At 71.0% G+C, this 56028-nt stretch carries 52 protein-coding genes, 3 pseudogenes and 1 riboswitch (2 of these 56 cut by a window edge); of the genes and pseudogenes, 28 read left to right on the forward strand and 27 right to left on the reverse strand.

Going from position 1 to position 56028, the window contains the following annotated elements; translation table 11 throughout:
- Window positions 1-28: the 5' end (the start) of an FtsX-like permease family protein gene (locus A6A29_RS05175; protein ID WP_241838351.1), read on the reverse strand. The gene continues 350 nt to the left of window position 1, outside the view; the window shows 28 of its 378 coding nt (coding positions 1-28); its start codon is at window positions 26-28; its stop codon lies beyond the left edge, outside the window.
- Between the two features lie 33 nt (window positions 29-61).
- Here A6A29_RS05175 and A6A29_RS05180 point away from each other — a divergent pair.
- The 4 genes and pseudogenes from A6A29_RS05180 to A6A29_RS05195 all read left to right on the forward strand — a co-directional run.
- Window positions 62-385, forward strand: a pseudogene (locus tag A6A29_RS05180) (response regulator transcription factor); the annotation flags it as partial.
- Between the two features lie 318 nt (window positions 386-703).
- Window positions 704-1519, forward strand: a complete 816-nt coding sequence (locus A6A29_RS05185; protein ID WP_107468151.1) for a hypothetical protein — start codon at window positions 704-706, stop codon at window positions 1517-1519.
- 56 nt (window positions 1520-1575) lie between these two features.
- On the forward strand, window positions 1576-2154 hold the full coding sequence (locus tag A6A29_RS05190) for a Uma2 family endonuclease (RefSeq protein ID WP_073718671.1): 579 nt from the start codon (window positions 1576-1578) through the stop codon (window positions 2152-2154).
- A gap of 48 nt (window positions 2155-2202) precedes the next feature.
- A complete protein-coding gene (locus A6A29_RS05195) occupies window positions 2203-2787 on the forward strand; it encodes a hypothetical protein (protein WP_079182572.1) in 585 nt (194 codons plus the stop codon).
- Window positions 2788-2881: 94 nt separating this feature from the next.
- On the opposite strand, the gene A6A29_RS05200 is transcribed toward A6A29_RS05195, so the two are convergent.
- The 5 genes from A6A29_RS05200 to thrC form a co-directional block, all read right to left on the reverse strand.
- Window positions 2882-4561, reverse strand: a complete 1680-nt coding sequence (locus A6A29_RS05200; RefSeq protein ID WP_241838352.1) for an ABC transporter ATP-binding protein — start codon at window positions 4559-4561, stop codon at window positions 2882-2884.
- A 562-nt stretch (window positions 4562-5123) separates the two neighbouring features.
- Window positions 5124-6746 carry a chaperonin GroEL gene (groL, locus tag A6A29_RS05205; protein ID WP_073718672.1) on the reverse strand — a complete coding sequence of 541 codons (1623 nt, stop codon included), beginning with the start codon at window positions 6744-6746 and terminating at the stop codon, window positions 5124-5126.
- 551 nt (window positions 6747-7297) lie between these two features.
- Window positions 7298-7504: a cold-shock protein gene (locus A6A29_RS05210; protein ID WP_003967346.1), complete on the reverse strand. Its 207-nt coding sequence runs from the start codon at window positions 7502-7504 to the stop codon at window positions 7298-7300.
- Window positions 7505-7914: 410 nt separating this feature from the next.
- Window positions 7915-8193, reverse strand: coding sequence for a MoaD/ThiS family protein (locus tag A6A29_RS05215; RefSeq protein WP_073718673.1), 279 nt, complete (start codon window positions 8191-8193; stop codon window positions 7915-7917).
- 31 nt (window positions 8194-8224) lie between these two features.
- On the reverse strand, window positions 8225-9535 hold the full coding sequence (thrC, locus tag A6A29_RS05220; protein ID WP_073718674.1) for a threonine synthase: 1311 nt from the start codon (window positions 9533-9535) through the stop codon (window positions 8225-8227).
- Between the two features lie 19 nt (window positions 9536-9554).
- A riboswitch (SAM riboswitch) is annotated at window positions 9555-9683 on the reverse strand.
- Window positions 9684-9836: 153 nt separating this feature from the next.
- Here thrC and A6A29_RS05225 point away from each other — a divergent pair.
- Together A6A29_RS05225 and A6A29_RS05230 are read left to right on the forward strand one after the other, a co-directional pair.
- Window positions 9837-10787, forward strand: coding sequence for a glucosyl-3-phosphoglycerate synthase (locus A6A29_RS05225; RefSeq protein WP_073718675.1), 951 nt, complete (start codon window positions 9837-9839; stop codon window positions 10785-10787).
- Window positions 10788-10973: 186 nt separating this feature from the next.
- Window positions 10974-12353: an alpha,alpha-trehalose-phosphate synthase (UDP-forming) gene (locus tag A6A29_RS05230; RefSeq protein ID WP_073718676.1), complete on the forward strand. Its 1380-nt coding sequence runs from the start codon at window positions 10974-10976 to the stop codon at window positions 12351-12353.
- Between the two features lie 66 nt (window positions 12354-12419).
- On the opposite strand, the gene A6A29_RS05235 is transcribed toward A6A29_RS05230, so the two are convergent.
- The gene (locus A6A29_RS05235; RefSeq protein ID WP_073718677.1) at window positions 12420-12929 is read right to left on the reverse strand and encodes a helix-turn-helix domain-containing protein; all 510 of its coding nucleotides are present in this window, start codon (window positions 12927-12929) and stop codon (window positions 12420-12422) included.
- Between the two features lie 177 nt (window positions 12930-13106).
- Between A6A29_RS05235 and A6A29_RS45130 the strand changes: the two genes are divergently transcribed.
- From A6A29_RS45130 to A6A29_RS47750, 3 genes are all read left to right on the forward strand, one after another.
- The gene (locus tag A6A29_RS45130; RefSeq protein ID WP_158074363.1) at window positions 13107-13280 is read left to right on the forward strand and encodes a hypothetical protein; all 174 of its coding nucleotides are present in this window, start codon (window positions 13107-13109) and stop codon (window positions 13278-13280) included.
- Window positions 13280-14986 (forward strand): hypothetical protein, encoded by a 1707-nt coding sequence (locus A6A29_RS05240; protein WP_073718678.1) that lies wholly within the window; start codon window positions 13280-13282, stop codon window positions 14984-14986. Before A6A29_RS45130 ends, A6A29_RS05240 begins: the two co-directional genes overlap by 1 nt.
- Before the next feature lie 899 nt (window positions 14987-15885).
- The gene (locus A6A29_RS47750) at window positions 15886-16065 is read left to right on the forward strand and encodes a hypothetical protein (RefSeq protein ID WP_338012851.1); all 180 of its coding nucleotides are present in this window, start codon (window positions 15886-15888) and stop codon (window positions 16063-16065) included.
- A gap of 35 nt (window positions 16066-16100) precedes the next feature.
- Here the strand turns inward: A6A29_RS47750 and otsB are convergent, their stop codons facing one another.
- The 3 genes from otsB to A6A29_RS05260 form a co-directional block, all read right to left on the reverse strand.
- The gene (otsB, locus tag A6A29_RS05250) at window positions 16101-16952 is read right to left on the reverse strand and encodes a trehalose-phosphatase (protein ID WP_073718679.1); all 852 of its coding nucleotides are present in this window, start codon (window positions 16950-16952) and stop codon (window positions 16101-16103) included.
- A gap of 251 nt (window positions 16953-17203) precedes the next feature.
- On the reverse strand, window positions 17204-17455 hold the full coding sequence (locus tag A6A29_RS05255; RefSeq protein WP_073718680.1) for a DUF3263 domain-containing protein: 252 nt from the start codon (window positions 17453-17455) through the stop codon (window positions 17204-17206).
- Window positions 17456-17498: 43 nt separating this feature from the next.
- Window positions 17499-18776 (reverse strand): ABC transporter substrate-binding protein, encoded by a 1278-nt coding sequence (locus A6A29_RS05260; protein WP_073718681.1) that lies wholly within the window; start codon window positions 18774-18776, stop codon window positions 17499-17501.
- Window positions 18777-19101: 325 nt separating this feature from the next.
- Between A6A29_RS05260 and A6A29_RS05265 the strand changes: the two genes are divergently transcribed.
- The 5 genes from A6A29_RS05265 (at window position 19102) to A6A29_RS44660 (ending at window position 23804) form a co-directional block, all read left to right on the forward strand.
- Window positions 19102-19995 carry an ROK family protein gene (locus A6A29_RS05265; protein WP_241838353.1) on the forward strand — a complete coding sequence of 298 codons (894 nt, stop codon included), beginning with the start codon at window positions 19102-19104 and terminating at the stop codon, window positions 19993-19995.
- The gene (gene nagA, locus A6A29_RS05270; RefSeq protein WP_073718683.1) at window positions 19995-21140 is read left to right on the forward strand and encodes an N-acetylglucosamine-6-phosphate deacetylase; all 1146 of its coding nucleotides are present in this window, start codon (window positions 19995-19997) and stop codon (window positions 21138-21140) included. Before A6A29_RS05265 ends, nagA begins: the two co-directional genes overlap by 1 nt.
- Before the next feature lie 188 nt (window positions 21141-21328).
- Complete coding sequence (locus tag A6A29_RS05275; RefSeq protein ID WP_073718684.1) at window positions 21329-22372, forward strand: 1-phosphofructokinase family hexose kinase; 1044 nt, start codon at window positions 21329-21331, stop codon at window positions 22370-22372.
- Between the two features lie 77 nt (window positions 22373-22449).
- Complete coding sequence (locus A6A29_RS05280) at window positions 22450-23298, forward strand: class II fructose-bisphosphate aldolase (RefSeq protein ID WP_073718685.1); 849 nt, start codon at window positions 22450-22452, stop codon at window positions 23296-23298.
- Window positions 23299-23378: 80 nt separating this feature from the next.
- Complete coding sequence (locus A6A29_RS44660; RefSeq protein WP_143196948.1) at window positions 23379-23804, forward strand: hypothetical protein; 426 nt, start codon at window positions 23379-23381, stop codon at window positions 23802-23804.
- 80 nt (window positions 23805-23884) lie between these two features.
- On the opposite strand, the pseudogene A6A29_RS05285 reads toward A6A29_RS44660, so the two are convergent.
- From A6A29_RS05285 to cdgB, 3 genes and pseudogenes are all read right to left on the reverse strand, one after another.
- A pseudogene (locus A6A29_RS05285) lies at window positions 23885-24389 on the reverse strand (carbohydrate-binding protein); the annotation flags it as partial.
- A gap of 188 nt (window positions 24390-24577) precedes the next feature.
- A complete protein-coding gene (locus A6A29_RS05290; protein ID WP_073718686.1) occupies window positions 24578-25549 on the reverse strand; it encodes a CBM35 domain-containing protein in 972 nt (323 codons plus the stop codon).
- A 144-nt stretch (window positions 25550-25693) separates the two neighbouring features.
- Complete coding sequence (gene cdgB / locus A6A29_RS05295; protein ID WP_073718687.1) at window positions 25694-27349, reverse strand: diguanylate cyclase CdgB; 1656 nt, start codon at window positions 27347-27349, stop codon at window positions 25694-25696.
- Between the two features lie 381 nt (window positions 27350-27730).
- Between cdgB and A6A29_RS05300 the strand changes: the two genes are divergently transcribed.
- Window positions 27731-28237: a flavin reductase family protein gene (locus A6A29_RS05300; RefSeq protein WP_073718688.1), complete on the forward strand. Its 507-nt coding sequence runs from the start codon at window positions 27731-27733 to the stop codon at window positions 28235-28237.
- Window positions 28238-28294: 57 nt separating this feature from the next.
- Here the strand turns inward: A6A29_RS05300 and arfB are convergent, their stop codons facing one another.
- Window positions 28295-28729: an alternative ribosome rescue aminoacyl-tRNA hydrolase ArfB gene (arfB, locus tag A6A29_RS05305; protein ID WP_073718689.1), complete on the reverse strand. Its 435-nt coding sequence runs from the start codon at window positions 28727-28729 to the stop codon at window positions 28295-28297.
- 185 nt (window positions 28730-28914) lie between these two features.
- Between arfB and A6A29_RS05310 the strand changes: the two genes are divergently transcribed.
- The 3 genes from A6A29_RS05310 (at window position 28915) to A6A29_RS05320 (ending at window position 32033) form a co-directional block, all read left to right on the forward strand.
- The gene (locus A6A29_RS05310) at window positions 28915-29490 is read left to right on the forward strand and encodes a TerD family protein (RefSeq protein WP_073718690.1); all 576 of its coding nucleotides are present in this window, start codon (window positions 28915-28917) and stop codon (window positions 29488-29490) included.
- A 160-nt stretch (window positions 29491-29650) separates the two neighbouring features.
- Window positions 29651-30307, forward strand: a complete 657-nt coding sequence (locus tag A6A29_RS05315; protein ID WP_241838323.1) for a GNAT family N-acetyltransferase — start codon at window positions 29651-29653, stop codon at window positions 30305-30307.
- Between the two features lie 139 nt (window positions 30308-30446).
- Complete coding sequence (locus A6A29_RS05320; protein WP_073718691.1) at window positions 30447-32033, forward strand: M4 family metallopeptidase; 1587 nt, start codon at window positions 30447-30449, stop codon at window positions 32031-32033.
- 97 nt (window positions 32034-32130) lie between these two features.
- Here the strand turns inward: A6A29_RS05320 and A6A29_RS05325 are convergent, their stop codons facing one another.
- The 5 genes from A6A29_RS05325 to A6A29_RS45715 all read right to left on the reverse strand — a co-directional run bounded on the left by A6A29_RS05325 (window position 32131) and on the right by A6A29_RS45715 (window position 36482).
- On the reverse strand, window positions 32131-33573 hold the full coding sequence (locus tag A6A29_RS05325) for a M1 family metallopeptidase (RefSeq protein ID WP_073718692.1): 1443 nt from the start codon (window positions 33571-33573) through the stop codon (window positions 32131-32133).
- A 91-nt stretch (window positions 33574-33664) separates the two neighbouring features.
- Window positions 33665-34903: a YncE family protein gene (locus A6A29_RS05330; protein ID WP_079182574.1), complete on the reverse strand. Its 1239-nt coding sequence runs from the start codon at window positions 34901-34903 to the stop codon at window positions 33665-33667.
- On the reverse strand, window positions 34900-35496 hold the full coding sequence (locus A6A29_RS05335) for an ankyrin repeat domain-containing protein (protein ID WP_073718693.1): 597 nt from the start codon (window positions 35494-35496) through the stop codon (window positions 34900-34902). Before A6A29_RS05335 ends, A6A29_RS05330 begins: the two co-directional genes overlap by 4 nt.
- An 80-nt stretch (window positions 35497-35576) precedes the next feature.
- Complete coding sequence (locus A6A29_RS05340) at window positions 35577-36134, reverse strand: GlcG/HbpS family heme-binding protein (protein ID WP_073718694.1); 558 nt, start codon at window positions 36132-36134, stop codon at window positions 35577-35579.
- Window positions 36135-36341: 207 nt separating this feature from the next.
- Window positions 36342-36482, reverse strand: coding sequence for a hypothetical protein (locus tag A6A29_RS45715; protein WP_198953012.1), 141 nt, complete (start codon window positions 36480-36482; stop codon window positions 36342-36344).
- On the opposite strand from A6A29_RS45715, the gene A6A29_RS05345 reads away from it, so the two are divergent.
- The 3 genes from A6A29_RS05345 (at window position 36436) to A6A29_RS05355 (ending at window position 39224) form a co-directional block, all read left to right on the forward strand.
- Window positions 36436-37863: a sensor histidine kinase gene (locus tag A6A29_RS05345; protein ID WP_385731386.1), complete on the forward strand. Its 1428-nt coding sequence runs from the start codon at window positions 36436-36438 to the stop codon at window positions 37861-37863. The genes A6A29_RS45715 and A6A29_RS05345 overlap by 47 nt on opposite strands.
- Complete coding sequence (locus A6A29_RS05350) at window positions 37860-38498, forward strand: response regulator (RefSeq protein ID WP_073718695.1); 639 nt, start codon at window positions 37860-37862, stop codon at window positions 38496-38498. The genes A6A29_RS05345 and A6A29_RS05350 overlap by 4 nt, the downstream gene beginning before the upstream one ends.
- A gap of 228 nt (window positions 38499-38726) precedes the next feature.
- Window positions 38727-39224 carry a hypothetical protein gene (locus A6A29_RS05355; RefSeq protein ID WP_073718696.1) on the forward strand — a complete coding sequence of 166 codons (498 nt, stop codon included), beginning with the start codon at window positions 38727-38729 and terminating at the stop codon, window positions 39222-39224.
- A 119-nt stretch (window positions 39225-39343) separates the two neighbouring features.
- On the opposite strand, the gene A6A29_RS05360 is transcribed toward A6A29_RS05355, so the two are convergent.
- Window positions 39344-40042 (reverse strand): pentapeptide repeat-containing protein, encoded by a 699-nt coding sequence (locus tag A6A29_RS05360; protein WP_073718697.1) that lies wholly within the window; start codon window positions 40040-40042, stop codon window positions 39344-39346.
- Between the two features lie 104 nt (window positions 40043-40146).
- On the opposite strand from A6A29_RS05360, the gene A6A29_RS05365 reads away from it, so the two are divergent.
- A complete protein-coding gene (locus tag A6A29_RS05365) occupies window positions 40147-41340 on the forward strand; it encodes a phytoene desaturase family protein (protein ID WP_073718698.1) in 1194 nt (397 codons plus the stop codon).
- Between the two features lie 212 nt (window positions 41341-41552).
- On the forward strand, window positions 41553-42554 hold the full coding sequence (locus A6A29_RS05370; RefSeq protein WP_073718699.1) for a zinc-binding dehydrogenase: 1002 nt from the start codon (window positions 41553-41555) through the stop codon (window positions 42552-42554).
- A gap of 154 nt (window positions 42555-42708) precedes the next feature.
- Here the strand turns inward: A6A29_RS05370 and A6A29_RS05375 are convergent, their stop codons facing one another.
- Entirely contained in the window at window positions 42709-43185 is a 477-nt protein-coding gene (locus A6A29_RS05375) for a GNAT family N-acetyltransferase (RefSeq protein WP_073718700.1), read from the reverse strand.
- A 117-nt stretch (window positions 43186-43302) separates the two neighbouring features.
- Window positions 43303-44065 (reverse strand): annotated as a pseudogene (locus tag A6A29_RS05380) (aminoglycoside phosphotransferase family protein).
- 18 nt (window positions 44066-44083) lie between these two features.
- On the opposite strand from A6A29_RS05380, the gene A6A29_RS05385 reads away from it, so the two are divergent.
- A complete protein-coding gene (locus A6A29_RS05385) occupies window positions 44084-44860 on the forward strand; it encodes a rhomboid-like protein (protein WP_338012852.1) in 777 nt (258 codons plus the stop codon).
- Between the two features lie 83 nt (window positions 44861-44943).
- A complete protein-coding gene (locus A6A29_RS05390; RefSeq protein ID WP_073718701.1) occupies window positions 44944-46350 on the forward strand; it encodes an NAD(P)/FAD-dependent oxidoreductase in 1407 nt (468 codons plus the stop codon).
- Window positions 46351-46395: 45 nt separating this feature from the next.
- Here A6A29_RS05390 and A6A29_RS05395 read toward each other — a convergent pair whose 3' ends face one another.
- Together A6A29_RS05395 and A6A29_RS05400 are read right to left on the reverse strand one after the other, a co-directional pair.
- Window positions 46396-47619: a serine hydrolase domain-containing protein gene (locus A6A29_RS05395; protein WP_241838324.1), complete on the reverse strand. Its 1224-nt coding sequence runs from the start codon at window positions 47617-47619 to the stop codon at window positions 46396-46398.
- 143 nt (window positions 47620-47762) lie between these two features.
- A complete protein-coding gene (locus A6A29_RS05400) occupies window positions 47763-48404 on the reverse strand; it encodes a TetR/AcrR family transcriptional regulator (RefSeq protein WP_073718702.1) in 642 nt (213 codons plus the stop codon).
- Window positions 48405-48521: 117 nt separating this feature from the next.
- Here A6A29_RS05400 and A6A29_RS05405 point away from each other — a divergent pair, with 117 nt between their 5' ends.
- From A6A29_RS05405 to A6A29_RS05415, 3 genes are all read left to right on the forward strand, one after another.
- Entirely contained in the window at window positions 48522-50078 is a 1557-nt protein-coding gene (locus A6A29_RS05405; RefSeq protein ID WP_073718703.1) for an acyl-CoA synthetase, read from the forward strand.
- A 98-nt stretch (window positions 50079-50176) separates the two neighbouring features.
- Window positions 50177-51352 (forward strand): acyl-CoA dehydrogenase family protein, encoded by a 1176-nt coding sequence (locus A6A29_RS05410; protein WP_073718704.1) that lies wholly within the window; start codon window positions 50177-50179, stop codon window positions 51350-51352.
- A gap of 236 nt (window positions 51353-51588) precedes the next feature.
- On the forward strand, window positions 51589-52950 hold the full coding sequence (locus A6A29_RS05415; protein WP_073718705.1) for an MFS transporter: 1362 nt from the start codon (window positions 51589-51591) through the stop codon (window positions 52948-52950).
- 194 nt (window positions 52951-53144) lie between these two features.
- Here the strand turns inward: A6A29_RS05415 and A6A29_RS05420 are convergent, their stop codons facing one another.
- The 3 genes in view from A6A29_RS05420 to A6A29_RS46205 are tightly spaced (each overlapping or abutting the next) and all read right to left on the reverse strand, a layout consistent with a single transcriptional unit that may run on beyond the window.
- Window positions 53145-54338 carry an ABC transporter permease gene (locus A6A29_RS05420; protein ID WP_073718706.1) on the reverse strand — a complete coding sequence of 398 codons (1194 nt, stop codon included), beginning with the start codon at window positions 54336-54338 and terminating at the stop codon, window positions 53145-53147.
- Window positions 54335-55144, reverse strand: a complete 810-nt coding sequence (locus tag A6A29_RS05425) for an ABC transporter ATP-binding protein (RefSeq protein WP_079182575.1) — start codon at window positions 55142-55144, stop codon at window positions 54335-54337. The genes A6A29_RS05420 and A6A29_RS05425 overlap by 4 nt, the downstream gene beginning before the upstream one ends.
- Window positions 55141-56028: the 3' portion of a peptidoglycan-binding protein gene (locus A6A29_RS46205; RefSeq protein ID WP_073718707.1), read on the reverse strand. It continues 192 nt past the right edge of the window; 888 of the gene's 1080 nt are visible here — the last part of the coding sequence; the start codon falls outside the window, past its right edge; the stop codon is at window positions 55141-55143. The genes A6A29_RS05425 and A6A29_RS46205 overlap by 4 nt, the downstream gene beginning before the upstream one ends.

A 56028-nucleotide genomic window follows, 5' to 3' on the forward strand; every position in this document is an offset into this window, starting at 1 on the left:
CGAGCGACGCGACGAGAGTCAGCAGCACCGTGAACACCGTCGAGAAGGTGACGACGGTGGTGGTGACGCCCTGCTCGCGCCCTCGATCACCCGCCGTCTGGTGGAGCGCTTCGCCCCCGGCGCCCGCGGAACCGGTCCGGGCCCCGCGGCTCCGGCCGTCCACCGGGACCTGGCGGCACTGACGCCACGCGAGCGCGAGGTACTGACGCTCATGGGCCGGGGCCTCTCCCATACGGAACTGGCGCGGGAACTGACGCTGAGTGAGGCGACGGTGAAGACCCACGTCGCCCGGATCTTCGCCAAACTCGCCCTGCGTGACCGGGCCCAGGCCGTCGTCCTCGCCTACGAGACAGGACTCGTCTCGCCGGGGGATCCGCTGACATGACGCGGCCTCCCGAAGCTCAAGCAGCGAGATCCGAGCGCTCTTCACAGTGATGGGGTGGATGGGTCAGTTGTCCCACCCACCCACCCTGCCTGCGAAGTTGACCATTTGTGACCGGTTTGCCACGGACGGTTGTCACGCTCTAGCGTGCGTCACAGACAACGGAAAATGGACGACCCCCGCCGGTGCAACGAACACCGAACGAGGGTCTGGCCCACTAGATCGAAAGAGAGTCGATCCATGGTTGCTGAACAGCTTAGTGCTGCCCCTGCTTCCCCGCACGTAGTGCCGCCCGCCGCACCGCCCGCCGCGCCCCACCCGATGGCGAATCCGGGCTATGGCAAGCGCTCGGCTCCGTACCAACGGCCGCGTACCGAACGGGACTTCGCACACCTCCTCCCCCGTGACGCCGCCATCGCCGCCTACATCGACCGGCTGCCGGACGGCTCCGACATCTCCGTGAAGACGCTGGCCAAGACGCTCCCGTACGGACAGTGCGCCATGCGCACCTCGCTCAACCGGCTCCAGGACGCGGGGCACCTGCGCCGGGGCAGTGAGTGCGTCGCCACCGAGGACGTCCTGCTGTGGGTGACGCGGTCGTTCTTCTCCCGTACCGCACGCGACGACGTCTGGTGGGCGGCGTTCACGCGTGGCGACGTACCGCAGGAGCAGCAACGGCCCACCCGCTCACGGGCGTTCATCCTGCTGGCGGCGCTGGGGCGCACGGTACCCGCGCTGTCCCTGTCCGCCGCCGACTGCGTGAACCTGGAACCGCAGGTCAGCGAGTGGTTCGAGCGGGGCGCCACCGAGGCGGAACTGCTGCACGCCCTCACCTCCGGCCTCCCCAGCCCCGTCCACCACGCCGCGTCCCTGGTCCGCCGCCGCCTCACCGACAAGATGCCGCCCGAGCGGATCACCCCGGTCCACCGCACGGTCCTGCGGAGCCTCGAATGCGGCGAGTGCCGCCGTCCCGGCACCCCCGAAACCCTTCTCGGCGGCCGCTGCAAACCCTGTCGCGGCGCCGCACCCGACAACGACTTCGGCCCGCCCGGGGCCGTACAGGCACCAGGTGTCCGCGACCGCATGAGCGAGGTGCGCGCGGCGGTGGTCCCCCGATCGGAAAGGACATACCGATGACCGTGCAGCTCATCCGCGGCAGAAGCGGGGCACGATGGCAGGGAGGAGGCGACGCCATGACCCCCAGCACAGCCGATCACGCCCAGATGTCCGTCGAGGAGTTCGAGCAGCTCGCCCGCACAGCCCCGGAAACCGTGACGCTCGAATTCATCAATGGAAGGCTGGAGGTCAAGCCCGTGCCCGACGGTGACCACGACGAGATCATCATGTGGGTGGCCGTGCAGTGCATGCGGCACCGGCCGGACCTGCGGCTGTACCGGGAACGTGGACTCCGGGTGGAGGCGTACCGCAACGGCCGGGCTCGCCCCGACGGGACCTTGGCGCGTGCCCGGCGCTTCGCGGGCGACGGTGAGTGGTCAAGTTCCGATGGTGTCCTGATGACCGTCGAGGTCACCTCGTACGACTACGACACCGACCGCCGCGACCGCACCGAGAAGCGCGACGGATACGCGGCAGCCGACATCCCCGTCTATCTCCTCATCGACCGGGACAACGACACCCTCGTCGTCCACAGCGAGCCGGAGAAGGGCCGTTACCGGCAGCAGACCACGTACGGGTACGGCGACACCGTCAACCTCCCCGCACCCGTCGATGTCACCCTGGACACCGAAGAGCTCAAGGACTACGCCCGCTGAACCCGCCCACCGGGGCGGCACCGCACCGCCGACGGATCAAAGGACCCGATGACCGACACCGCCGACACCGCCAGCGCACCCGCCGCCCCCGTACCCGCCCCCGCACCCGCACCCGCACCCGCACCCGCCGCGACCGAGGACGACCACTACGGGGAGATATCCGTCGAACTCACGGGCGAGCACGGCGAGGTGCTCGTCGTGAGCGGCGAGAACATCCCCCGCGTCACCCTCACCCGCGCACCCGGAGCCGGGATCGACGACCACATCGTCATCGGCACCCGCACCCCCGATCACCTCACGCTCACGGTGGACGGCCGCGACGCGACGATCAGGCCCGCCAAGGGCAGGCTCAGCCGCCGCTCCTACCGGGTCGACGTCACGTACGCGGGTACGTCCTACCGGCTGGTGCCCGACTCCATCCCCAGCAGTCGGCTGACCCGCGACGGGAAGCACATCGGTGACTTCTCGTCGGACGGCGACAGGCGGGTCGTCGCCGAGTGGCGGGCGGACGCGGCGGCCTCGATCGAGCCGCTCGACGCGGCGATCGGCTACGCGCTGGCCGCCGCGTTCGGCACGGGCGGCCAGCCGATGTGGATGATGGCGGTCGACGCCATCAGCACGGCACTGCCTTAGGGACGTTGGGCCGTCGAGCTGTTGGCCGTTGGGCCGTCGCGCTGTTGTCGAGTGACAGCCTCCGGCCCGGGCTCCGCCCCCGGCCCGTGCTCCGTCAGCGTGCGTCCGCCGTGAGCTGGGTCGTGGCCAGTTCGCGGTACAGGTCGTCGGATTCCACCAGTTCCTCGTGGGTCCCCGCCGTACGGACACGTCCGTCCTGAAGGACCACGATGCGGTCCGCGTGCACCACGGTGGACAGCCGGTGGGCGATGACGAGGACCGTGGTCTGCTGGGCGAGTTCGAGGATGACGTCGCGCAACCGGTGCTCGTTGACCGCGTCCAGCTGCGAGGTCACCTCGTCCAGCAGGAGCAGCCGCGGCTTGCGCAGCAGGGCGCGGGCGATGGCGATCCGCTGGCGTTCACCACCGGACAGGGTGACGCCCCGGTGGCCGACCGCCGTGTCCAGCCCGTCCGGCAGCCTGCCGACGAGGTCGTCCAGCCGGGTGCGTTCGACCGCCGCGCGCAGTTCGTCCTCCGTGGCACGGGGGGCGGCGAACAGGAGGTTGTCCTTGAGGGTCCCGGCGAGGACCGGGGAGTCCTGTTCCACGTACGCGAGGGAGGCGCGCAGCTCGGCCAGCGGCCAGTCCCGGATGTCCCGGCCGCCGACGGTGATCGTGCCCTCGTCGTGGTCGTAGAAGCGTTCCAGCAGGCCGAACACGGTGGACTTGCCCGCTCCGGAAGGGCCGACCAGCGCGACGAGCCCGCCGGTGGGGACATCGAAGCTGACGCCGTTGTGGGCCGGGGCGCGCTCGTCGCCGTAACCGAAGACGACGTCCCGGAAGGTGACGCCGAGGGGGGTGGGAGGCAGGATGTCCGGCGTGGTGGCGGACGGCGCCGGTTCGCCGGGCAGGGATTCGATCTCGTCGATACGGCGTACGGCGGCGAGGCCGCTCTGGAGGCCGGTCCAGCCCTCCACGAGGCCGCCGATCGGGCCCATCAGATAGAAGAGGTAGAGCAGGAAGGCGATCAGCGAGGAGATCTCCAGCGATCCCGACGCGACGCGGGCCCCTCCGACACCCAGCACCGCCAGGAAGGCCAGCTGGATCGCCATCATCATCGTGACCTCGGAGACCGAGGACCAACGGGCCACCGACACACCCCGGTCGTGGGCGCGGCGCGCGGCGTCGGCGACGAGGGCGCTCTCGCGTTCCTCGGCGCCGCTCGCCTTGACCGTACGGAAGGCCTGGAGCACCCGGTCGAGCGAGGCGCCCATCGCGCCGACGGCCTCCTGGGCCCGGAGCTGGGCACGCTGGATACGGGGCATCAGGAGCGCGGTCATGGCGCCGATGACGACGATGACGAGCAGGGTGACGCCGAGGAGCACCGCATCCATGTACGCCATGAACGCGAGGGTGCCCAGCAGCATCAGCACGCTGTTGACCGACTCGACCACGCTGCTGGACAGCACGGTGCGCAGCAGGGTGGTGTCGCTGGTGACGCGGGACTGGAGGTCGCCGGGGGTCAGACGGTCCACGGCGGGGACCTTCAACCGGAGTATGCGGCCCACCAATTGGTTACGGGCCCGCAGGACGACGCCCTCGCCGGTGCGGGCCATGAGGTAGCGGCCGGTCGCCGACAGACAGGCCCCGGCGAGGACAACGGCGGTGAGGGTGATGAGCGGGGCGGCGGGTGAGCCGCCCTCGGCGAAGGCGTCGACGGCGTACTTCGCCATCAGCGGCATGACGAGCCCCGCCCCGGAACCGGCGAGCGACAGCAGACCGGCCCACAGGAGCATCCGCCAGTGCGGCCGGACCCGTCCCAGGAGGAGGCGCAGGGGGGTGGGCGCGGAGGGGCCGTCCGCACCCACACCCTTGGGTGCGGAGGGGCCGTCCACCGCGCCGTCCGCTTCTACGTCCGCCACGCCTTCCGCTTCGACGTCCGCAGTGCCGCTCCCTCTTCCGTCCGCCGCACCGCCCGCTCGTCCGTCCGCCGCACCGCCCTTCGCGGCAGTCGCCCCGCCTTTCGCGGCAGTCGCCCCGCCTTTCGCCTCGGGCGTCTGCTCGTCCGCCGCCTCTGTCGTCGTACTCATCCGAATCCCCCCTCGCGCACCGAAACCACCATCAGCGGGCGGAAGCCGGCCGTCTCAGCACGCCCGCCCACCGTCCGACCCGCCCCCCTGTACCCAAGCATGCGGCGAGAACAGCGGTACGGTCCGCACCCGGTCGAGGCTCACCGCGCCGGAGAGCACCGCGCCCGGCCCGAAGCGGGCCGCGAACGCCCGAGGGCGGCACCCCCCTTGCAGGGGGTGCCGCCCTCGGTATGTCGGACAGCTCCGATCCACCGGTCTCCCGGAAGGATCAGAAGTCCATGTCACCGCCCGGCATGCCGCCCGGAGCGGCCGCAGAGGCCTTCTCCGGCTTGTCGGCGATGACGGCCTCGGTGGTGAGGAAGAGCGCGGCGATGGACGCGGCGTTCTGCAGAGCGGAGCGCGTGACCTTCGCCGGGTCGAGAATGCCCTCGGCGATCATGTCGACGTACTCGCCGGTCGCGGCGTTGAGGCCGTGACCGATCGGCAGGTTGCGCACCTTCTCCACGACGACGCCACCCTCAAGACCACCGTTGACGGCGATCTGCTTGAGCGGGGCCTCCAGCGCGAGCTTCACGGCGTTGGCGCCCGTGGCCTCGTCGCCGGTCAGGTCGAGCTTCTCGAAGACGGCCGAGGCCTGGAGCAGAGCCACGCCACCACCGGCGACGATGCCCTCCTCGACAGCGGCCTTGGCGTTGCGCACCGCGTCCTCGATGCGGTGCTTGCGCTCCTTGAGCTCGACCTCGGTCGCGGCACCGGCCTTGATGACGGCCACGCCGCCGGCCAGCTTCGCGAGGCGCTCCTGGAGCTTCTCGCGGTCGTAGTCCGAGTCGGAGTTCTCGATCTCGACACGGATCTGGTTGACGCGACCCTGAACCTGGTCGCTGTCACCGGCGCCGTCGACGATCGTGGTCTCGTCCTTGGTGATGACGACCTTGCGGGCACGGCCGAGCAGGTCCAGGCCGGCGTTCTCCAGCTTGAGACCGACCTCCTCGGAGATCACGGTGCCACCGGTGAGGATGGCGATGTCCGCGAGCATGGCCTTGCGGCGGTCGCCGAAGCCCGGAGCCTTGACGGCGACGGACTTGAACGTGCCCTTGATCTTGTTGACGACCAGGGTCGACAGGGCCTCGCCCTCGACGTCCTCAGCGATGATCAGCAGCGGCTTGCCCGACTGCATGACCTTCTCCAGCAGCGGGATCAGGTCCTTGACGCTGGCGATCTTCGAGTTGACGATCAGGATGTACGGGTCGTCGAGCGACGCCTCCATACGCTCCATGTCGGTGGCGAAGTACGCCGAGATGTAGCCCTTGTCGAAGCGCATACCCTCGGTGAGCTCAAGCTCCAGCCCGAAGGTCTGGGACTCCTCGACGGTGATGACGCCTTCCTTGCCGACCTTGTCCATCGCCTCGGCGATCTTGGCGCCGATCTCGGTGTCGGCGGCGGAGATGGAGGCCGTCGAAGCGATCTGCTCCTTGGTCTCCACGTCCTTGGCCTGCTCCAGCAGAGCGGCGGAGACGGCCTCGACGGCCTTCTCGATGCCCCGCTTGAGCGCCATCGGGTTGGCACCGGCGGCAACGTTGCGCAGGCCCTCACGGACGAGCGCCTGAGCGAGAACGGTAGCGGTGGTCGTACCGTCGCCGGCGACGTCGTCCGTCTTCTTGGCGACCTCCTTGACCAGCTCCGCACCGATCTTCTCGTACGGGTCCTCGAGCTCGATCTCCTTGGCGATGGAAACACCATCGTTGGTGATCGTGGGCGCGCCCCACTTCTTCTCGAGGACGACGTTACGGCCCTTGGGGCCGAGGGTGACCTTGACGGCGTCGGCGAGCTGGTTCATCCCGCGCTCGAGACCGCGCCGTGCCTCCTCGTCGAACGCGATGATCTTGGCCATGTGAAGTGGTCCTCCCGGACAGGGGTGGATTTCTCCGGACCGAGTGGCGCCCGCGACGGACGGCCTGCGTGCCCGGTGGTTCCTTGCCCCACCGCGCCTGCGGGCCTCACCGGCCCGGTCCAAGTTTCTGTCACTCTCACCTGGAGAGTGCTAACGCCAATGATTAGCACTCGACCCCTGCGAGTGCAAGCAGGTGTCATGGTTTGTGGACAGTCGCAGGACCACCGCGGGACCGCCACGCGCCGGTCACGGGACAGCGGCGGGACAGTGGCGGGCCAGCGGCGGGACCACCCACCGGGGGCGGCCGGAGCAGTCACCCGGCGCGCGGGCGGCGCACATCGCGGCACCACGCCACGGCACCACACCGCGTCGAATGTCGTGGCACGGCGGATGTCGTGGCGCATGCGGTGGCGGATGCCGTGGCGCATGCGGTGGCGGATGCCGTGGCGCACAGCACCGGCACACACCACCCGGCACGCACGGAGGGCCCGTACCCCATCGGGTACGGGCCCTCCGTGCGTGAGTAGTGTCGTTGGCCGACCGCGCCGAGCTCAGCCGACGGCGAGCTTGACCATGTCCGCCTGCGGCCCCTTCTGGCCCTGCGAGATCTCGAATTCAACTCGCTGACCCTCTTCGAGGGTGCGGTACCCGTCCATCTGGATCGCGCTGTAGTGGACGAAAACATCCGCACCACCGTCGACCGCGATGAAGCCGTACCCCTTCTCCGCGTTGAACCACTTGACGGTGCCCTGAGCCATGCCTAACTCCCCTATAACTGGCCCTTGCACAGGACCGCACTTCGCGGGCCCGGGTCAGAACTCACCCTCCGAAAGGAGAGGGTGCGTGCGCCGTAGCGCGTCGACCGCGGCCGAATGTATCTGCCCAACTGCCCTCTGCAACAGGTCAATCGGACGAGAAATCTGGGCATGGCTGAACACCCGAATATGAGGAATACGTGAGGATCCTGGGCAAGTCGGGCCCGACAAAGGGAACTTACGTCGCAAGGTGCTCAACCACATTGGCTGCTTCTTATCGTGACCGGGCGCATTCTCATATGCGGGCGGCACGGGCAGCGGAGGGCGCTTCCCCAACTCTACCCCGCTCAACCATGCAGAATTGCCCCCTCCGCTTCTCTCGCGGAGGGGGCAATCGGGGTCACGCGGTGAAGTCAGCAGCCTCCGGCCACAGCCGGAATGATCGAAATGCCCGCGCCGTCCGGAGTGGCCGTCTTCAGGCCGCCCTCGAAGCGCACGTCGTCATCGTTGACGTACACGTTGACGAAGCGGCGCAGCTTGCCCTGGTCGTCCAGGACACGGGCGGCGATGCCCGGGTGGTTCTTCTCCAGGGACTCGATGACCTCGGAGAGGTTCGTGCCCTCCGCGGCGACCTCGGCCTGGCCGTCCGTGTAGGTGCGGAGGATGGTGGGGATGCGGACCTTGACGCTCATGGTGGGGTGCCTTCCTTCGGTCTCGGGGTGATCAGAGGGCGGCGAGGCCGGCTTCGCGGAACGCGTCCAGGCTCGGCCGGATGGTCGCGGTCGCCTGCGAGGTCGCGGCCACCGCGTCGAGCGTCTTGAGGCCGTCACCGGTGTTCAGGACGACGGTGGTCAGCGACGGGTCGAGCAGACCGGCCTCGATCAGCTTCTTCGTCACGCCGACGGTCACCCCGCCCGCCGTCTCGGCGAAGATGCCCTCGGTACGGGCCAGCAGCTTGATCGCGTCGACGACCTGCTCGTCGTTGACGTCCTCGACGGCACCGCCGGTGCGGCGGGCGATGTCCAGGACGTACGGGCCGTCGGCCGGGTTGCCGATCGCCAGGGACTTGGCGATCGTGTTCGGCTTCTGGGGCCGCACGACGTCGTGACCGGCCTTGAAGGCGGTGGAGACCGGGGAGCAGCCCTCGGCCTGGGCACCGAAGATCTTGTACGGCTTGTCCTCGACCAGACCGAGCTTGATCAGCTCCTGGAGACCCTTGTCGATCTTCGTGAGCTGCGAGCCGGACGCGATCGGGATGACGATCTGGTCGGGCAGCTGCCAGCCGAGCTGCTCGCAGATCTCGTACGCCAGCGTCTTGGAGCCCTCGCCGTAGTACGGCCGCAGGTTGACGTTGACGAAGCCCCAGCCCTCGCCGAGCGGGTCGCCGATGAGCTCCGAGCAGAAGCGGTTGACGTCGTCGTAGTTGCCCTCGATGCCGACCAGCTCACCGCCGTACACCGCGGCCATGACGACCTTGCCCTGCTCCAGGTCGTGCGGGATGAACACACAGGACCGGAAGCCGGCGCGGGCGGCGGCGGCGCCCACCGCACCGGCGAGGTTGCCGGTGGAGGAGCAGGACAGGGTGGTGAACCCGAAGGCGCGGGCGGCCTCGACGGCGATGGCCACGACGCGGTCCTTGAAGGAGTGCGTCGGGTTGCCGGAGTCGTCCTTGACGTACAGGCCACCGGTGACGCCCAGTTCACGGGCGAGGTTGTCGGCCTTGACCAGCTTGGTGAAGCCGGGGTTGATGTTGGGCTTGTCCGCGACATCGGCGGGGACCGGCAGCAGCGGCGCGTAGCGCCAGATGTTGTTCGGTCCGGCCTCGATGCGCTTCTTCAGCTCGGCCGGGGTGCCGCTCGGCAGGTCGTACGCCACTTCGAGCGGCCCGAAACAGGACGCGCAGGCGAAGAGGGGGCCGAGCTCGAAGCGCTCACCGCACTCGCGGCAGGAAAGCGCGGCGGCGGGGCCGAGATCCACAGCGGAAACAGCGGAATCAGCAGAATCGGTGGATGCGGCAACAGTCTGAACAGCCATGATGGCGGAGGTCCCTTTCTCCTCATCTTCCTTGCGACGCATTTCGCCACAAGACGGAATTGGCACCTTCCCCACCGTGACCTCAACGGTCGGCGGGAGGGTTGCCGGGACTTCAACGGGCCGTTCCCTCAGTCCCTCTGGATGAGCGCTGTGGCACTGGATCTTCGATCCAGGCGTTTATTGGCGGACGGACCCCGACATGCGACGGTCATCCGCGTTGTTCAAGACTGTAACCGAAGCATCGGACCGTTGAGATAGTCGTCCGAACCGCGAGATGGATCACATACAGGGAGTATCGACCGTGCTGGAAGAGGTGGAACGCTGGCTGACCAGGCGTTCCTGGTCAGCCGCCGACCGCCCGCTGGACCGGCTCGTCGCCGCGCGGGCCAGGGATCCACGCCGGGCGAGCGTGAGTGTCGTCCTGCCCGCGCTGAACGAGGAGGCGACGGTCGGCGCGATCGTGTCGACGATCCGGCGCGAGCTGATGGAGCAGGTCCGGCTCGTCGATGAGCTGGTGGTGATCGACTCCGGCTCCACCGACGCCACCGCCGAGGCCGCCCGCCGCGCGGGCGCCCGGGTGGTGCACCGGGACGCGATACTCCCGCGGATACCGGCCCTGCCCGGCAAGGGCGAGGTGCTGTGGCGGTCACTCCTCGTGACGAGCGGTGAGATCGTCTGCTTCATCGACGCCGACCTCAAGGACTTCTCCGCCGACTTCGTCTCCGGCATCGTCGGACCGCTGCTCACCGACCCGTCCGTGCAGTTCGTCAAAGCGATGTACGACCGCCCCCTGGGCGAAACCGCAGGTCAGGGCGGCCGGGTCACGGAGCTGGTGGCGCGCCCCCTGCTCAATCTGCACTGGCCGCAGCTGGCCGGGTTCGTCCAGCCGCTGGGCGGCGAATACGCGGTGCGGCGCTCCCTGCTGGAGCGGCTGCCCTTCCCGGTCGGCTACGGAGTGGAGCTGGGGCTGCTCGTCGACGCCCTGCACACCGTGGGCCTGGACGCGCTGGCGCAGGTCGATGTCGGCGTACGCAAACACCGCCACCAGGACGGTCAGGCGCTGGGCCGGATGGCGGCGGCGATCTACCGCACCGCCCAGCTGCGGCTCTCCCGGGGACATCTGGTGCGGCCCGCGCTCACCCAGTTCGAGCGGGGCGAGAACGGCTTCGTACCGCGCACCCATGCGGTGGACACCGAGGAGCGGCCGCCGATGCGGGAGATCGCGGAGTACACCGAGCGCCGGGCCGCGTGAGGCACCGGGCGGCATGAGGCACCGGGGGGCGTGAGACGGCTGGCGTGCGGCACCGGGCGGCGTGAGGCGGGGACGGTCCGGTACCGGCCCGGCGGCGTGAGGCGGGGACGGTCCGGTACCGGCCGTGTTCGGTGTGGCGTAACCAATCGCGTTTGACGGCTTCCCGAACGGGCTAGGTTCCGCTACATGGTCTCCGAGCACGCTGCCCAGGTTCTCGTCGCGTCCAACCGCGGCCCGGTGTCGTACTCGCTGAGCGAGGACGGCTCGCTCGCGTCGAAACGGGGCGGGGGCGGCCTCGTCTCGGGCCTGAGCGCCGTCGACGACAAGCTGTGGGTGTGCGCGGCCCTGGGCGACGGCGACCGCGAGGCGGTCCGGCGCGGGGTCGGTGAGCCGGGCGTACGGATGCTCGACATCGACGCCGACGTGCACGCCGACGCGTACAACGGGATCGCGAACTCCGTCCTGTGGTTCGTCCACCACCTGCTCTACCAGACACCCGTCGAGCCGGTCTTCGACGCGGAGTTCCGGCGCCAGTGGGCCTCCTACGAGACGTACAACCGGGCCTTCGCCGAGGCGCTCGCCGAGGAGGCGGGGCCGGGTGCGGCCGTCCTGGTGCAGGACTACCACCTCGCGCTGGTCCCCGGTCTGCTCCGGGAACTCCGCCCCGACCTGCGCATCGGCCACTTCTCGCACACCCCGTGGGCGCCCGTGGACTACTTCCGCCTGCTGCCCGACGACATCGGTGAACAGCTGCTGCGCGGCATCCTGGGCGCGGACCGGGCGGCGTTCCTGACCCGGCGCTGGGCGGACGCCTTCATCGGCTGCTGCACGGAGATCCTGGGCGGCACGGGGCGGACCAGGATCGGGGTGCACGGCCTCGGGGCCGACGCGGACTTCCTGCGCCGGCGCTCGCACGAGGCGGACGTGGACGAGCGGATGGCGGCCCTGCGCGAGCAGGTGGGCGAGGGCCGGAAGACCATCGTCCGGGTGGACCGCACCGAGCTGTCCAAGAACATCGTGCGCGGCCTGCACGCGTACCGGGCCCTGCTGGACGCCCACCCCGAGTGGCGCGAGCGCGTCGTGCACATCGCCTTCGCCTACCCCTCCCGGCAGGACCTCGCCGTCTACCGGGACTACACGGCGGCGGTGCAGACCCTGGCCACGGAGATCAACGGGGCGTACGGCACGGAGAGTTGGACGCCGGTCGTCCTCCACGTCAAGGACGACTTCGCGCGCTCCCTGGCCGCGTACCGGCTGGCGGACGTGGCCCTGATCAACCCGATCCGCGACGGGATGAACCTGGTCGCCAAGGAGATCCCGGTCGTCTCCGACCACGGCTGCGCGCTGGTGCTGTCGCGGGAAGCGGGGGCGTACGAGGAGCTGGGCGAGGACGCGATCGTGGTGAACCCGTACGACGTGACCGCGACGGCCGCCGCCCTGCACGAGGCGCTGTCGATGAGCGGGGACGAGCGGTCCGGCCGCACGAAGCGGCTGGCCGAGGCGGCGACCGCGCTGCCGCCCCAGCAGTGGTTCCTGGACCAGTTGGAGGCACTGAGGCAGGGGTGAGGGCTCGCAGGGCGGGGCGGGGGCCGCGCGCGCCGGGGCCGCCCCCGCCGGTGGGAACCTCGGCGGTTACAACTGGCTGTCGGGGTCGCTTCCTTGAGCACCGCCGGGGAGGACGGTGAGGTCGGCGGACTGCTTCTTCCCGGCGTACGGGTCGGGTGCGCCATCCGGGATGCTCTGGATGGCCTGGCCCTGTGCGGTCCCGTTGCCGTTGAACACGAAGTCGGCACGCAGACGCCAGTCACGGCCGTCGGGGTAGATGAACCCGGCCTCGGCAAGCTGCTTCAGAGCACGTGAGACGGTCGGCTGCTTCATCCCGACCTGCTCGGCGAACTTCGCCTGAGTCTCTACGCGGACGAGGCCGTGGTCCTTGCGGTTCTGGAGGGCGCACATCTTGTGGAACAGCTTGTAGGACGCCCCGCTGAGGTCCGCCTCCGCAAGGGCGTCGTGTGCCTCGTATCCCATCGTGGTGTAGCCACCTCCTCTGAACCAGAGTCCGGACGCGGCACCGACCGACGAGTGGACGGTGAGGTCCTGCACCTCTCCCGTCGTGCGGTTGATCGTCTCGATCTTCGTCACTCGTCGGGCCGCACGCACAGATTACCTCCAGGGCTGGGTAGACCCACCCAGCACCGCATAGCCGTCACAGGATTCGCATCATTTTATGCATTTTCGCATCGCGCATCAAGTAATCATGGTTTCTCCATTCATTTTCGTATAGCTAGTTCACATGACTGCAACAAACGGTGGCCATTCGTGCAGGTCAGGGACGCGCCGGGGTCGCTCCGTCTTAATAGGAACATCGGGCGCCCCCTCGACAGCATCGTGTACGCCCTGTTCGCCATCTACGGAGAACACCAGCGGCCTGAACTCGCCGCCCGGTCCTACGCTTACGCGCTGGAGCGCCTGACCGCGCAGCGGATCGTCTGATGCGGCCTGCGACGGCGGCCGAGGCACTGCGTGGACTGATTCGCGTACGCCCGCACGGATGGCTCACCGACCCGCTTCCGACCAGTTCGGCCGCCGCCGCAGACCGTCTGCATACGGCCCTGGCCCACCACGGCTTCCGCCAAGCGTCGGGCGCCCCGTTGCGGGTCCTCAAGGTTCACGCTCACGAAGCGTCTTACAACGGCGAACTCGTCGCGTATGCGCTGGTCGGCCACTGCCCGGCACTTCCGGGGCTGCTGGGCTCGGCGGACGCTTCCCGCTCCCTGCTCATCGACTACATTCCTCACCCGGTCGACTTCACCGCCCCGGCCGCAGTCGCCGAACTGGTCGGTGCAGTCGCGGCCGTCCACGCAGCACCCACCTCGCTCGCTCCCGAACTCAAGGGCGCCTTCGACGCTTTCCGCCTTGACCGTCTCGCCGCCTCGTCGGCGCCCGTGTGGCTTCCGGAACCGGCGCCTCGGGCGGACGTTATTGGATACGTCCGCGACGCGCACGGCGGCGACGCCATCCCGGTCGGGCACCTCGACCTCAAGTCCGAGCACGCCCGGCGCCGCGAGGGTGGCGCCCTGGTGCTCGTCGATCTTGAGACCCTGCGCCCGGACATCACCCCTTTGATCGACCTCGTCACGCTGGGCGCCTTCCTGCGGCAGGCAGGTCGACCGCTGCCCGGCGCGGACGTCCTGGCCCTCTACCGGGACGCTGCCGACCAGCACGGCATCACCTGGACCACGGGCGCCCTGCGGGCAGCTCTGACGGCGTACCAGAGGGCTACCGGACTCGATACGCTCGACGGCCTCACCGACATGCCCCACACCCCACGCCACTCCCCGAAGGCTCTCGCCATGGAACCCACCGCCCCCGCCCTCGCCCTCGTCCGCACCGTCCTTGACACGCTCGAACTCGACGGTCCGCCCAAACATCTGACCGGCCGCAAGGGAGCCGACGCCTGGCGGTATGGCGACTGGGCCATCAAGACGGCGCTCCCCGGAGCCCGCGGCGACCTCGCGCACGAAGCCGCCGCCTACGATCTCCTCCGCCGCCAAGGGCGCCATCCCGGCGTCCGCCACGGACACAGTGAGCTGGGCCGCTGGCTCGCGCTCCCCTGGGTCGAAGGCGCACCGCTGTGGGACCTCTTCGCCCCGGCCCGCGAGGGGAGCGCCACCGAACCGCAGCGCACCCAGATGCGGGAGGCTTCCCGGGCCGCACTCTCAGCCCTCCGGGAATTCCACGCCACCGGATGGATTCACGGCGACATGCAAAGCGAGAACGTGATCATCACCGTTCGGCGCGGCGTCAGCTTCATCGACTACGACCGCGCCCACCACCCCGACCTTCCCCGCACCATGCAGCCATACCGGGGCGGCCTCGTTCACGTCATCGCACCCGAAATCGCCGCCCGGCTTCTCGCCACCAACGAGAGCGAGCACGTCGCCCTCACTCCCCAAGCGGAGCTGTACGCACTCGGCGCCTCCCTCTACTGGGCATGGACCGGAACCCGGATCACCGACTACCGAGGAGACCCCGCCGGCGCACACGCGGAGCTGTACGAGGACATCGCGGCCGGTCGGTGTCGGAACCTCGACCGTGACAGGCCATGGATCGATGCGGAGCTGGAAGGTCTCATTCGCGGAGCAGTCGAACCGAATCCCGTGTATCGCACGTATGGGACGGACGGCGAGCAGACCTGACCGCCCGCACCACGGCACCTCGTCCCGTTCTCCGGGGCCGGCTCCGTCGTGCTGTGCGGGGCCACCCGTCTTTCTGTGAAGGTTCCGTCATACCGACCGAGCGCATCCACAGCTGGTTGATCCGCGACACGGACACCGGAACGAACAGACCGGCACCGGCCGCGCCACCACAAGCGTATGAGTGAACCCGCACGCATCCGGCCGGTCCCCGACGTTCCGGCCCCCGCCGAGGCCGAGGCCCCGCAGTCCCTTACCGCGTCCGGCTGGCCGGACGTCATCAACACGGCGGCCGGGTCGAGTCCGGAGGTCGCCGCGCAAGTCAGGTCATTCGCTCACGACACAGGAACGACGCGAGTAGCTTGGCGGCCTTCGCCAGGAACCGTCATCGCGTCACTCCGAAGAAATAATGCTCAGCGCCGCCCCCAACACCCCCGCCGAATACTGGGACACGTACAAGCCACACCGAGGCGAGGGCCCCCAGCCCCGCCCTGCGGCCGATCGGTTCAACTGGACCGGCCTCGACCACGACGGGCCGGGTGCCGAACTCCTGGGCAGCCCGAAGAGCGCCCTGGACCTGGGGCCGGCGGAAGGCGAGAACGCCGCCTTCCTCGCCCGCGCCGGGGTCGAGGTGACAGCTGTCGACTTCTCGGCCGTACAGGTCGACCGGGCCCCGCGCCTTCTGGGCCGACGAAGCGATCCTGACATTCGTCCACGCCGACGCGTGCGCCTTCCTGGACGACGATCCGCGGGAGTACGAGGCCATCTACTCGACGTGGGGCGCGGTCTGGTTCACCGACCCCGAGGAACTGTTCCCGCGCGTCGCCGCGCGTCTCGCGGCGGGCGGCGTCTTCGGCTTCTCGCACCGCGAGCCGATCACCGGGCAGTACGGGGCCCAGCAGATGGGCGGCAAGTGGCTGGAGGGCCGCGAGACCGACCTGACAGTTCTGCGCTGGCAGTACGATCCCGAGCAGTGGGCGGACATCCTCAAACAGCATGGCTTCACGACCGTCCACACGGAGGTGCTGCCGAACCCGGACCGGGCTGCTCTCGGCACGCTGCTCGTGACCGCGAAAGCCTGACGCCGGCCGGGGACGCCCGGCCGGCGCCCCGCCGCCTACAGCCGTTCGGCCAACGCCGCCAGGAACGCGACCACGGCGGCCGGGCCCGGCACCGACAGGTCGGCCCGCTCGGCCAGTTCGGGAACCTCGGCACTGCCGCTGCACACCAGCAGACCGGGGATGCCGTCCGGCCCCTCGGTGCGCAGCTGCTCCACGGTGGCGAACGCCGCGAGGTCGCCGAGGTCGTCACCCGCGTACAGGACGGACTCGGCGTCCATTTCCCGTACGTACTCCGCCAGCGCGACGCCCTTGTCCATGCCGGGCGGGCGCAACTCCAGTACCAGACGCCCCGGTTCCACGATCAGGCCGTGCCGGGCCGCGAGCTCTCCGAGGGGCCCGCGCAGCGACTCGAAGGCGGCCTGCGGGTCCTCGGCACGGCGGGTGTGGACGGCGAGGGCCTGCCCCTTCTCCTCCACCCAGGTTCCGTGCCAGGCACCGAACTCGTGGAGTACGCCGGGTAGTTCGGCCCGGACCGCGGCGACGCCGGGGTGCGGGGCGGGGGCGTGGACGGTGCCGGTGACGGCGTCCCAGCGCTCGGCGCCGTAGTGGCCGAGGACGACGAGATGATCGAGGCCCGGCACTCCGGCGAAGCCGCCGTGGCGGACCGCGACACCGGCCGGGCGCCCGGTGATCACGGCGACCGAGGCGACCTTCGGAGCGAGTGCGGCGAGCGCGGGAACGGCGTCGGGGTGGGCGCGGGCCTGCTCGGGGTCCGGGACGATGTCGGCGAGCGTGCCGTCGAAGTCGAGAGCGACGACCGCGCGGTCGGGCCGGGCGAGGAGTGCGGCAAGGCCCTCACGACCGGCGGGGGTGCTCGGGGTCGGCAGGAGTTCGGGGTGTCTGCCCATGCTTCGACCCTATAGCGCCCGAAGCCCCCGGGGGCGGGAAAAGCCCCTCCGCCGTGTACGCCCGGCCTGTATGCCCGGCCTGTACGCCGACCCAGCGCCGGCCCCGCGTCGGCCCCCCGCCCGCGTCCGGCGGCACGGGGAAGGGGCAAGGTGCGGGGTGCCGGGTACGGGGAGCAAGAGGCCGGGGAGCAGGGGCCGGGGTGCGGGGGCCGGGTGCGGGGACGTGCCCGTCCGGCGGTGCGGGCCGGGTCTCAGCGGCGGTCCCGCCTCGCGTCCCGTATCCGGCGCAGCCGATTCACCGTGATGGGGTCCTCCGCCAGCGCCCGACGGTCCTCGATCAGCGCGTTCAGCAGCTGGTAGTAGCGCACCGGCGAGATCCCCAGCTCCTCGCGGATCGCCCGCTCCTTCGCCCCGGGGCCCGCCCAGGAGCGCCGCTCCAGGGCCAGCAGCGCGCGGTCCCGGTCGGACAGCGCGTTGTCGGGTCCGTTCTCGGGGGCGGTCATATCGACCAACCTAGCTCCCGCCCCGGACACCGCCACCGGGCCGCTACTCGGCGCTCTCCGCCCGGCCCGCCGCGCCGGCGATCGCGGAGAGGACGCTCCGGGGGTTGCCGTCCGGAGCGACCGCGTCGCCGATGTTCTTCTTGAGGCCCTCGCTGACACCGGCCCAGGACGTCTTGGCGTACGGGTAGAACTGCGAGTTCGGCAGCGCCGCCAGGAAGCCCCGCAGCGGCTTGTGCTCGGCGTCGCCCTCCATCACGGCGGACGCGCTGCCGGTCACCGGCAGCATGTCGTACTCGTCGGCGAAGGCCAGCACGTTCGCGTCCGCGTACGCGTAGTCGAAGAACGTACCGATCTCCCTGCGGTGATCGTTCTGCTTGAAGCCCATCATCCAGTCGGCGACGCCCATCGTGCCCTGCGTCGGACCGTCGATGCCGGGCAGTGGCACCATGCCGACGTCGATGCCCTTCGCCTCGGCCTTCCGCATCAGCGTGGGGTGCCCGTTGAGCATGCCGACCTCGCCCTTGGTGAACGCGGCGAACGCCTTCGCCCGGTCGAGCTTGCCGGGCTCGACGGGGCCGGTGAGCCCCTTGCCGACCAGGTTGTCCTTCAGCCACTGGAGCGTGGCGACGTTCTTGTCGGAGTCGATGTCGTACGAGCCGACGTCGTCCGTGTAGCCGCCACCTCCGCTGAGCAGCCACATCATGGTCTCGGCCTGGGATTCCTCCTGGCCGAGCGGCAGCGCGAACGGGTAGCCGACACCACGCTGCTTGAGCGCGGAGGCGTGGTGCTGGATGTCGGCCCAGGTCTGCGGGGCGTCGAGACCGGCCTGCCGGAAGAGCTTCTTGTTGTAGAAGAGCAGCCGGGTGCTCGCGACGAACGGCAGCCCGTACTGCCGGCCCTGGATCTTGCCCGCGTCGCTCAGCACCGGGAGGAAGTTGGCCTGGGTGCGGATGGCGAGCATCTGGTCGGCGGTGTAGATCTTGCCGGCCTTGGCGTAGTCGGCGTACGCCCCGATCTGGGCGATGTCAGGGGCCTTCCCGGCCTTCACCATCTCGGCGACCTCGCGGTCGACGTCCGTCCACGGGTAGACGCGGACATCGACCTCGATGCCGGGGTGGGCCTTCTCGAAGCCCTCGGCGACACGGTTCCAGTACTTCTCGGAGTTGTTGGCCGCACTGGTGCCGTAGTCGGCGGCGACCAGCTTGAGGGTGACATCCTGTGAGCCGCTGTCACCACCGCAGGCCGACAACGCCGCTGTCATACCGAGTGCGGCCACTACCGCGGTCCAACCCATAAAGCGCCGCTGCACAGCCCCGCCCATCCTCGTCGGTCGCATCGCTCTTGCACGCATCGCTCACGGACCGACGGAGTTCCGCCGCCTTCGCGCCCCGCGGTGGCCGCGCTCCGGCACTCGCGCGGACGTCGTCCGGAAGAACTGCGATTTTCCCCCATCCGCGTCCCAGAGGTCTACACCACCGGCGTATCACTTCGGCAACGTACGCAAAGGGGCAACCCGGGCCGCCGGGTCCGATCATTTTGTATGGATGCGCAACAAACAGCCCTAGTGGACTAGACCTTTTAGGGGTCGGCGGGCGAAACTGTCTCCCGTGAGACATGTCATCGCCCTCGATGTGGGCGGCACAGGAATGAAGGCCGCGCTGGTCGGGACCGACGGCACGCTCCTCCACAAGGCGCGACGGGCCACCGGGCGCGAGCGCGGTCCCGAGGCCGTCGTCGAAACCATCCTCACGTTCGCCGCGGATCTGCGCGCGTACGGCGAGGAGCACTTCGGCGAGAGCGCCGTCGCCGCCGGGGTCGCCGTGCCCGGCATCATCGACGTCGAGAACGGGATCCTGGTCTACGCCTCGAACCTGGGCTGGAGCGACGTACCGCTGCGCGACCTGCTCGGCAAGCGGCTCGGCGGTGTACCCGTCGCGCTCGGCCACGACGTCAGGACCGGCGGTCTCGCCGAGGGGCGGATCGGGGCCGGGCAGGGCGCGGACCGCTTCCTGTTCGTACCGCTGGGCACCGGGATAGCCGGGGCCATCGGGATCGAGGGCTCCATCGAGGCGGGCGCCCACGGTTACGCGGGCGAGATCGGCCACCTCGTGGTCCGGCCGGACGGCCCGGAGTGCGGCTGCGGCCAGCGCGGCTGCATGGAGACCCTGGCGTCCGCGTCCGCGGTGACCCGGGCCTGGGCCGCCGCCTCATCGAACCCCGAGGCGGACGCGGCGGACTGCGCGAAGGCCGTCGAGGCGGGCGACCCCGCGGCGATCCGGGTCTGGACGGACGCGGTCGACGCGCTCGCCGCCGGACTGGTCACCGCGCTGACCCTGCTGGACCCCCGCATGCTCATCATCGGTGGCGGTCTGGCCGAGGCCGGGGAAACCTTGTTCACACCACTGCGTGCGGCCGTCGAGGAACGCGTCACGTTCCAGAAACTGCCCCGCATCGTCCCGGCGGCCCTCGGGGACACCGCCGGATGCCTGGGCGCAGGGCTGCTCGCCTGGGATCTACTCTCCACGGAGGTATCCGCCTGATGGCCGGACGCGCAGACAGCACCGTTCTCGCAGGGGCCCGGGTGGTACTTCCCACCGGGACCGTCGAGAACGGCCGGGTGATCGTCGAAGGCACCCGGATCTCCGGCAGCTCGCCGGAGGGCGCCCGGACCGTCGACCTCACGGACCACTGGGTGGTCCCGGGCTTCGTCGACATGCACAACCACGGCGGCGGCGGTGCCTCGTTCACCTCCGGCACCGTGGACGAGGTCCTCACGGGCATCCGCACGCACCGCGAGCACGGCACCACCACCCTGGTCGCCTCCACCGTCACCGGCGAGATGGACTTCCTCGCCCAACGGGCCGGAATCCTCTCCGAACTGGTCGAGCAGGGCGACCTGGCCGGGATCCACTTCGAGGGCCCGTTCATCTCCCCGTGCCGCAAGGGCGCGCACAGCGAGAAGCTGCTGCGCGAGCCGGACCCGGCCGAGGTCCGCAAGCTGATGGACGCGGCGCGCGGCACGGCGAAGATGTTCACCCTCGCCACCGAGCTGCCCGGCGGCATCGACTCGGTGCGCCTGCTCGCCGAGCACGGGGTCATCGCCGCGATCGGTCACACCGACGCGACGTACGAGCAGACCGTCGAGGCCATCGACGCGGGCGCCACCGTCGCCACACACCTCTACAACGCGATGCCGCCCCTCGGTCACCGCACCCCCGGTCCGATCGCCGCCCTCCTGGAGGACGAGCGGATCACCGTCGAGCTGATCAACGACGGTACGCATCTGCACCCGGCCGCCCTGCAGCTGGCCTACCACCACGCGGGCGCCGACCGCGTCGCGCTGATCACCGACGCGATGGACGCGGCCGGCTTCGGCGACGGCCAGTACCAACTGGGCCCGCTCGCGGTCGAGGTCAAGGACGGCGTCGCCCGGCTGGTGGAGGGCAACTCGATCGCGGGCTCCACCCTCACCCTGGACACCGCGTTCCGGCGGGCCGTGACCGTCGACCGGATTCCGGTGGACGACGTCGTACGGTCCATCTCCGCCAACCCGGCGCGGCTGCTCGGCGTGGACGACAGGGTCGGCTCGCTGGACCCGGGCAAGGACGCGGACCTGGTGGTCCTGGACGCGGACTTCGCGCTGAAGGGCGTCATGCGCAAGGGCGAATGGATCATCGAGCCGTAGAACGGCACCTGTCGCCCGCCGCCGACGGCGGGCCGAGCACGTAACGAAGAGACGGCGGTTGGCCCCGGGGACTGGGCCGACCGCCGTCTCTTTGGCATGATCGTCAGGGCTTCCGCCGCATCGCGGGTAAGCGCGTTCTATCAAGGCAGCAAAGGGCCGAGGCACCAAAGGATGGGGGGTCGGCGCAGATGATCCTGACCGTCACACTGAACACCGCACTCGATGTGACGTACGCCGTTCCGGCACTCGTCCCGCACAGCAGCCACCGGGTGGGCGAGATATCCGAACGCCCCGGCGGCAAGGGGCTGAACGTGGCCCGGGTGCTCTCCGCGCTCGGCCACGAGACGGTGGTCACCGGGTTCGTGGGCGGCCCCACCGGGGCCGTGCTGCGCGAGCTCCTGGCCGGGCCTTCCGCCGAAGCCGGAGCCGGGCCTTCCGCCGTAACCGCAACCGGTCCTTCCATCGGAGCCGGGCCTTACGCCGAAGCCGGAGCCGCAACCGAGGCCGGAACCGCAGCCATGGCCCCGCCCCCGCGCGACGCCCTGGTCACCGTCGCCGGGAACACCCGTCGCACACTCGCCGTCGTCGACCGCTCGACCGGCGACACCACCCAGTTCAACGAGCCGGGACCGCAGGTGAGCGCCGGTGAGTGGGCCGCCTTCCTCCGGACGTACGAGGACCTGCTCACCGGAGCCGACGCGGTCGCCCTCTGCGGCAGCCTGCCACCCGGTGTCCATGTCGGCGCGTACGCGGAACTGATCCGCCTCGCCCGCACCGCCGAGGTCCCCGTGCTGCTGGACACCAGCGGCGAACCGCTGCGCCGCGGCATCGCGGCCCGCCCCGACCTCGTCAAACCGAACGCCGACGAGCTGGCCCAGCTCACCGGCGCCCGCGAACCGCTGCGCGCCGCCCGGGACGCCCGTCGCCGCGGCGCCCACAGCGTGATCGCCTCACTCGGGGCGGACGGCATGCTCGCCGTCACCCCGGACGGCGTCTGGCGGGCCTCCCCGCCGGCCGCCGTACAGGGCAACCCGACCGGCGCGGGCGATTCGGCGGTGGCCGGACTGCTGTCCGGCCTCGCCGAGGGCCTGAGCTGGCCGGACCGGCTGACCAGGGCGGTGGCACTGTCGACGGCGACCGTGCTGGCCCCGGCGGCCGGGGAGTTCGACGGCCCGGCCTACGCCGGGCTGTTGCCGCGCGTCGGCGTCGAACGCCTCGCGCCCGCGGCCTGAGCCGCGGGCCCGGACGACGCCGCGGACGCGACGCGGGAGTCCAGCACCACTCAGCACAACAGCAAGCAGGGGGCATCATGCCGCTCGTCAGCACCGGTGAACTCGTCTCGGCCGCACAGGCCGAGGGCCGCGGGATCGCCGCCTTCAACGTCATCACGCTGGAGCACGCCGAGGCCATCGCGATGGGGGCGGAGCGCGCCGGAGCGCCCGCGATCCTCCAGATCTCCGAGAACGCCGTCAAGTTCCACGGCGGGCTGCTCTCCGCCGTCGCCGCCGCGACCGCCGCCGTCGCCCGCGCCTCGACCGCACCGCTCGCCCTCCACCTCGATCACGTCGAGTCCGTCGAGCTGCTGCACCGGGCGCACGGGGAGGGCTTCGGTTCGGTGATGTTCGACGCCTCCAAGCTCCCGTACGACGAGAACGTGAAGACCACCGCGGAGGCCGTCCGCTGGGGCCACGAGCGCGGTCTGTGGATCGAGGCGGAGCTGGGCAAGGTCGGCGGCAAGGAGGGTGAGGCGCCGCTGGACGCCCACGCCCCCGGCGTCCGCACCGACCCGGCCGAGGCCGCCGCGTATGTCTCCGGCACCGGGGTGGACGCCCTGGCCGTCGCGGTCGGCTCCTCGCACGCGATGACCGAGCGCACCGCCGCCCTGGACCACACCCTGATCACCCGGCTGCGCGACGCGGTCCCGGTCCCCCTGGTGCTGCACGGCTCCAGCGGCGTCCCCGACGCGGAGATCCGGCAGGCGGTGACCTCGGGCATGGTCAAGATCAACGTGGGCACGGCCCTGAACACCGCGTTCACCGGCGCGGTACGGGCGCACCTGGCCGAACATCCGACGGGCGTGGACCCGCGCAAATACCTCGTCCCGGCACGCGAGGCGATGGCCGGAACGGTGGCGGGTTTCATGTCGATCATCAACTGAAAACATGGGTGCGGGGCAACCACGCCGCATATAACATTTAGAGCATACGTTCGATTCGATCGAGAAGGCAGTTGACCTCGGTGAAGAAGAAGATCGCAGCAGTGGGCACAACGGCAGCTGCCCTGCTACTGGTGGGTACGGTTTCCAGCCCGGCCGGCGCGGCTGCTTCAGCAGTCGCGCGCGGCTGCAAAACAGGCGGCGCAATCGGCGGTGCGACCATCACGGACTGGAACGGCCCTCAATCCGAGATAAAAATCAGACTCCAGGTCAGCGACACCCGGGCTGATGGACATCACGTGAGAGTCCGATTCATCTCGAAGACCAGCGCCGGGGCAACGAAGTACTGGACCTGGCGGAAAAATTACGACGGTAATGGCAGCGTCTCCATTTGGAACACCACGGCCGAAGACAGTGCGGGGATTGCCGCCGTGGGAGCGCAGGCCGGCGTATTCGAGGGTGACGACCAAATCGACCTCTGCACTGCCTGGACTCCCCTCGCGGGTTGAGAGGCCGCGAAATCACACATCGGTCCGCCGCCACCGCAGCTCGATGCGGTGGCGGCGGACCATTTTCTGTGTGCTCCGCGTCAGCCCTTGTGCCCCGAAGCCGGCGAGAGCTGGTCCAGGTTGGCATCACGCTGATCGCCCGTCTCGCAGGACAGACAGCTTCAGAGTGTCGGACCCCTTGTGGAACTGGACGTAGGCGTACGCGTTCGTCCAGCCCTTCTCCGGATCGCCCTCCGCAGCGTTCGCGAAGTTCTTCATCTGGTGAGGGAGCGCGGTGCCTCGGTACTGACGGTAAGAGTCATCCTGGCGTCCTTGAGGGACCCCGTACGTCACCGAACAGGGTGTACGGGCCGGACGTCGGCACATCGACCGTCCAGGTCGCCGACCGGCCGACCTCATTGAGGTTGATGTGGTTCCGTTCGCACCCTTGGCACCCTTGACCGTGCTGTCCGGAGAAGCCGAGCAGCCCGGCGTCAGAGTTGCCGCGTCCTGCTTCGGCAGTTCAGCGGGCGCCTCCGGCTCCTTGGACTTCTCGGCCTTCGGGGACTCCTCGACCTCACCGGCGGGCCCCTGCCTCGCCCCGGCCCGCGAGGCGATGGCCAAGACGGTGACGGGCTTCCTGCGCCTGACGGGCTGACGCCCCCGGACCGCTGCCGCAGGCGGAAGACGGGCTGGGCGCACACGCAACGGCGCCGCCCTCGGCGCCTGTGTCACAGCGGGGACGACCCGCTGTGACACAGGCGCCGAGGGCGGCGCCGCCGAACGCTCAGGGTTCAGCCCTTGGGCGGGGTGACCTCGACCCAGTCGAGGATCACGTTGCACTGGTTGCCGTCCTCGCACGAGATCTTGATCTCGTTCTCGCCCTTCTGGAGGCTGACCGGCGCCCAGGTGGTCTGCCAGTTCTTCTCCCAGTCCGGGTCGGAGGACTTGACGAAGTTCTTCAGCCCGATCGGCTGGGAGTTCGCCTTGCCGTTGACCGTGAGGGTCGCGAAGGCGTCCACCGCCGGAATCGCGTAGCGCACGGTCAGGGCGTACTCACCGGAATCCGGCATGTTCGCCTTCCAGGTCGCCGAGGCGCCGACCTGGTTGAAGCCCGTGATGTACGTGCCCCCGGCGCCCTGTGCGCCCTTGACCGTCTTCTCGGTCACGGCCGAACCGCCGAGCGTCAGCGTCGCCGCGTCCTGCTTCGGCAGTTCGGCCGACTCCTCCGGATCCTTGGAATTCTCGGTCTTCGGAGATTCCTTGACCTCACCGGCGGGACCGGCCGACGATCCGGCCTCGCTCTTCTTCTTGTCACCGTTGTCGCCCGTCGTCAGGGCGACGCCGATACCGATGAGCACGACCGCGACCACGGCGACCGCCACGATCAGCAGGGCCTTGGTGTTGGGGCCGCCGCGGCCCGGACCGCCGTCCCTGCCGCCCTGGCGCGGGACCTGGGAGGTGGGCGCGCCACCGGGGTAGGTCTCGGGGGCCGCGTACTGCGCGTTCGGCTGGCCGTACTGCGGCGGGGCCTGCTGGCCGTACGCCTGCTGCTGATGCGGAACCTGCTGCCCGTACTGGCGCTCGCCGACGGTCCGCACCTGGTTGTACGAGGTTCTGGGCACGCCGGGCTGCGCGGCCGGGCCGGGGTAGCCGTAGCCGCCCTGACCGGGCGGCTGGGCTCCCGCCGCTTGTCCGTCCGCGTACAGGTAGCCGAACGGATCGTCGTCCTCGGGCTTGCTCGCGCCGTTGTTTCCGGCCGTCATCCCTGGGTCACTCCTCACCATGTCGCCAGCCGTCGCCGACCGGCCGAGCCTACCTCGAACGGAGCACTCGCCGAATTTGCCGTCACCCCACCCGTGCGGTCCCGCGGACCGGTACGGGGCACGGGAGGGACCGTGCCGTGAACGTCAGCCTGCCCTGCGGTGAACCTTCGACCGGGACCGCTTTTCCACGTACATCCGCTGGTCGGCGGAGCGCAGGACCTCTTCCGCCGTCATGCCGCACTCGGCCCATCCGATGCCGAAGCTCGCCCCGACCCGGACCGCCCTGCCATCCACCCGAATGGGCGGAATGATGGCATTTCGTAGACGTACGGCCAGGTCAGCGGCGTCCGCGGCACCCAGCCCGTCCGCGAGCACGACGAATTCGTCACCCCCGAGCCGCGCGACGGTGTCCCCGTCACGCACACAGGTGGTGAGCCGCCGGGCGACCTCGATCAGTACGGCGTCCCCTGTGTGATGCCCGAAACGGTCATTGATGGACTTGAAGCCGTCCAGGTCACAGAAGAGGACAGCGAGCCCCTTCACCCCGTCGTCCTTGTCCGCGTCCGGTGCCGCCGTGTGCACATGGTGGTCGTACGGGCCGCCGCCCGGCACCGGGTCCGTCTCGTAGCCGTCGGGCTGGAAGCCGTGCGTACGGGAGGTCTCGACATCGCCGTACGCCGCGTCCAGCGCCTCGATCGCCGTGGTGGCGGTGGAGTGCGGGCGCTCGCAGATCCGGGCGCTGAGCCGGGACTTGAGCTCGGCGCTGTTGGGCAGCCCGGTCAGGGCGTCGTGCGAGGCGCGGTGCGCGAGGTTCAGCTCGTGGCGCTTGCGCTCCTCTATGTCCTCGACATGGGTGAGCAGGAAGCGCGGGCCGTCCGCGGTGTCGGCCACGACGGAGTTACGCAGCGAGACCCAGAGGTACGTGCCGTCCCGGCGCCCCAGCCGCAGCTCGGCCCGGCCACCCTCGGCCGACGTACGCAGCAGGGTGCCGATGTCCTCGGGGTGGACCAGGTCGGCGAAGGAGTAGCGGCGCAGTACGGAGGCGGGGCGGCCCAGCAGCCGGCACAGGGCGTCGTTGGTGCGCAGCAGCCGGCCGTGCTGGTCCCCGCCCATCTCGGCGATGGCCATCCCGCTGGGGGCGTATTCGAACGCCTGGCGGAAGGACTCCTCGCTGGCCCGCAGCGCCTGCTGTTCCCGTTCGAGCCTGACCAGTGCGCGCTGCATATTTGCTCTGAGGCGAGCGTTACTGATCGCAATCGCCGCCTGTGATGCGTACATCTGGAGGGCTTCGCGCCCCCACGCGCCGGGGCGGCGACCGTTGCGGGGGCGGTCGACGGAGAGAACGCCCAGAAGATCCTGCCCACCGCCGGACGCGTACATCGGGGCGTAGAGCCGGTCCAGGGGATGCCACTCGTCCTCGAACCGGGGTTCGGGCCCCTCGGTGTGCCACTGCGGTACGTCGTCGTCGAGGAGGACCCAGCCCTCGGTGTGCGGTATGAACCGGAGCTCGTCCCAGGCTTCGCCCATGGTCAGCCTGCGCTCCCACGAGGAACGGGAGCCGACACGTCCGGTGATCAGGGCTTCGGCCGCGGAATTGCCCGCGAAGGCGGCGATGACGAGGTCACCATCGGGCCGGACGAGGTTCACACAGCCCAGTTCGTAGCCGAGACCGGCGACGATGCCGTCGGCCACTGTCTGCAGCGTGTCCGCCAGACTCCGCGCCGTATTGAGATCAGCGACGGCCTGGTGCAGCTGCCGCATGGTCGCAAGACGAACGTACGGTTCCGACTCGGCCTCCATTGCTCGCACTCCCCGAGACCTCGACAGCAACTCCAGGTTTCATATCGACGTACTTCTTGCAGTGTCACGCTCACTGAATCACAGTGAGCTGTGCACCCGGTACACAGGGTCAACAAATACTGCGCTCTGTGACTCAAGTCACAACAGGCGGTGAAGGGTTGCCAGTGACTCTTCGAAGTCGCCCATCGTTTTCCTGAACGCAAATCCTTACGTTGCAGCGGCCCCCGCCACGCCGTGGAGCCCCCCGTGGTTCCGGAGTCCTAGGACCTGGCTGGTCCCCTGGCCCGATGCGGTCGCCCGGCGCTCGCGGCTAGCGTGCCCCGTGTGTTGCAGACAAAGCCCCCCGCCCCGAGCCCCGAGCCCGTCCCCCATGCTGAGGGGGTGAGCAACGACGAGTTCCGTGCCGCCCTCGCGCGGCTGGCCGCAGGAGTGGTGCTGGTCACCGCGCAGGAGCCACCGCTCGACGAGCACGGCCGGGGCGAGGACGTCGGAATGACGGCGACCGCCTTCATGTCCGTGTCCCTGGACCCGCCCCTGGTGCTGGTGAGCCTGCGCAACGACTCCCGGATGGACGACCTGCTGTCGGAGCAGCCGCTGTGGGCGGTCTCCGTACTGGCGGGGAGCCAGCGGCACATCGCGGGCCGGTTCGCCATGAAGGGCCGGATCAGCGACCGGCTGCTCTTCGAGGACATCCCCTACATCAGGGGAGAGGTGACGAACGCGCCGCTGGTCGGCGGAGCGCTCGCGACACTGGAATGCCGTACGGAACAGCGCGTCCCGGCCGGTGACCACACGCTGGTGATCGGGCGGGTACTGACGGCGGCCCTGCCGAGCGTGGACGGCGACCCGCTGGCGTACTTCAAGGGGCGCTACCGCCAGCTGGACTGACGCCCACCGGGACCGGCGCGCAGGGCAGCGCGTCGGAGGCCCCGCCACCGGGCCCCGCTACCAGTCGCGGCCCGACCGGCCGCGCTTCGTGTCGCCGCGCTGCTTCTTCTCCCGCAGCCTGCGCTCGTTGATCCCGCGCGGGATCCGGCTCTTGCGGCGCGCCTTGGGCGGTGGCGCCGTGGCCTCGGCCAGCAGCGAGGCGAGCCGGACGGCGGCCGTCTCGCGGTTGCGCCACTGGGAACGGTGCTCGGAGGCCCGTACCGCCACCACGCCGTTGACCAGCCGGCCCGCCAGCCGCTCCAGCGCCCGCGCCTTCCACACCTCGGGGAGCGACTCGGTCGCCGCCACGTCGAAGCGCAGCTCCACCTGGGAGTCGCTGGTGTTGACGTGCTGTCCCCCAGGTCCGGAGGACCGCGAGAAACGCCACATGAGCTCGGCCTCCGGCAGGGAGACCGAACCGCGGATGACATAGGGCCCGGACATGACACCCATGTTCCCTGCCCCACGGGCCGTCCGTCACCTTCTTTTGCCACACCCGTCCGGCACATCGGGCCAGAAGTTCGGCAAAGAAAGTAAAGCGACCAGGAACCTCGTGGTCCATTGCCTGCGTTATGACGGGTGACGGTAGCTTTCGTGATGACACGAAGCCCGTACACGACGAAGGAAAGGGACTTCCCATGGCTGTAAGCCTGTCCAAGGGCGGCAACGTCTCGCTCACCAAGGAGGCACCGGGCCTGACCGCCGTTACGGTCGGCCTCGGCTGGGACGTCCGCACCACCACCGGCACCGACTTCGACCTCGACGCCTCGGCGATCGCGGTCAACCCGGCGGGGAAGGTCGTCTCCGACGGCCACTTCGTCTTCTTCAACAACAAGTCGACGCCGGACCAGACCATCGTCCACACCGGTGACAACGTCACGGGCCAGGGCGAGGGCGACGACGAGCAGATCAACGTCAACCTGGCGGGTCTGCCGGCCGACGTGGACAAGATCGTCTTCCCGGTCTCCATCTACGACGCCGAGAACCGCAACCAGAACTTCGGCCAGGTCCGCAACGCGTTCATTCGCATCATCAACCAGGCCGGCGGCACCGAGCTCGCCCGCTACGACCTGAGCGAGGACGCCGCCACCGAGACCGCCATGGTCTTCGGCGAGCTCTACCGCAACGGTGCCGAGTGGAAGTTCCGCGCGGTCGGCCAGGGCTACGCGAGCGGGCTGGCCGGTATCGCCAAGGACTTCGGCGTCAACCTCTGACGCGCTCCTGACTGTTCCACGGGAGCCCCCGGCCGTACCCGGCCGGGGGCTCCCGTGCGTCGCGGGCGGTTCGTGCCGCGCTTCCGGTACGCCCGTGCGTCGCGGGCCGGGAACGCCGCGCCTCCCGAAGTTCCCGCGCCTCCCGGAGTTCCCGCGCGTCGTGGAACTCCCGCGCGTCGTGGAACTCCCGTACGTCCCGAAGTTCCCGTACGTCGCGGACGGCGGCGGCATGGGTGCATACCTCAAGGGGCCCGGTACGCCCCCGCGTAGGGTGCGCCGCATGATCATCGAACCGCTGGGCCTCGACACGGTGACCCACGACATCCCCGGTCCGCTGCTCACCGAACTCGCCGCGCTCTACGCCTCCAACCAGGCGTTCCATCAGCTCAGCGGCGACTTCCCGGACCCGGACGACGTCCGCCCCGAGCAGGTCGCCGCCGCACTCGCCGACGATCTGGCCCACCCGGACGCCGAGGTGCTGCTCGCCCGTTCGCACGGCGCGCTCGTCGGCGTCGCCGTGACGCTCGCCCAACATCCGGACCCGGCCGATCCCGACCCCTGGATCGGCCTCCTGATGGTCGACGCCGGGCGGCAGCGCTCCGGGTACGGGCGGCAGTTGGCCGGGTTCGTCGCCGAGCGGTTCCGGGCGGCGGGACGGGACGGCCTACGGATCGCGGTCCTGGAGAACAACCCTCGCGCGCTCGCCTTCTGGACCTCACTCGGTTACGAAGTCATCGGCCATCGGCCGGACCGTCAACTGGGCCGCCCCTGCGCGGTGCTGCGCACCTCACTGCACCCCCTCAAGTCCGCCGAATAACGGACACACATGGACTCCAGTCGGACAAGAACTGGTCAAAAACTTGTGAGGCAATTGTCGGCACACCGTCAAAGACGGTCATTCGGTGGCACGCTCTCCGCTCGTAGTCCCCCCACAGGACGACCTACGGAGAACTCAGATGACCCTCCACATGAACACCCGTCGTGCCGCGACCCTGGCAGCAGTGGCCGCCATGGTGGTCGCGGGCGTGCAGGCCGGTTCGGCCGGCGCCGCCCCCAAGGCCGCGGACAACGGAGACTCCTCGTCCCGCACCGCCTCCGCCTCCGCGCTCGGTGTGAACACCGCGTCGCAGCGCGGCACGGCCATCAAGTCCGCCCAGGCGGACGCGGCTTCGGCGGCCGACTCCCTCGGGCTCGGCAGCCAGGAGAAACTGATCGTCCGTGATGTGATCAAGGACGCCAGTGGCACGGTGCACACCCGCTACGAGCGCACCTACGCCGGACTGCCGGTCCTCGGCGGCGACCTCGTCACCCACATCGCGGGCAACGGCAAGCTCAAGAGCGTCGACAAGGCGACCAAGGCCCCGATATCGGTGCCGTCGACCACGCCGAAGGTGAAGAGCGCCGCCGCCGCGCGCAAGGTGATCTTCGCGGGCAGCGGCAAGCCCGTCCTCGCGTTCGAGACCGTGAAGACCGGGGTGCAGAAGGACGGCACGCCCAGCAAGCTGCACATCATCACGGACGCCGTCACCGGCAAGAAGCTGCATTCCTTCGAGGCCATCGAGACCGGCACCGGCAACAGCCAGTACAGCGGCGAGGTCGAGGTGTCCACGACGCAGGGCGGCTCGGGCTTCGAGCTGACCGACGGCGAGCGCGGCGGCCACAAGACGTACGACCTCAACCAGGGCGAGAGCGGCACCGGCGACCTCGTCACGGACGACGACGACACCTGGGGCGACGGCACCGGCAACGACCGCCAGACCGCTGCGGTCGACGCCCACTACGGCGCCGCGAAGACCTGGGACTTCTACAAGTCCGCGCTCGGCCGGGACGGCATCGCGGGCGACGGCAAGGCCGCGTACTCCCGCGTCCACTACGGCGACGCGTACGTCAACGCGTTCTGGGACGACAGCTGCTTCTGCATGACGTACGGCGACGGGGCCGACAACAAGAGCGCCCTCACCGCCCTCGACGTCGCCGGTCACGAGATGAGCCACGGTCTGACCGCGGCCACCGCCAACCTCGACTACGTCGGCGAGTCCGGCGGTCTCAACGAGGCGACCAGCGACATCCTCGGCACCTCGGTGGAGTTCTTCGCCGACAACGCCACGGACGTCGGGGACTACCTCATCGGCGAGGCGATCGACATCAACGGCGACGGCACCCCGCTGCGCTACATGGACAAGCCCAGCAAGGACGGCGGCTCGGCGGACTCCTGGGACTCCAGCGTCGGCGACCTGGACGTGCACTACTCGTCCGGCGTCGCGAACCACTTCTTCTACCTGCTGTCCGAGGGCAGCGGCGCCAAGACCATCAACGGGGTCGACTACGACTCCCCGACCTCCGACGGCTCGACGGTCACCGGCATCGGACGCGAGAAGGCCTACCAGATCTGGTACAAGGCCCTCTCCGTCTACATGACGTCCTCCACCGACTACGCGGGCGCGCGCGTCGCGACCGAGAAGGCGGCGACCGACCTGTTCGGCGCGGACAGCCCCGAGCTCAAGGCCGTGGGCGACGCCTGGACCGGCGTCAACGTGAAGTGAACCCGTGCATGATGCAGTGCAGTGGTGAAGTAGTGCGGTGACGTAGTCACCAGCTGTTCCGCGGCTGGTGAGTGCGGTGACGTGTGGTGGGAGCCGGTCAGCCCTCGGGCGGCCGGCTCTCGCCGTACAGCCAGGTGTCCCACAGCTCCGTCAGGTCCTGCCCGCTCTCCTCCTCCACGTACGCGATGAAGTCCTCGGTCGACGCGTTGCCGTGCCGGTGGGCCTTCGGCCATCCGGCGATCAGGTCGAAGAACGCCTCGTCGTCGTCCATGGCCAGCCGGATCTCATGGATGACCATCGCCCCGCGCCCGTACACCGGCGGCTCGGAGATGTCGGCGGCCGACGGCGGTTTCGCGGGCGGGAAGGCCCAGTTCTCGTCGTCGTCGAACGCCTCGTCGAAGCTGTCCTGGGCCGGGGTGTCCTCGAAGTCCTCGCTCCAGATCCACTCCGCGTACGTCGCGAAACCCTCGTTCAGCCACATGTCCTGCCAGGTGGCGGGCGTGACAGAGTTCCCGAACCACTGGTGGGCCAGCTCGTGGACGAGGAGCCCGGTGTCGGGCGGGCCAGGGAAGAACGGCCGGTTCTGGGTCTCCAGGGCGTACCCGGCATCGTCCTCGCGGTCGATGATCACGCCGGTGGAGGTGAACGGGTACGGGCCGAAGTTCTCCGCCGCCCACTCCATGACCTCCGGGAGCCGGCCGAGCGCCGGGGCACTCTCCTCCGCCACCTCCGGGTCCACGGCCGTGAACACCTCGATGCCGTCCGGGGTGACCGACTCCTTCGTCTCGAACTTCCCGATGGCGACGGTGGCGAGGTAGCTCGCCATGGGTTCCGGCGTGTGCCAGCTGAACGTGGTGCGGTCCCCCTCCGTACGGCGGGCGGCCGGCTCTCCGTTGGAGACGGCCGTCAGCCCCTTCGGCACGGTGACCTCGATGTCGTACGTGGCCTTGTCGCTCGGGTGGTGGTTGCCGGGGAACCAGGCCATGGAGCCGGTCGGTTCGCCGAGGGCCAGCGAGCCGTCCGCGGTCCGCAGCCAGCCCTCCTCCGACTCGTCGGCGTCGGTGATGGTCTGCGGGGAGCCGGAGTAGCGGACGACCGTACGGAACGTCCTGCCCTTGCGCAGCCGGTCCTCGACGTCCGCGTCCGGGCGCAGGGTCAGTTCCTTGCCCGCCCGGTTGACGGCGGCCGGGCGGCCCTCGACGGTGGCGCTCTCGACGTCGAGCCCGGCGAGGTCCAGGTGGAAGGCGCTGAGGTCCTGGGTGGCGCGGGCGGTGATCTCCGCCGTGCCCCGCAGCCGGTGTGCGGTGGGGTCGACATCGAGGGTCAGACCGTAGTGCGTGACGTCGTAGCCGCCGTTGCCCAGCTTGGGGAAGTACGGGTCGCGCAGCCCGGCCGCACCGGGTGTGCCCGTCACCCCGCCCGTGCAGGCGGAGACGGAGCCGAGAACGGCGAGCGCGAGCAGCAGGGCGGCCGCAGGCGTCGTGCGCCGTATCGGAGTGTGCCCCGTCGGGGCTCGCCGTATCGGGGTTCGTTGATCCACACCGATGATCCTATGTGCGGAATGTCGGAGTCGGCAGGTGGTCGTCGGAGTCGGCGGGTGGTCGTCGGCGGCGGCGGGGTGAGCGGGGTGATCAGAGGACGGCGATACCCAGGGGACGTTCGCCCGCGTCGATCCGCACCGGTGCGCTGTACCCGTCCCCGTCCCCGTCCCCGTCGTCGTCGTGGAGGTCGACCACCGTGATGCCGTTCCAGTAGCCGTCGCGGGTGAAGCCCCCCGTGACGTACGCGGTACGGCCGTCCTCGGACACCGCCACCTCCTCGTGCGGGCCCTCCAGGGGGACGACGCGCTCCTTGCCGTCCGGGCTGCGGACGGTGAGGGAGGGGTCCTCGTCGTCCGCGGCGATCGGGCCGGTTCCGACGACGAGGAGGGTGCCGTCAGGGGCGAGGGCCGCTCCGTGCTGGTGCGTGTCGGCGGTCATCCTCTCGATCGTCACCTTGCCGGTGCGCGGGTCCAGGACCGCGAGCCGTTCGCCCTCGAACGGCAGGAGCAGCTTTCCGTCCGCCGGGCGTACGACGGCGTAGTGCGGCTTCAGCCAGGAGCCGAGACCGCCCTCGGTGCCGTACGGGGCGACTTCCCTGCGCCGCGGTTCCAGCGTCGTCGTGTCCACCACCGTCACGTCGAAGGAGTCGTGGCCGGTGGCGTACACCTCGCCGCCGTCGGGCGAGACGTCCACGTCGAAGGGGCGGCGGCCGACCGGAACGGTGTCGGTCACCTCACGGGTCGCTGTGTCGATGACCTCCAGCGTCCCGTTGCCGCCGGGGACGTTGACGCCGACGTAGACGTGCCTGCCGTCGGGGGCGAGGGCGATGCCCATCCCGCCGCCCCGGTACTCGCCGGTCGTGACCGGGCCGCTCTCCGTCTCGTACGGGACGAGTGCCTGCCGGGTCCGGGTCGCGGTGTCGATGACGGCGACCCCTTCCGCGGTCGCCACCCAGGCCCGCCCGTCCTTGCCGACGACGAGCCCGTAGGGGGCGGTGCCCGCCTTCACCGTGGCGATGGGACCGCGGCCCTTGCCGGGCCTCGGGTCGACAAAGGTCACGGTGTCGCTGCCGAAGTCGGCGACGAGAAGGGTGCCCCGGGGGGTGGTGACGGCGGGCCTCTGGTCCGCCGGGCCGCTGCGGGCGGCACGGGGCTCCTCCGGGGCGCCCGGGGCGGTGCCGTCCGCCGTCGGACCAGCAGCGTCCGTCGTGCTGTCCGTCGCGCATCCGGCGAGTACGGCAGCCGCGGCGAGGGCCAGGACCACCCGGCGTGCGGTAGTGGCCCCCAGTACCGCCCGGCGTGCGCCGGCCCGGCGCCCGGTCGTCGTCATCGGTCGTCCCGGAGCAGTGCCACGATCTCCGCGAAGCCGCGCCGTTCGGCGTGGGCCAGGGCCGTGACCCCGTCGCCGTCCGGCAGACCGGGCGTCGCCCCGGCCGCGAGGAGCACCTCCACGATCTCCTGGTGCGCCCGGCCGCCGTCGCCGAGGATCACGGCTTCCAGCAGGGCGGTCCAGCCGAGCCGGTTGACGTGGTCGACGTCGATGTCCGTGACCCGGAGCACCTCCCGTACGTACGCGACATGGCCGCGCTCGGCGGCGGGGATGAGCGAGATGCCGCCGAACCGGTTGCGGAGCGTCAGATCCGGACCGGCCGGAAGCAGGACGTGCAGCATCGCGACGCTTCCGGTCACGCCGGTGGCGAGCCAGGGGCTGTCCTCGCGCCGGTCCTGGGCATCCGGATCGGCGCCCGCCGTCACCAGCAGCCGGGCCGCCTCGACATGGTCGCCGTGGACGGCGAGGAGCAGTGGGGTGCGCAGTTCCTCGTCGCGGGCGTCGACGCGGGCGCCGCCCTCGATCGCGGTCCGCGCTCCGGCGGTGTCGCCGGTGCGCGCGGCGGTGAGCAGGTCGTGATCGAGGGCGTTCATGCGCTTCTCCGTACGTGGGTCGGTGGGGTTGCCGCCGCGACGGGGCGGTCGCGGCGGCGGGCGGTCACCGTAGCGGGCGGTTACCGGGCGAGGGCGGCGACGCCCGCCGCGGCGAACTTCTCGTCGAGGTCGCCGCTGGGGGCGCCGGCCACGCCGATGCCCGCCACCGGGGCGCCCTTGACCTGCACCGGGGCGCCGCCCGCGAGGAACAGGGTGCCGGGGATGTCCTTCAGGTTCGGGGCCTGCTCCAGGCGCTTGACCAGCTCGGAGGTGGGCGCGTTCCAGGAGACGGCGGTGTACGCCTTCTTCACGGCCGACTCGGGGGACTGCGGGCCCGCGCCGTCGCCGCGCAGGGTCACGATGGTGTTGCCGTTGCGGTCGACGACGGCGACGGAGACGCGCTGGTTGTCCTTCTTCGCGGCGTCCAGGGTGGCCTGCGCGGCCTTGGTCGCGGCGGCCACGGTCAGGTGGGTGCTCTGCTGGAGGTTCCGGTCGGCGGCGTCCGCCGTGACGGCGGCGGCGGGGGCGGCGGCCCGGGTGGAGGCGTTCGCGGACATCGCGCCGAAGGTTCCGGCACCGAGGGCGGCGGCGGCAACGGCACCGGTCAGGACGCGGGTGCGCAGCGACATCTTCTTCATGGTGGGCTCCTTGTGGCTTGTGCTCTGGTGACTGGGGTTTCGCTGTTTCGCTCTGCTATCGATCCTCCGGCCGCATCCGGCCCCGTACGGTCGGCGTACCGGCTGGAGGAGCCGCGCAGGTCGGCCGACGGCCCCATCGGCCGATCGGTTGATGCGGGGGTGGTCGGTTCGGGCCACCATGGAGAGGTCTGCGCAGGTCAGCAGCGGTCAGCAGTACTCAGCGGCGGGCGGCAGCAGACGGCAGTTGGCAGGCGGCAGCGGGTCGTCCACCGGATCGTCGACGGGGAGTGCGAGGTACGAGGTGCAGCACCGCAGCGAGCCGTCGCACCCCGACCGTGCCCCGGGCACGCACCCCGGCCCTCTCTCGGGCGCCGACCCCATCCGTTCGGGGGATGGATGGCGTTCGGGCGCCGACCCCATCCGTCCCCCGAACGCAGATCCCGGCCGTCCCCCGGGCGCAGATCCCGGCCCGACCGCCGCCGACCCCGACGCCCGATGGCTGGCGCTCCTCATGCACGCCGCGTTCTTCCTGCTGCTCGGCGCCTCGCTCACCCGGTTCCTGATGCGGCACCCCGGCGAGGACCGCACCCCGTGGATCATCGCGCTGTCGGTCGTCCTCGCCGCGCTCTACCTGGTGGGGCCGGTGCTCGGTTCCCGCCCGACGCCCCGCAGGCTGACCTGGCTCGGGATTCTCGTCGTCGTGTGGATGGTGCTGGTCGTCCTCGCGCCGAGCTTCGCGTGGTGTGCGGTGCCGCTGTTCTACACGGGGCTGCGGATACTCCCACCACGCGCCGCACTCGCCCTCGTCGCGCTGCTGACCGCGTTCGTCGTCGCCGCACAGCTACGGCTGGCGACGGGGTTCGACCCGAATCTGGTGCTCGCCCCGCCCGCCGTCGCGGCCGTGGCGACCGCCGTCTTCGTCCATATGCAGCGTCAGGCGGTACGCCAACGGGAACTGGCCGCACGGCAGCGCGAGCTGATCGACGACCTGCTGCGCACCCGGCGCGAACTGGCCGCCACCGAACGCCGCGAAGGCACCCTCGCCGAACGCCAGCGGCTCTCCATGGAGATCCACGACTCCCTCGCGCAGGGCCTCTCCAGCCAGCAGATGCTGCTCCAGGCCGCCGACCGCACCTGGGAGAACGACCCGGCCGCCGCCCGCCGCCATGTCCGTACGGCGACCGGTATCGCGGAGCGCAACCTCGCCGAGGCCCGCCGCTTCGTCCACGATCTGGCCCCGGCCGATCTGGCGGAGGGCGGCGGTCTGGAGGCGGCGCTGCACGCACTCGCGGCCCGTGAGACGGCCCAGACCCAGGGCGCGGTCGCCGTCCGCTGCCATGTGGAGGGGACCGCGCACACCGCGCTGCCCGACCGGGTGCAGTCGGCGCTGCTGCGGATCGCCCAGGGGGCCCTGGCGAACGTACGCGAGCACGCGGGCGCGACGGCCGCCGGACTGACCCTGACGCACCTGGACGACCGGGTGGTCCTCGACATCGCCGACAACGGCCGGGGCTTCACCCCCTCGGCACCGGAGCCGCGCCCGGCGGGCGGCGTACGCGGCCACGGGCTGCCCGCGATGCGGGCCCGGGTGCGCCAGCTCGGCGGAACACTGACGATCGAGTCCGCACCGGGCGAGGGAACGGTGCTCTCGGCGGTCGTCCCCCTCACCCCCGTACCGCCCCCCGTTCCGCGCAACGGCCCGCAGAACCCCCCGGAGGAATCCGCATGACCGCGACCGCGACCGTCCGCATCCTGCTCTGCGACGACCACGCCGTCGTACGCGCCGGGCTGCTCGCCCTGCTCGGCAGCGAACCGGACATCGAGGTCGTCGGCGAGGCGGGCAGCGGCGAGGAGGCGGTGGCCCTGGCCGCCCGGCTCGCTCCGGACGTCGTGCTGATGGACCTCCAACTGGGCGAGGGCATCGACGGTGTCGAGGCCACCCGCCGGATCACCGCGGCCGGAAGCGGAACCGTTCATGTGCTGGTGCTCACGACGTACGACACGGACGCGGACATCACCCGCGCGATCGAGGCGGGAGCCACCGGCTACCTGCTGAAGGCCGAACGCCCGGAAGAACTGTTCGCCGCGATCCACTCGGCGGCCCAGGGCCGCACGACGCTCTCCGCTCCGGTGGCCAGCCGGGTCATGGCCCGGATGCGCAAGCCGGTGCCCACCCTCACCGAACGCGAACTCGACATCCTGGGTCAGCTGTCGCGGGGGCTCGGCAACCGGGACATCGCCCGCGCCCTGTTCATCAGCGAGGCCACGGTCAAGACCCACCTGGGCCGGATCTACGACAAGCTCGGCGTCGACACACGGGCGGGCGCCGTCGCCGTCGCGAAGGAACAGCGCCTGCTGGCCTAGGCAAGGAAGGCAGGCAGGACGGCAGGCAGAAGAACAGGCAAGGGCCGCGGGCACAGGCGACGGCGTAGGCGTAGGCAGTACGCGCCGCCGCCGGTACGCGCCGACGGCAGTGCGCACCGGCGGCGGCCACGCAGGCAGGGCGTCCACCGCCCGGCCGCGTCAGGCGGGGCGCCCACCGCTCACCCGATCGTGTCGGCCTCCCGTCACCGGGCATGACACCATCGACCCGTGCTCGACATCGGCTACTCCCTCTCCCGGCGCTTCCCTGATCCCCCGCAGACCGACTACCGCCGTGCGGACGTCCATGCCCTGCGGCACGACCTGTTCTCCGGGGACGTCTATCTCGCGGACACCAAGGCGGACCGCGAAGTATCCACAGCCTGGGGATGGGTTCCGGTGCTCGACTTCGCGTGGGCGCTGTGCGACATCGTCGAGCAGATCGACCAGGACCCCCGGGGCAACCGCTCGCACCGGCAGCAGTACGCCGAGCTGGACTTCACCGAGTCCACGGACCGGATGATGTTCGAGCGGCGCTTCGGCTGGGTCGACGTCGAGGCCGACTGGATGCCCGGCGACGAGCCCCCGCTGACCTTCAGCCACTCCCTCCTGCGCCGTGAAGCCCGCGACTTCCTGCACGACCTGATCGCCGATCTGGCCGACATGCACGACGGACTCACCGAGAACCCCGTGATCTGGGACCTCCAGGCCCGCTTCCCCCGTATGTGACCGGCCCCGGGCCCCGAGCCCCCGGAACCGGCCACCCGAGCGCCCCGGCGGCAGGCGGCGCGCCGCGCGCGGCGGAATCACGCGCCCCGGCGCCCCGCGCCCGTCACGCCCCGCGCCCGTCACGCCTCCACCCGCACTCCGATCTGCGCCGCGAACGCCGGTGCCAGCTCCATCAGCTGGACCGGGCTGATCACCGCACCCGCCAGCCGCTCCACCCCCCAGGCGATGTCCAGCTCGGCGACCGCCCGCAGATCCACCGACTCCATCCGCGCCGCGCTGAAGTCGACCCGCTTCAGCACACAGTCCCGGAACTCCACCCGCACCAGCTGCGCGTCCCCGAAGTCCGGCTCGGACAGCACACAGCCCTCGAACACGACGTCCTTCAGCCGGGCCTTCCGCAGATTCAGGTAGTCGATCTTCCCGCCGCGCACCACCACCCGCTCCAGCACCGCTCCGTGCAGCTGCACCCCGCCCAGCCGCGCGTCCACGATCTCCACGTCACGCAGCGACGCCCCGGCGAGATCGGTGCCCACCCCCCGTACCCCCGTGAGCACCGAATCGATGAAGCGGGCCCTGACCAGCTCCGTACGGTCCAGGGCACAGCCCTCCAGCGCGCAGTCCATGAAGCGGGCGCCCGGACCCGACTGGTCCGCGAGGTCCACCGCGTCGAACCGCACACCGTCGTAGTCCCCGTCCGGCTCCAGCTCCGCCCCCTCGTACGGAACGAGCGGCGGCAGCCGCACCTCCGGACGCCGGGCCGCCGCCACGGTGTCCTTCTTGCCTCTGGTCCTGCCCGCGCTTCCTGCCATGCCCCCCATCGTGACGCACGACACTGACAACGCCCCGCCCCGATGTCACACACCACCACCGCCCGACCGTCACGTACGCAGAAGCGCCCCACAGCCAAGGGAGAAACCCAGCCATGCAGCGCATCCACGTCATCGGCGGCGGCTTCGCCGGGCTCACCGCCGCGGTCACCGCCGCCGAATCCGGCGCACAGGTCACCCTCCACGAGGCCCACCACACCCTCGGCGGCCGGGCCAGGACCGCCGAAGGCCCGTACCGCACCAACGAGGGGCCGCACGCCCTGTACAACGGCGGGCCCCACTGGACCTGGCTCGCCCGACGCGGTCTCCTCGGGCCCGTCGCCGCCGTACCGCTCCTCGAAGGCACCCGCTTCCGCTTCCGCCGCGACGGCGTCTCCCGCAGGACCCCGCCCCTCGCCATGCTGCGCCTCGCCCGCCGCAGCGCCCGGCACGCCCCCGTCGACGCGGACTACCTCGGCTGGGCCACCGGCCAGGTCGGCGAGGAAGGGGCCCGCGCGGCGGCGCACTACATGGGCGTGGCGCTCTTCCACCACGACCCCGGTTCGCTCTCCGCCGTCTTCGTCCAGGAACGCTTCCGCCGCGCCGCCGCGCTCCCGCCCGAGGCGCGCTACCCGGTCGGCGGCTGGGCCCAGGTGGTCGACCGGATGGCCGCCCGCGCCCGGGACCTCGGCGTACGCGTCGAGACCAACGCCCGGGTCGACGCCCCCGCCCTCGCCGCCCTGGCACGGACCGGCCCCGTCATCGTCGCGACCTCCCTGGACGCCGCCCGTACCCTGCTCGACGATCCCGCACTGACCTGGGACAGCGGCCGTACGGCGCTGATCGACCTGGCGGTACGGACCCGGCGGGGCGACGCGTTCGTGGTGTCCGACCTGGACGCTCCGGGCTGGATCGAGCGGTTCAGCGCCCAGGACCGCACCCTCGCCCCGGCCGGCGAACAGCTCGTGCAGGGCCATGTCCCGATCGCTCCCGGCGCCCCGAAAGCGGACGGTGTCGCCCGCGCCGAACAACTCCTCGACCTCGGCTTCCCCGGCTGGCGCGACCGCGTCACCTGGCGCCGCGAGGCCCTCGCCACCGGGCGTACGGGTGCGGTCGACCGGCCCGGCACCACCTGGCGGGACCGCCCGTCCCTCATCCGGGGCGACGGCATCTTCCTCGCGGGCGACCAGGTGGCGGCCCCGGGGCTCCTCAGCGAGGTGTCGTTCAACAGCGGCATCGAAGCGGCGACGCTCGCGCTGAAGGCCACCGAACGGCGCACGGACACCGGAGCGGACCTCAGGAGCGCCTGACACACCGTGACACCCGCGACACCCGTGACGCGCATGACACCCGCGACACGCATGACACCGATGACGCGGACGACGCCCACCGCGCCCACGACGCCCATGACGCCATGACGCGGGGAGGAGCCGCGAACCGTCCGATGGACCGGGTTGACCTCAAGGCCGCTTGAGGTCACAGGCTGGGGACAACCGACAGCGACCACCCCGGGGAGACCACCATGCACGCCGTCCGCCTCCACGCCTTCGGCCCCGCCGAAAACCTCACCCACGAGTCGGCCGAGGACCCCGTGCCCGGCCCCGGCCAGGTCCGGATCGCCGTGGCCGCGGCCGGCGTGCACCTCCTCGACACCGCCCTGCGCGAAGGCATGACCGGCCCGTACCCGGCCCCGGCCGAACTGCCCACCATCCCCGGCCGGGAAGTCGCCGGAACCGTCGAATCGCTCGGCGAGGGCACCGACCCCGGCTGGCTCGGCAAGCGCGTCGTCGTGCACCTCGGCATGGCCCCCGGCGGTTACGCCGAACTCACCGTCGCCGACGCCGACCGGCTCCACGAGATCCCGGCCGGGCTCGACGAGGCCGAGGCCGTCGCGATGATCGGCACCGGCCGCACGACCCTGGGCATCCTCCGGTTCACCGAACTGGGCCCCGACTCCGTCGTCATCGTCCCCGCCGCCGCGGGTGGCATCGGCACGCTGCTGGTGCAGTACGCCAAGAACGCCGGAGCCACCGTCATCGGCCTCGCGGGCGGCCCCGCGAAGGTCGCCGCGGTCAAGGACAACGGCGCCGACCTCGCCGTCGACTACACGCTCCCCGACTGGCCCCGCACGGTCCGCGGCCACCTGGAGTCGCTCGGCCGGCGCGCCACCGTCGTCTACGACTCCGTGGGCGGAGTCACCGCCCGCGCCGCCGTCGACCTCCTCGGCGAGGGCGGAGCGCACATCGTCTTCGGCTGGTCCGGCGAGGACCTCCACGAAGGAAAGCCGCTCTCCTTCACCCCCGGGGAACTCGCCGCGCGCGGCATCACGTCCGAGAACGTGCTCGGCCCCGCCATGATCCGCAAGGGCGGCGGGCTGCGCGCCCTGGAGACCCTGGCCCTCGCCGAGGCCGCGGCCGGCCGACTGCGGCCCACCATCCAGCGCTACCCGCTCGCCGAAGCGGCGGCGGCCCATCGCGCCCTGGAAACCCGCGGCACGATGGGCAAAGTCGTCCTGGAACCGTAACGGCGCAACGAGCAGTGCGGCGCGGACCGGGACCCGGTCCGCGCCCGGACGAGAAGGCGGGGCCGCGAAGGCGCGAGGACATGAGGGCACGAAGGCCCGGGAAAGCTGGGCCCCCGACCCCACAACCCCGAGAACCCGGCGTCCCGGGCCCCGTTCAGCTCACGCCGAGCTCCGCCAGCGCCCCGTCCGTCAGCCGGTACACCGTCCACTCGTCCTGCGGCCGCGCGCCCAGCGACTCGTAGAAGGCGATGGACGGGGCGTTCCAGTTCAGCACCGACCACTCCAGGCGCTCGTACCCGCGCTCGGCGCAGATCCGCGCCAACTCCGTCAGCAGCGCCTTCCCGTGGCCGCCGCCGCGCCGCTGCGGACGCACGTACAGGTCCTCCAGGTAGATGCCGTGGACCCCGCGCCAGGTCGAGAAGTTGAGGAACCACAGCGCGAACCCGACGACCTCGCCGTCCCCGTCCGACACCGCGACATGCGCGTACACGGCGGGCCGCTCGCCGAACAGCGCCTCGTGCAACTGCTCCTCGGTGGCGTTCGCCTCGTGCAGGGCCTTCTCGTACTCGGCCAGGTCACGCACCATGGCGTGGATGACCGGGACATCGTCGGGAGTAGCGGTACGAATCATGGGGGCAGCGTAAACACGTCTCCCCCGCGCCCCACGACTGCCCCTGCCCGTACAGCCCCTGCCCCGAGCCCCGCCCGTACAGTCCCTGCCCCGAGCCCCCGCCCGTACAGCCCTGCCCTATCCCCGCCCCAGCAACTGCCGGCCGATCTCCACATGCCCCTCCGGCAGCCGTACCTCGCCGTCCTCGATGTCCCACAGCCCGTCCTGGAGCACCCGGCCAAGCGTCCAGGCCCGCGCCCGCCCCCGGTCCCGGTCCATCCCCAGCGCCTCCGTCAACGCGTCGAACCGCCACCGCACTTCCGCCGCGTCGAACCGGTTGCCCAGGGCCGGGAACAGGTCGAAGCCCGGGTCCCCGGCCAGCGGCTTCGGGTCCAGCGCCAGCCACTCGTGCGCCCGGCACCGCGTCCAGCATCCGCGCCGCGATGTCCCCGAGCCCGCGCAGTCCTTCCGGAGCCGGTACGGCCACCAGCCGGGCCAGCACCTGCGCGAGGACGCCCACCGCCTCCCGCGCGTCGGCCACGGCCGACAGCGGGCGGCGTTCGTCCAGCCGCTCCAGCAGCATCGTGCCGGTCAGCGGATCGTGGTCCAGCAGCCCCACCGCCCCGGACCCCGTCGCACCCCAGACCCGCAGGGCGACCGGCTCGCCCACCGACTCCTCGTCCAGCAGCTGGAGTTTGAGGGCCGCCGGGCACCCGTCCGACTCCCGCACCACCGGCAGCACCAGCGCGCTCACGCCGTACATCGCGGCCCCGTCCCGCCGCAGCCCCCACTCCTCCAGGAATCGGGCGGCCAGCGCCGGCAGTGTGGCGATGAACGCCCGCCCGGCCTCCCCGTTGTACTTGGACTGGGTCTCGATCAGGGCATCCGGAATGTCGATCACGCCTCCGATCGTAGGCCCGTGCGTCAATCGGTTATGCCCCAGAACCAGCCGGAGGACAAGCCGGAGCACATCCCGGCCCACGTCCCTGCGCACGTCACGGCGAGCCACCAGGAGAGCGGGCCGGAGAGCGGGCCGGAAGCCCGTCCGGCCAACAGCGGGGCCACCACCGCTCGCGCTGCCCGCACCGCCCTCCGCCGCTGGATCACCACCGCCCCCGGCACGTACGTCTGGCTGGCGATCCTCTTCGCCACCACCGTCGTCATGCACCGGATGTCGCCGGACTTCGAGGAGGACTTCCTGCGACAGCGCTCGACCAACATCCACGAGCTCTCGCAGAACCCGGTCCGGGTCCTCGTCTCCAGCGCCCTGTGGATCGACGGCGGCCGATGGCTCCCGTACGCCGTCCTGTTCACCGTCTTCCACGCCACCGCCGAACACTGGCTCGGCACCCTGCGCTGGCTCACCGTCGCCGCCGCCGCCCACGTCCTCGCCACCCTCGTCAGCGAGGGCGTCCTGGCCTGGGCGATCCGGCACGGCCACGCACCGCAGTCCTCCGCCAACACCCTGGACATCGGGGTCAGTTACGCGCTCGCGGGGGTGGTCGCCGTCCTCGTCTACCGCATCCCCCGCCCCTGGCGGCACGTGTACGCCTTCGCCGTCCTCGTCTTCTACGGCATCCCGCTCATCACCGGCCGCTCCTTCACCGACCTGGGCCACTTCACCGCCGTACTGATCGGACTCGCCTGCTACCCGCTGACCCGTCACCCCCGCCCCCGGGGCCCGCGCAGCTCCTGAGCTCCGCACGAGACGAAACGCCCCGCGGCGCAGTAACGTCCCGCCACACGTACTCTCGGCGCACATCGGACAGCAGGGGCATCATGAACACCGTCAGTACCGTCAACGGCGGCATATCGTTCTGGTACGCGCGGGAGGGCACCCCCACTCCCCGCGAACCCCTGCCGGGCGACGCGACCGCCGACGTCTGCATCGTCGGCGGCGGTTACACCGGACTCTGGACGGCGTACTACCTCAAGAAGGCCGTCCCCTTCCTCAACATCACCGTGCTGGAAGCCAAGTTCTGCGGATACGGCGCCTCCGGGCGCAACGGCGGCTGGCTCTACAACGGCATCGCGGGCCGCGACCGGTACGCGAAACTCCACGGCCACGACGCGGCGGTCCGGCTCCAGAAGGCGATGAACAGCACCGTCGACGAGGTCATCACCGTCGCCGCCGAGGAGAACATCGACGCCGACATCCACCGGGGCGGCGTCCTGGAAGTGGCCCACACCCCGGCCCAGCTCGCCCGCCTCAAGGACTTCCACTCCGTCGAGATCGCGTTCGGCGAGACCGACCGCGTCCTGCGCGGCGCCCGCGAGACCGCCGAACGCGTCAACGTCACCGGAGCCATCGGCTCCACCTGGACCCCGCACGGCGCACGGCTGCACCCGGTCAAACTGGTCAAGGGCCTCGCCGACACCGTGGAAGCCCTCGGCGTCACCCTCCACGAGTCCACCCCCGTCACCGAGATCAGACCCAAACACGCCGTCACCCCATACGGCACGGTCCGCGCCCCATACATCCTGCGCTGCACCGAGGGCTTCACCGCGAACCTCAAGGGCCACAAGCGCACCTGGCTCCCGATGAACTCCTCGATGATCGCGACCGAACCGCTCCCCCGGTCCGTCTGGGACACCCTCGGCTGGGACGGCCGCGAAACGCTGGGCGACCTGGCGCACGCCTACGTCTACGCCCAGCGCACCGCCGACGACCGCATCGCCCTGGGCGGCCGCGGCGTCCCCTACCGCTACGGCTCGGCCGCCGCGCGGTCCGGCGACGGCCGCACCCGGCCCGCCACCGTCGAGGCCCTCCGCGACCTCATGGTCCGGCTCTTCCCCACCACGGCCGGCGCCCGCATCGACCACACCTGGTCCGGCGTCCTCGGCGTGCCCCGCGACTGGTGCGCCACCGTCTCCCTGGACCGCTCCACCGGTCTCGGCTGGGCGGGCGGCTACGTCGGCTCCGGCGTCGCCACCGCCAACCTCGCCGCCCGCACCCTGCGCGACCTGATCCAGCAGGACTCCGGCCAGGCGGGCCCCACCGACCTGACCGCCCTGCCCTGGGTCAACCACAAGGTCCGCCGCTGGGAACCCGAACCGCTGCGCTGGCTCGGCGTCCACGGCATGTACGCCGCCTACCGCGCCGCCGACCGACGGGAAGCCACCTCCCCGCGCACGGGCACCGACCCGATCGCCAGGGTGGCGGACCGCATCGCCGGGCGGCACTGAGACACGGGCGTTCCCGGCCGCCCTTCGAGCTCCGCCGGGCGCACGTCAGCCGTTGAGGTGTGCGCCGATCTGGAGGAACGCCTGGACCAGCGGGGCCGGGGGCACCGCCGGTGACATGACCTGCGAGGCGAAGTGCGTGACGACCAGGTCGAGTCCGGGCGAGACGAACAGCCGCTGACCATGGATCCCGCTCGCCATGAAGGAGCCGTACGGGTCGTTCGGGATCCACCACAGGTCGTGGTACGAGAGGGTGGCCGGCGTCGTCCCGGGGGCGCCGGGAAAGCGGACGCGCCGGGGGTAGCCGTCGGGGACCCCGGTGGCGATGGCGGCGGCGACGGATTCCGGCACCACCTGGAGATCCCCGACAGCACCGCCGCAGCGGAGCATCTCGCCGAGCCGGGCCACATCGCGTGCGGTCGCGCTGAAACCGCCGCAGGCCGACTCGGCGCCTTCGGAGTCGAGGACGTAGTACGCGTCCTCCTCCGCCCCGATGCGGGACCACAGGAGTTCGGACAGGAGCGCGGACGTGGTGGTTCCGGTGATCCGGCGCAGGACCTCGGCAAGCGCCTCGACATTGCCGTTCTCGTAGCGGAATCCGGTGCCGGGGGCGGCGGTCGCCCGTGCGGTGGCGAGGTGTTCGCGGATACTCGCCGGGCCCGTGTAGCCGTACGGGCGGAGCCGGGGGGCCACGATGGCGGCGTACCGCTGGGCCTCCAGTGCCTTGTCGTACGGGCGGCCCGCGTAGCTCATCCACGTGCCCATATGGAGCAGATGGTCGACGTCGGCCTCACCGAAGGCGGTGCCGGACAGCTCGGGGACGTACGTGGAGACGCGCGTCGTCCGGTCGAGCAGCCCCTGGTGCTCCAACAGCGCCGCCAGCAGGCCGATGTAGGACTTCGCCGCCGAGGCGTTGAAGTGCGGGATGTGGGACTCGTAGCCGTGCAGATAGGTCTCGTGGGCGACGTTCCCCCGGTGCAGGACGAGGAAGGCGTCGGTCTGCGCCGCGTCGAACAGTTCGCGGAGGGTGAGGACGCGGCCGTCCGGGGCGGTGATCGGGAGGCTGTCGAGGCCGTGCCCGCCGTCCGCCGTCGGCAGCTCCCGGGGCGGAGCCGTCAAAAGCTCCTGGGGCCGGTTCCGGCCTCGCCAGACACTGCGGCTGGGCACCGTCTCACGGCCCGCCGTGGTGAACCGGCGCACCCACGCCGGATCGGTGAACCCCCGTGCCCAGGTGAGGTCTGCCAGGGAGGACATTTCCGCCGTCTGCGCCATGCGCTCGCTCCTGTCGGTTCAGAGTACCGACAGTTACCATACAGAGTGTCCAGTAACTTGGAACCCCTGAGACGCACCCGGAACTCGATGGGAACGCGGGACGTGAGGCGAATGCGGGACGTGAGGCGAATGCGGCACAGCCCTCAGGGCGCGATGTCCAGTGCCCCCGGGGCGTCCGAGGGCGCCAGCCCCGAGGCCCACACCCGCCCGTACACCGACAGGTCCCGCAGATATCCCGTGACCTCGGCCGCGCTGTAGCCCGTGTCGCTCTCCACCCACCACGTCAGCACGCCGATCAGCTCACCCGTCCACGCCCTCGCGATGACGTCGAACGGGACGCGCGGCGTGACGCCGAGCTGCGCGGCCCGCTCGCGGAAGAGGCGCTCGACCCGGCCGCAGATGATCTCGATGAACTCGCGCAGGGCCCGGCCGTCGCCCTCACCCCGGAGAATCACCTGGTAGACAGGCTTCTCCTGCTCCGCGTGCTGGAAGATGTAGAGCACCGGAAGGCCGGTGAAACCCTGGGCCTGAGCCTGCTCGATGGCGGGCAGCAGCCGATCCCTGTCCTCGGCGAGCTCCCGGACGACACCGACGAGCAGGTCCTCCTTGTCGCGGTAGTGCGCGTAGAAGGTCGCACGGGCGACATCGGCGCGCTCGGCGATCTCCTCCACCGTGATCGCGTGGAACCCCTTGTCCAGGACGAGGTCGACGAGGGCCGAGCGCAGCGCCTGGCGGGTGCGGCGGACACGGCGGTCTTCGGCGGGCTTCGGGGCTGCTGGCTTCATGTCCGGATTATTTCCTCTTCGTTCGAACCGTTGACCTGAGACTAACGCTGCACTTACGTTCCCGGACGTAGAGATTGTTTCTGAACAGAGTGTTCAGTAACTGTGCCTGGAGTCGCGATGAACCTCGGACGATACGTACGCAGGACAAGCAGCCATCAACCCGACGCCGAAGCCGTGGTCTGCGGACCGACCCGGCTCACCTACGCGGCCCTCGACGAGGACAGCGACCGGCTCGCCACCGCACTGCGCGGCCTGGGGCTGCGCAAGGGCGACTGTGTGGCGACCCTGGCGGCCAACCGCGCGGAACTCGTCGTCACGGAAGTGGCCCTCTACAAGGCGGGGATGGTCCGCGCCCCGGTCAACGCCCGGCTCGGCGAGCGGGAAGTGGCCCATCTGCTGCGCGAGTCGGGGGCACGCGTCCTCCTCGCCGACGCCGCCCACCTGGCAGCGGCACAGCGCGCGGTGCCCGGCAGCGAGGTGACGACGGTGATCGGCTACGACGGTCCGGGCGACCCCGGTCCCGGCTACGCCGATGTCCTCGCCGCCACCGCCCCCGAACCCGTCGACGTCGACTGCGCGGACGAGGACCCGGCCGTCCTGCACTTCACCTCCGGCTCGACGGGCAGGCTCAAGGCCGCGATCCAGACGTACGGCAACCGCGCCGCGGTGATGCGCAAGATGGTGATGGGCCCGGACACCCGCGTCGGGCCGGGCGACAAGCAGATCCTGGCCGGGCCCGTGACCCACGCCTCGGGCATGCCCCTGCTGGGGATCCTCTTCGCCGGCGGATGCGCGATCGTGCTGCCCCGCTGGGATGCCGAGGACTTCCTCGCCACCGTCCAACGGGAGTGCGCAACACACGCGTTCGTCGTGCCGACCATGATCAACACGATCCTGGCGCTCCCGGACGCCCGCGCCCACGACGTATCCAGCCTGCGTCAGCTGATCTACGGTGCGGCGCCCATGTCACCTCGGCGCATCCGCGAGGCATGGGAGCTGTTCGGGCCGGTGCTGTCCCAGGGGTACGGCTGCGGGGAGACCACCTCGGGCGTGCTGTTCCTGTCGACCGAGGACCATCGGCGCGCCATCGAGGGGCTCGACGAGGAGCTGCTGCTGTCCTGCGGCAGACCGCGGGCCGAGGCCGAGGTCGCGGTCGTCGACGCCAACGGGGCGCCGGTGCCCGACGGGGAGATCGGCGAGATCGCCGTACGCGGCCCGGACGTCGTACCCGGCTACTTCAACGAGCCGGCCCTCACCGCCGAGACCTTCCGCGACGGCTGGTTCCTCACCGGAGACCTCGCCCGCCGCCGCGCGGACGGCTATGTCTTCATCGTCGACCGCAAGAAGGACATGATCATCTCCGGCGGTTTCAACATCTACGCCGTCGAGGTCGAGTCCGTACTGCACCAGCACCCGGACGTGTACGAGGCGGCCGTCATCGGAGTCCCGGACGAGCGGTGGGGCGAGGCGGTCAAGGCCGTCGTCGTCCCGCGCGCGGGCGCCGCGCTCGACGCGTCCGAGCTCATCGAGTTCTGCGCCCGGCACCTGGCCCGGATGAAGAAGCCGCGCTCGGTCGACCTCGTCGCCGCGCTCCCGCACAACCCCAACGGCAAGATCGACCGCCGCGCCCTCCGCGACCCCTACTGGGCGGGCGCCGAGCGCCGCGTCCACTGAGGCCCACCTGCGACCTCCGCCTCCGCTTTTCGCCTTCGCTTTTCGCCCTTCGGAGCGCCACGCCGCCCTCCCGAACCCGCCGAACAGGAACCCGCACCGTGCCCTTCACCCTCGAACCCTCCTACGACGACCACCCGCGCCTCCAGGGCCTGGTCGTGGACCTGCGCCGCTACCTCCACGAGGAACTCATCCCGTACGAGCGCGAGCGCGGGCTCACCGCCGAGAGCAAGCTGGACCGGCCGACCCTCGAACACGTCTGGAAGCGCAGCCGCGAACTCGGCTTCTACGGCATCAGCCTGCCGCCGGAGCTGGGCGGACAGGGCCTGAGCCTGTGGGAACTCTGCGCGCTCAAGGAGGAGTTGACCGCCTCGGGCGCCGCACTGTCGCACTCGGTCCTCGGCGACATGGGCGGACCGCTGCGCGCGGGCTCCGTCGTGCAGTACGCGACCGAGTACCAGCTGGAGCGCTATCTGCTGCCCGTCATCCGGGGCGAACGCGCCTGCTGCTTCTCCATCACGGAGGAGGACGCGGGCTCGGACGTACGCCGCATGACCACCACCGCCACCCCGGACGGCGACTCGTACATCCTCACCGGCCGCAAGGTGTTCAGCTCGGCCGCGCCGTTCGCCGACTTCGCCATCGTCGTCGCCCGCATGGCGTCGGCCGATGACACAGAGACGTACAGCGCGTTCCTCGTCGACCTCGACAGCCCCGGCTGCCGGGTCCTGGACGGCGAAGTGCCCATGTCCGGGCAGCAGATGGAGGGCGACCTCGACTTCGACGGCTGCCGCGTCCCCGCCGCGAACCTTCTGGGCGAGGTGGGCCAGGGCCTGCGCATCGGTATCGGCCGCATCACCCTCAACCGGCTCCTCCACTGCCCCTCGCTCATCGGAGCGGCCCGGCGCGCCTGGGACCTGTCCGTCGCGTACTCCAAGAGCCGCATCGCCTTCGGTCAGCCGCTGCTCGCCCTCCAGGCCATCCAGCACAAGCTCGCCGACATGGCCACCGACATCTACGCGGCCCGCTCCACGGTCATGGCCACGGCCGCCCGCGCCGACCAGGGCGCGAACATCGGCGTCGAGGCCAACATGTGCAAGCTGCTCACCGCCGAATCCTGCTTCCGCGTCGCCGACCAGGCGGTACAGATCCACGGCAAGGCGGGACTCACCCGCGGCCACGAGGTCGAACAGATCTTCCGCACGCTGCGCATGTTCCGCGTGGTCACCGGCACCAGCGAGATCCACAAGAACGCGATCGCCAAGTCCCTCGTCTGACCGGAAGCCCGTACGACCGGCCCCACTGCCCGACCGAGGCACACCGAGGCACACGGGGCGGGCGAGACGCAGACCCCGGCCGTCTCGCCCACCCCGGCGGCATTTCCTACCCCGGCCATATCGCAGGCCCCGGCCGCAGCGCTCGTACCGCCCGCCCCCGCGGCATCGCCCACCCCGCCACGATCGCCGCCCCCGACCCGACCCCCGGCTCTTCCCCGAATCCGCAGGAGTCACCCTTGGCACCCCAGCCTCAATCCCCGCACCGGCCCCCCGCGCCCGCCGACGTCCGCACGGCAGCGGTGCCCCCCGCCCCCGACCGTCGCCGCGCCTGGCTGGTCACGGCCATGATCGTGGCCTTCATGGTCGTCAACTTCGCCGACAAGTCCGTCCTGGGCCTCGCCGCCGTCCCGATCATGGACGAACTGCACATCAGCAACAGCACCTACGGGCTGATCTCCAGTTCCTTCTTCCTCCTCTTCAGCCTCTCCGGCCTGATCGTCGGCTTCTTCTCCTCGCGCATCACCAGCCGGACGCTCCTGTTCGCCATGGCGATGCTGTGGGCGGTGGCCCAACTCCCGGTCCTGGTCGTGGCCACGGTCCCGACCCTCATCGCCGGCCGTCTCCTGCTGGGGGCCGCCGAGGGCCCGGCCGCCTCCATGTCCATGCACGCCCTGTACAAGTGGTTCCCGCCCGAGCGGCGCGGGCTGCCGTCGGCGCTGCAGATCGGCGGCGCGGCACTGGGCACACTCATCGCCGCACCGGTGCTCACCTGGCTCATCACCGGTTTCGGCTGGCGTTCGGCGTTCGCCGCGCTCGCCGTGACCAGTGTGGTCTGGAGCGTGATCTGGTGGCGGGTCGGGCACGACGGCCCGTACGACGACACCCGCCGGCCCCTCCCGGACACCGCCGCACCGCCGACCGCCGTCCGGCTGCCGTACCGCAGGCTTCTGCTCACCGGCACGGTGCTGGGGAGCGTGTCCAGCGCCTTCGGCGCCTCCTGGGCACTGTCCCTCAGCCACGCGTGGCTGCCGGCCTACCTGCGTACCCAGCTCGACATGACGGCCGAGTCCGCCGCGACCACCATCAGTGCGGTCTCCGGCTTCAGCCTGGTCCTGCTGCTGACCGTCTCCCGGCTCATCGACGCGCTCAAGGCGCGCGGCCTGACGAGCCGCTGGTCGAGCGGTGCCCTGCAGGGCACCGCCGTATGTGTCGCGGGGACGGCGATGGCCTCCTTCCCCTTCGTCGACGCGTCGGGCCCCCGCCTCCTGCTGATCGGCGTGGCCTTCGGCTGCACCGCCGTCGCGATCCCCCTGCACTACATGACCACGGCCGAGGTGGTCCCCACCGCCCAGCGTGGAGCGGTGTTCGGCATCGTCGCCGCGACCGGCACCCTCCCCGGCCTCATCGCGCCGTCGCTCACCGGCCACCTCATCGACACGGCGGCCACGCAGGCGGCGGGTTACCGGACCGCGTTCCTCGTCACCGCCGTCGTCATGGTCGTCGCCGGGGCGTTCGCGGTCGCCGCGATCCGGCCGGAACACGACGTGCGACGCCTGGCATCGGCCCCCGGCCCGCGCACGAAACCCGCGGAGGTGTGACCGGCACAAGGAGACGCCCGGGTCGGCGGCACGAGCGGATGCCCATCCCGCTCGTACGCCACCGCCTCATGAACACGCCCCTACCTCACGAGTACGCCACCGCCTCACGAACACCGCTGCACGCCCCGTACGTCCCGCACGCCCCGCACGCCCCGTACGTCCCGCACGCCCTGTACGTCCCGTACACCCCTGCCTCATGTCGCGTTCAGAGCCACCGTCGGGTGGAGACGGGAGGCGCGGATCGCCGGGTAGAGGCCCGCGACCACGCCGATCAGCAGGGTGGCGGCCAGGCCGCCCGCCAGGGACCAGGGCGGGACCACCGCCGTCCACCCCTGGGCCTGCGCGAAGCCGTACGTCGCCGCCGCGCCGAGCAGTGCGCCCGTCGCCCCGCCCAGCGCCGACAGCAGCAGCGACTCGGTGAGGAACTGGAGCCGGATCGCGTTGCGGGTCGCGCCCAGCGAGCGGCGCAGGCCGATCTCCCGGCGGCGTTCCAGGACGGAGATGACCATGGTGTTGGCGACGCCCACGCCGCCGACCAGGAGGGCCACCGCGCCCAGACCGAGCATCAGGGTCGTCAGACCCTTGTCGGTGGCGGCCTTGGCGGCCAGCGCGTCCGAGGGGCGGGAGACCTTGACGCCCGACTCGTGGCCGGGGCTGATGGTGCGGGCCAGGATCGCCCAGACCTCCTCCACCGAAGCATCCGTGGAGCGCTCGAAGATGGTGGTGGGGTGGCCGTCGAAGCCGAAGTAGCGCTCGGCTGCGGGGAATCCGACCATGGCCACCCGGTCCAGGGTGGGGACCAGTTCGATCGGTTCGAGGATGCCGACGACGACCACGCGCGTGTCGTTCATCATGATCGTCCCGCCGGGGCGGGTGATGCCGAGGCGTTCCGCCGCCACCGCGCCGAGGACCGTCGTCGGGAGGCGTTCGCCGACCGGGTTCAGCCAGACGCCCCTGCCGACCTCGCCGCCGAGCGTGGACAGCAGGTCGGTGCGGACGGCCTGGGTGATGACACCGGCGGTGCGCTCCTCGGGGACCACATCGCTGCGGCGGATACGGGCGTCGACGTCGGCGGTGGCCGTGGCGTGCCGCACCGGGCCGACCCGCTCGACCATCGCGACCGCGTTCTTGGGGAGCTTGACCGGCTTCCCCGTCTCGTCCTCACCCGCCTCCGCGGTGAGGAGGTTGGTGCCGAGCCGGTCGAGCTGGGCCATCAGGTCCGCGCGGCTCGACTCGGACAGGCCGACGACCGCGACCATGGTCGCGATACCGATGGCGATCCCGAGCGCCGAGAGCACCACGCGCGCCCGGCGCGCACGGAGGCCGACCGCGCCGACCCGGACGATGTCGCGGAGGGAGAGACGGGAGGGCTTGAGAGCGTTCCTCATGAACCGACCTCTTCCGTACGGGAGACGGCGCGCGCGCCGGAATCCGGGACGGGACGCACGCCGGAAGGCTCGCCTGAATCCGGAACGGGACGCACGCCGGAAGCCTCGCCGGGACGCGTCCCGGTACGGGCGTCCGCGACGATCTCGCCGTCCTTGAACCGGACCCGGCGCGGCAGCGAGTCCGCGATCCCGCTGTCGTGGGTGATCACGCAGATGGTGGTGCCGGACGCGTTCAGCTCGCGCAGCAGCTCCATGACGATCTCGCCGGACGCGGTGTCCAGCGCCCCGGTCGGTTCGTCCGCCAGCAGCAGCCGGGGGTTGCCCACCAGGGCGCGGGCGATGGCCACGCGCTGCTTCTCGCCGCCGGACAGCTCGCTCGGCGTGTGCGAGCAGCGGTGGTCCAGTCGCACCTTGGCCAGCGCGTCCCGCGCACGCGCCCGCCGTTCCTTGAGCGGGACGCCCGCGTAGAGCAGCCCGTCGGCGACGTTGTCCACCGCGTCGCGCCCCGCCGCCAGGTGGAAGTGCTGGAACACGAAGCCGATGTGGCGGGCGCGCAGCGCGGAGAGCCGGGAGTCGGAGAGTTCGGAGACGTCGTACCCGGCGATCCGGACGGTTCCCGTGGTGGGTCTGTCCAGGGTGCCCATGACGTGGAGCATCGTGGACTTGCCGGAGCCGGACGGGCCGACGACGGCGACCAGTTCGCCCGCTCCGACGGTGAGGTCCACCCCGCGCAGGGCATGGACGCCACCGGGGTAGGACTTGGTGACATCCCGCAGTTCGATCACCGGGTCCGCCGGTACTGTCATGATTTCGCCACCCCGACCTTCATGCCCTCACGCAGCTCCGGGCCGCTGACCTCGATCAGCCCGTCGGCGGTCATCCCCGTCTCCACCCGGACCATCGTCGACGTGGTACCCCGGACGACCTGGAGGCCGTAGCCGCCCCTCTCGCCGCGCAGGGCGACGACCGCCTCGACGGGGACCGCGAGGACTCCCCTGCGCGCCTCGCTGACGAACTTCACGCTCAACGGTGCCTTGGCGTCCTCGCCGGACACCGCGTCCGCCCCGCCGTTCAGGACGACCTCGACGGTGATGCCCTCCTGGGCGGTCGCACCGCCCCCGGCGGCCGGCTCCTCCGGGCGCACCGTCCCGGCGACCCGGCCGGGCGCGGTCCTCCCGCTCGGCAGGGTGACGTCGACCTTGGTGCCGCTCGATGTGAGCGCGCCGTCGGTCTGCTCCAGCTCCGCCCTGACGACGGGTCTGGTGGAGGCGATCGTCAGGACCGCGTCACCGGGGCCGACCGAGTCGGCGAGCGCGGCGTCGGCGGCGGCCACCTTGACCTGACCGGGCTGGAAGACGATATCGCCCTTGCCGACCCGGCCGGTGCCGTCACGGTTCAGGGACTTCTGCCACCGCTCGACGGCGGTCGCGGTGCCCTCGTCGTACCGGACGTCGACGTACACCCCGGCCCCGTACCCCAAGTCACGTAGGTTGCGCTCCAGTTGGAGTACGTCGCTGCCCCGGTCGCCCACCTTCATCTCGCGGAACATCGGGACCGGCCCGTAGAGGAGGGTGACGGGCTTGTCGTTCAGTTCGTACAGCGCCTGTCCCCTGGTCAGCGTCCGCCCTTCGGAAGCGGCCACCGTGACGGTGCCCTCGACGGCGGACTTGACGACGCGGCGCTGCGCGAA

Source organism: Streptomyces sp. TSRI0281 (assembly GCF_001905125.1).
Taxonomy (GTDB): domain Bacteria; phylum Actinomycetota; class Actinomycetes; order Streptomycetales; family Streptomycetaceae; genus Streptomyces.

What these genes read in the sequence shown, in the direction of transcription:
- A6A29_RS05185 (WP_107468151.1), top strand. Translation starts at nt 704, where the DNA reads ATGGCGAATCCGGGCTATGGCAAGCGCTCGGCTCCGTACCAACGGCCG.
- A6A29_RS05190 (WP_073718671.1), top strand. Translation starts at nt 1,576, where the DNA reads ATGACCCCCAGCACAGCCGATCACGCCCAGATGTCCGTCGAGGAGTTC.
- A6A29_RS05195 (WP_079182572.1), top strand. Translation starts at nt 2,203, where the DNA reads ATGACCGACACCGCCGACACCGCCAGCGCACCCGCCGCCCCCGTACCC.
- A6A29_RS05200 (WP_241838352.1), bottom strand. Translation starts at nt 4,561, where the DNA reads ATGCTCCTGTGGGCCGGTCTGCTGTCGCTCGCCGGTTCCGGGGCGGGG.
- groL (WP_073718672.1), bottom strand. Translation starts at nt 6,746, where the DNA reads ATGGCCAAGATCATCGCGTTCGACGAGGAGGCACGGCGCGGTCTCGAG.
- A6A29_RS05210 (WP_003967346.1), bottom strand. Translation starts at nt 7,504, where the DNA reads ATGGCTCAGGGCACCGTCAAGTGGTTCAACGCGGAGAAGGGGTACGGC.
- A6A29_RS05215 (WP_073718673.1), bottom strand. Translation starts at nt 8,193, where the DNA reads ATGAGCGTCAAGGTCCGCATCCCCACCATCCTCCGCACCTACACGGAC.
- thrC (WP_073718674.1), bottom strand. Translation starts at nt 9,535, where the DNA reads ATGGCTGTTCAGACTGTTGCCGCATCCACCGATTCTGCTGATTCCGCT.
- A6A29_RS05230 (WP_073718676.1), top strand. Translation starts at nt 10,974, where the DNA reads ATGGTCTCCGAGCACGCTGCCCAGGTTCTCGTCGCGTCCAACCGCGGC.
- A6A29_RS05240 (WP_073718678.1), top strand. Translation starts at nt 13,280, where the DNA reads ATGCGGCCTGCGACGGCGGCCGAGGCACTGCGTGGACTGATTCGCGTA.
- A6A29_RS47750 (WP_338012851.1), top strand. Translation starts at nt 15,886, where the DNA reads ATGGGCGGCAAGTGGCTGGAGGGCCGCGAGACCGACCTGACAGTTCTG.
- otsB (WP_073718679.1), bottom strand. Translation starts at nt 16,952, where the DNA reads ATGGGCAGACACCCCGAACTCCTGCCGACCCCGAGCACCCCCGCCGGT.
- A6A29_RS05255 (WP_073718680.1), bottom strand. Translation starts at nt 17,455, where the DNA reads ATGACCGCCCCCGAGAACGGACCCGACAACGCGCTGTCCGACCGGGAC.
- A6A29_RS05260 (WP_073718681.1), bottom strand. Translation starts at nt 18,776, where the DNA reads ATGGGCGGGGCTGTGCAGCGGCGCTTTATGGGTTGGACCGCGGTAGTG.
- A6A29_RS05265 (WP_241838353.1), top strand. Translation starts at nt 19,102, where the DNA reads ATGAAGGCCGCGCTGGTCGGGACCGACGGCACGCTCCTCCACAAGGCG.
- nagA (WP_073718683.1), top strand. Translation starts at nt 19,995, where the DNA reads ATGGCCGGACGCGCAGACAGCACCGTTCTCGCAGGGGCCCGGGTGGTA.
- A6A29_RS05275 (WP_073718684.1), top strand. Translation starts at nt 21,329, where the DNA reads ATGATCCTGACCGTCACACTGAACACCGCACTCGATGTGACGTACGCC.
- A6A29_RS05280 (WP_073718685.1), top strand. Translation starts at nt 22,450, where the DNA reads ATGCCGCTCGTCAGCACCGGTGAACTCGTCTCGGCCGCACAGGCCGAG.
- A6A29_RS05290 (WP_073718686.1), bottom strand. Translation starts at nt 25,549, where the DNA reads ATGACGGCCGGAAACAACGGCGCGAGCAAGCCCGAGGACGACGATCCG.
- cdgB (WP_073718687.1), bottom strand. Translation starts at nt 27,349, where the DNA reads ATGGAGGCCGAGTCGGAACCGTACGTTCGTCTTGCGACCATGCGGCAG.
- arfB (WP_073718689.1), bottom strand. Translation starts at nt 28,729, where the DNA reads ATGGGTGTCATGTCCGGGCCCTATGTCATCCGCGGTTCGGTCTCCCTG.
- A6A29_RS05310 (WP_073718690.1), top strand. Translation starts at nt 28,915, where the DNA reads ATGGCTGTAAGCCTGTCCAAGGGCGGCAACGTCTCGCTCACCAAGGAG.
- A6A29_RS05320 (WP_073718691.1), top strand. Translation starts at nt 30,447, where the DNA reads ATGACCCTCCACATGAACACCCGTCGTGCCGCGACCCTGGCAGCAGTG.
- A6A29_RS05330 (WP_079182574.1), bottom strand. Translation starts at nt 34,903, where the DNA reads ATGACGACGACCGGGCGCCGGGCCGGCGCACGCCGGGCGGTACTGGGG.
- A6A29_RS05335 (WP_073718693.1), bottom strand. Translation starts at nt 35,496, where the DNA reads ATGAACGCCCTCGATCACGACCTGCTCACCGCCGCGCGCACCGGCGAC.
- A6A29_RS05340 (WP_073718694.1), bottom strand. Translation starts at nt 36,134, where the DNA reads ATGAAGAAGATGTCGCTGCGCACCCGCGTCCTGACCGGTGCCGTTGCC.
- A6A29_RS05350 (WP_073718695.1), top strand. Translation starts at nt 37,860, where the DNA reads ATGACCGCGACCGCGACCGTCCGCATCCTGCTCTGCGACGACCACGCC.
- A6A29_RS05360 (WP_073718697.1), bottom strand. Translation starts at nt 40,042, where the DNA reads ATGGGGGGCATGGCAGGAAGCGCGGGCAGGACCAGAGGCAAGAAGGAC.
- A6A29_RS05365 (WP_073718698.1), top strand. Translation starts at nt 40,147, where the DNA reads ATGCAGCGCATCCACGTCATCGGCGGCGGCTTCGCCGGGCTCACCGCC.
- A6A29_RS05370 (WP_073718699.1), top strand. Translation starts at nt 41,553, where the DNA reads ATGCACGCCGTCCGCCTCCACGCCTTCGGCCCCGCCGAAAACCTCACC.
- A6A29_RS05375 (WP_073718700.1), bottom strand. Translation starts at nt 43,185, where the DNA reads ATGATTCGTACCGCTACTCCCGACGATGTCCCGGTCATCCACGCCATG.
- A6A29_RS05390 (WP_073718701.1), top strand. Translation starts at nt 44,944, where the DNA reads ATGAACACCGTCAGTACCGTCAACGGCGGCATATCGTTCTGGTACGCG.
- A6A29_RS05395 (WP_241838324.1), bottom strand. Translation starts at nt 47,619, where the DNA reads ATGGCGCAGACGGCGGAAATGTCCTCCCTGGCAGACCTCACCTGGGCA.
- A6A29_RS05400 (WP_073718702.1), bottom strand. Translation starts at nt 48,404, where the DNA reads ATGAAGCCAGCAGCCCCGAAGCCCGCCGAAGACCGCCGTGTCCGCCGC.
- A6A29_RS05405 (WP_073718703.1), top strand. Translation starts at nt 48,522, where the DNA reads ATGAACCTCGGACGATACGTACGCAGGACAAGCAGCCATCAACCCGAC.
- A6A29_RS05420 (WP_073718706.1), bottom strand. Translation starts at nt 54,338, where the DNA reads ATGAGGAACGCTCTCAAGCCCTCCCGTCTCTCCCTCCGCGACATCGTC.
- A6A29_RS05425 (WP_079182575.1), bottom strand. Translation starts at nt 55,144, where the DNA reads ATGACAGTACCGGCGGACCCGGTGATCGAACTGCGGGATGTCACCAAG.